We start from the raw sequence: 57,671 nt of genomic DNA, 5'->3' as shown, positions 1-57,671 counted from the left end.
TCCCAGCGCCGCCTGGCGATATCGCCGATCAACCTGGCAGCGTCTCCCGTGACCATTGCCTGAACGTCGTGCAGCGGATCATAGGAAACGCCCTTGGGGTCACGTCGCAATTTATCCTTGGCACGGTGGAGCCAGGTGTCCCACCGGCGCGACGTCAGGTCTATGCCGCCGATGAAGGCAACGGCATCGTCGATAGAGACGAGTTTCTGATGGTGGCAGCCGCGCAATGTCGGCTGAAGCTCGAAGCGCAGATCGATCTGCGCATTTCTGGGAAAGTTCTTCTTCCGCAGCGGCTGCAGGGACTTGCCGGAATAAACGGGACCGAGTGCCCAGATGAGGATGCGTATTTCGAGTTTCGGATTTGCCGCTGCCAGGGCATGCAACAGGTCGGCCAGCGTTTCGTCGGACTTATCGGGTTCCAACCGGATGTCCGGATTGAAATCCCATCCGATGATCCAAATGGTGCGCCGCGCCTGCCGCAATGCGCGCGCCAGCTCGGCGAAATAACTGTTGCCGTTGATCAGGAAGGCCGCCTTGGCAGCGCTCCCTTCCAGACACAAGGCGTTGCCCTCCTGTTTTTGGCGGGCGCCCGGCCGTTGTGATTTTGTCTGGGGCAAGCTCGGGTTATTGAAGATGGTTTCGAATGTCGTCATGATTGCCTCGGCCTCTAACTGGGAGAGCAAACGCTTGGAATATTTTTGGGTTCCATGCGGCGCCAGATGAGGCGGTCGGGTTGGTAGGGCCGGCGATACGAAGTGCAAGGATGCGAAATGTCACAACGAGCAGGCAGCGCCGATCTTCCCCTTCACGGGGGACGCGTACCGCATTGGCTGGGCGACCGGATGACGCGGTTGGGGACGCTGATCACTGAGGCGATCGTCCATCACTATGGCCGCGACGAATTCCTGCGGAGGCTCGCGCATCCCTTCTGGTTCCAGTCCTTCGGCGCGGTCATGGGCATGGACTGGCATTCTTCCGGTATCACCACCAGCGTTCTCGGCGCGCTGAAGCGCGGGCTTAAGCCGCGCGCCGGAGAGCTCGGGCTGCATGTCTGCGGCGGCCGCGGCGCGCATTCGCGCAAGACGCCGCAGGAACTCGTCTCGATCGGCGAGCGTGTCGGTCTCGACGGGGAAGGGCTCGCGACCACGAGCCGTCTTATTGCCAAGGTCGACAGCGCTGCCCTTCAGGATGGGTTCGATCTTTATCTGCACGGGTTCATCGTCGCCGATGACGGCCATTGGGTGGTTGTGCAGCAGGGCATGAACGGCGACAGGCGGCAGGCCCGGCGGTATCACTGGCTGTCCGAAGGCCTGGAGAGCTTCGTCGATTCGCCGCATGCGGCAATCGAAGGAAGGAGCCAGGGCGAGATCGTCAATCTTGCCGACCGGCGCGCCGAACGCTCGCGGCGCGGTCAGCTCGATCTACTGGCGACCCTCGGGCCCGACCGGATCATCCGCGAAGCCGCGGCCTTGCAACGTGCCGAAGCGCCGGCGCCTGAACCGGCCGAACAGCCGATGCTGCCGCGCCTGATCATGCCTGCCCATCACGATGTCCGCGAGAGCGACGTCAACATGCGGCGCTTGCATGGAAATCTGGCTGCCGCTGCCGACCGCGGGCCGGCGGATTTCGAAGAGCTGCTGCTCGTGCCAGGCGTCGGCGCCCGCACGGTGAAGGCGTTGGCGATGGTGGCGGAAGTCGTTCACGGCGCGCCCTGCCGTTTTTCCGATCCGGCGCGCTTCTCGATCGCCCATGGCGGCAAGGACCGTCATCCTTTTCCGGTTCCGCTCAAGGTCTATGACGAGACGATCGCCGTGATGAAATCGGCGGTGCAGAAGGGCAGGCTCGGACGCGAGGAGGAATTGCAGGCGCTCAAGCGCCTGGACGATCAGTCCAGGCAGATGGAACGCTACGTGACGGGTCCCGACCTCAAGGAAATCATTGCCGGTGAATTCCGCCAATCCGCCGATTTCGGCGGCCGGAGCGTCTTCGGCTGGGAGGAGCCGCCCGCGAAGTAAGGCATCCCTTTTATGCCATTACCTTAAGTCGCTGAGCCAGGCAGGGCGACCTCGCCGTTTTCCTCACCATCCCAGTACCGGATGGAGGACGCTGAAACCTTGATAAGAACGATCCCAGGAGTGTCCACTCCTTCAGGAAACCACCGCTCGAGATCGGGGATCCAATGTTCTTCGAGTGCCGCCTTGTCCCGTACCAGCGACGCTGCGCCCTCGACAGCGATGAAAATCCCGGGCATGCCGAGGAGGCTGGGAGGCGCCGTGAAGGTCAGCGAGACGGTTTCGATGCCTTCGATCTCCGTGATTTTCCTGCTGTCTTCATAGGAAAAGAACCAGGAATCCCCGTCATATTCGACGTCGCCGTTGTTGCTCATCGGTCGGGCCGAGATGCGGCCCGACCCGGCATTCGTCGACAGCATGCAGAAATCGATCTTCTTCAGTTGCGAGGATAGGTCTTCGAGGGTCATGGACATTGCAATCTCCCAGGTTTGTATGCTCGGGAGTAGCGTGCAAGCGTCCAGATTGTTCCAAGGTGAACAGCCCCGCATTCCGCTTTATGGTGCGACGACCACTTTCCAGTCCTGTTTCATGCTGACGACGTGAAATCCATATTTGCTCGCTGCATTGAGTGAATAACCGTCAGGCTCCGCGTAGGCGAATTCCCGGTCCGCATCGTCGTGGTTTATAAGAAGCTGGAAGCTCGGACCTTTCCGGTCTTTCGACCAGCGCATCATCGCAATGTCGCCACCGCCACCTTCATTGCCCCCGACGAAGACGGGACGCATTCCGAGAGCAAGGTTGATCGTCGGCGGCTTGCCTTCGCGGTCATTGACGTGATCGACGCTGCCATCGAAGACGAGCACGGTCTTGCCGCCACGCTCGTCAAGCCTGGTGCCGGCGGTACTTCCCATGACACGCTGCGGCGGAATGCCGAGCATGGCTTCGGAAACCGCCCGGGTGAACAGGATCGGACTTCCGCTGCAGATCCAGTTCTGGAACCCGTTGGCTTCAAGATAAGCGAGCAGTTCACGCATCGGCTGATAGACAGCGCGCGTGTAGGGAACGCCAAATCTCTTTTCCGGCGTCTTCTCCATCAGCGGCAATATCTCCGCAGAGAACTCTTCCGTGGTCTTTCCGTCCGTTGCCGCCGCGATGAGCTCGTTGAGGCCCTGTTCGCCGGCAGCCGCGAGTGCCGCCTCGTCCCCGCGCAAGAATGCCTGGATGCCAGGCTTTTCGGCGAGCATCGGTTTTGCGGTGATCGCGGCCTTGATATCGATGATGATCGGGATGAGTGCCGCAGGAACAGGTTTCTCCGGAATGAGTGTTCCATCCATGTCGAATACCGCCACGCGCTCTTCCTCGGGCACGAACTCGGGACCGGCGGGTGTCGTGACACGGGCGACAAAATCAATGATGGCCGCCTTGGTGGGGGTATCGTTCCAGGAAGCCAGCGGATCGGACTGAGCTAACCCTTGCTGCACGGCAAAGACGCAAAAATAAGCGGCAAAGAGACTGGCCAGAACTGCACGGCGCGTCAGTGGCATTGCTCCGAAGACGGCGATGGGGTTTGCGGGAGCGACGTGATCTTCGCCGCCGACAAGCGGCAACGACGGGAGCATGGTATCGGAGGCCTGGAAACGTCTTCTCATTTCGCTTTTCCTTCCGTGCGCCTGATGCAGCGGAAGCCGACATGGCTGGTGGAAGTATCCTCGGGTTCGGCGTGGCGGGCGGCAGGACGGTAGCGTCTGCAGTAGTTTGGAGCGCAAAGATGGGAGCCGCCCTTCAGCACCCGGCGCGCTATCCGGATTTCCGGCTGGCGCGGATCGTAGCTTGCCTCGGCGTCACTGCCGCGCGGGTTGCTCGGAATGCAGCACGAGTGTTTCGCCGGTTCGGGATGCCGGGGCGACCAGTAGTCGCTCGTCCATTCCCAGACGTTGCCGATCATGTCGTAGAGGCCGAAGCCATTCGGCGGGAACGATCGCACAGGCGAGGTACGTTCGTGTCCTTTCGGCTTCATCGCGTGGGTAGGGAACGTGCCGCTCCAGGTGTTTGCCATCGGGACGCCGCCCGGCGCGAACTCGTCGCCCCATGCATATTCCGCGTCATCCAGCCCGCCGCGGGCGGCAAGCTCCCATTCGGCCTCCGTCGGCAAATCGAGCCTGGCCCAGTCCGCATAGGCAGCGGCGTCCGCATAGGCGACATGCACGACCGGATGGTCGAGCTTGCCGCGCAGATCGCTGAGGCCGCCGAGAGGGCGGCGCCAGTTCGCACCGAACTTGAATGTCCACCACTGGGAGATGTCGGCGCCGTTCACGGCTTTCGGTTGCGTGAACACCAGCGACCCCGCCCTCAGCATCTCAGGCTTCGCACCGGGATAGTCCTTCGGATCGGGAGCTATCTCTGCGACGGTGACATATCCCGTCGCCTCGACGAATTCCTTGAACTGCCTGTTGGTGACCGGCGTCAGCGAAATCCAGAAGCCGTCCACCTTGACCGGGTGGGCCGGGGCTTCCTCCGGATAATGATGGTCGGATCCCATCGTGAACGACCTGCCGGGAATCCACACCATGCCCTCGGACTCGCGCCGGGCTTCTGTCGCGCTGTCGAATGCCAATGCCATCGCGGCCTCCAGAACCGATGTCCCGACCTTAGCTCCCGCGCGCCGTCAGGAAAGAATGTTACTGTTAACTCGACGTAACAACGCGTCCGTCATGCCACCGGATTGAGGGCGGGTAGGGCGGATTTTCGCGCTCGCCCCTTGTTCGTCGCTGCCAGGGTGATGGAGTCCGCGAACTTGCCGCGATCCAATTGCATGTCGCGCGACCGGAAGAGGCGCCGCTCGAGAATGGTGACCTGTGCCGAAAGCCGGGGATTGCCCTGCGCTTCAGCCCAGTCGGAAACCGACCGGAATCCGAGACTTCCGCTCCAATCCTGAAGCGCCCGATAGATTGCCGGATCGGGCCCGACCCTGATGATGGTTCGAAGGCGGCGAAGTCTTCTCCGTGGAGAGTTTCGGCGGCTCATTCGACGCCGTTCCGCCCATGCGCGGATTGCCGAGCCCTTTTGCCACGCGACAATTGCCGCGAAGCAGGCGAGCACGGCCGCGCATGATAACAGCACTACCTGCCAAGCATTCTTTCCTTGGTCTTCGCCAGGGGGATCGAATTTCGGATCGATGCGCTCGGTTGAGGCCGCCTTCGCCACGACGATATCGACGGCCGGAAGGGTCGCCGTCGCTCCGGCATGGGCATCGAGGTCGAACCATTGGTAGGAAACGGCCGGCGCCTGGAAGCTGCCTTCGGCCGAAGCCGTGTAGACCACCGTTTCGGTCCGGGTACTTCCGGTCTCGACGCTCCGGCCGATCCCGCGCTGTTCGACGCCGTCTGTCAGTGACGGCGGCTTCAGATATTGCGCGACCCCGGCTGCCCGTCCCAGATCGACCGGCGGGATCAGCATGGCCTGCGTGTCCTCGGCAAAGACGACGATCGTCCGCACGACAGCGTCGCCGGCCTTCAAGGTTGACGGGCTTCTGTCGAAGGACTGGGTTAGCGTCAGGTTGCGGGCGGCGAAGGACCTGGCAGTCTGGTCGGGAGCGGCCACGACATCGAAAGCGGGAAGGGCTACATGCAACTGCGCCTTGATCGCGCTGCCGTTCGCCGAATAGCCAAGATCGATCGCAATTTCGGGCAGTACGAAGGATCCGGTCTTCTCCGGGACGATCACATAGCTCCTGCGTATTCCCGAATATTGGACGTCCGCGATCGTCTGGACGAGGTTCTGGGCACGATCGTCGGAAAGCGTGACAAGGGCGGCCGGAACTTCGAACAGCGGATATTGCGGCGGCGACGTGAAGAATTCCGGCGCGAAAATGTCGACGACGACGTGGACCTGCTGGCCGGGGACAATCCCATCTGCGCCTTCGATGGCGGCGCGTCCGAAGGGCTCGGCGGCGATGGCCTGTCCGCATATGAACGCCCAAAGAAGCGTGGCTGAAAGCCTCATGGAGACTGCCTCCTCGCTTCGAGGGAAAACTTGCGGGCCATCAGGTCCGCCGGGCTGACGTTGATGTTCTTCATCCACATCTCCGAAGTCTGCTCGGCGATATTAATCTGACCTTCCTTGCCCTCCTTTCCCCTCTCGTCGAACTGGACGCTGTCGGGATCCTCGCTCGGCTGTTCGGGCTGTTCTTCCTGCTTTTCCTGCTGTTGCTTCAGGAGTTGCCGTGCGACGGCGAGGTTCGCCTCGGCCTCCGGCCATTCGCTTCGTTTATCGAGAGCCTTCTCATAGGCTGCGACAGCCTCCTCGAACTTCGATAGCTGGAGGAGAGCATTGCCTTGGTCGTACCAGCTCTCCGCCGTATCGATGTAAGCAAAGGCGTCGATCGCCTCCTCGAATTTGCCGGCTCGATAGAGGGCGACGCCCTTCCACATCGGATCGACGAAGCGGTCTGTGGCCCCGTCGTAATTACCCCGCTCGAAGGCAATGCGGCCCTGCTGATCGGACGTCAGCCATATATCGATCAGCCCGTCCGCACGGGCGCTGCCCGGCGACAGCATCCGCAGGGCGAGCAGCAACGTGGCTATCCGCACCACCCAGCCCTTGCGGAACGACAGGGCCATCGCAACCGCGACCGGGACGACCAGCCACCAGCCGAAATCGCGCCAGCGGTCACCCTCCGTCTCCTGCTTCTGCGCGAAGTTACTGCGGATACGCTGCATGATCCAGCGAACATCCGTGTCGTCGTCCGTGATTCTCGCGACATCTGCCCCGGTTTCATTGCCGATGGCCTCGAGCCCGGCGACGTCGAGCTTAGGAAAGAGACGTGTGTCGGATGCATCCGAGAGAAATCCGCCATCCGGCGTCTTGACCGGTCCGCCCGCCGACGTGCCGATCCCGAGAATGACGACGCCGTCGCCGCTCGACTTGAGTGTCTGCGCTGCAGCGGCTTCCACTCCGTCGGTCAGCAGCAGGATCGTTCCGGCGACCCCTTCTTTGTGCAGGAGGCTTTGTCCGAGCCGCAGCGCGGCTGTCGTGTCCTTGCCCGGCGTCGGCATGATGCGCGTCGCCAATGCCTCGGAGTAGCTTTCAAGCAGCGCCGCATCCTCGGTCGGCGGCAGGACCAGATGGGCGGTGCCGGCATAGGCGACGATCGCCGTGCGCGCGCCCTGTCTGGCCTCGATCACGTCCTTGATCTTGAGTTTCGCCCGCTCCAGCCTGGACGGGGTCACGTCGATGGCGTCCATTGTCTGCGACAGGTCAACGGCGATGACGAGAGGCGCTGTGTCCTCGACGAAGGGCGGCGGCTCACGCTGCCATGTCGGCCCTGCCGCCCCAACGATCCCGGCAGCCATGACGGCCGCCAGCAACCAGGATGGCCGCATTCTTGAGCGCCCCGAAGCATCGACAACGAGGCGGTCGAGCAGATGCGGCGCGATCATGCCCTTCCACTGTGCACGGATGTCGCCGGAGTGTGAAACCATCCAGAGGATCGCAGCCGGCAGTACGAGAAGGAGCAGGAGCCAGGGACGCAGGAAATGAAAATCCGCAATCATGCCGCCGCCCTCCGCTTGAATGCGGCCGCCACTCCCGAGGCGAGATAATAGGCCGCCAGCAGTGCGACGGCGGCCAGCAGCGGCCAGTGGAACAGCTCGATCCGCGGCCGCCAGGACAGGTTCTTCTGATCCTCCGGGGTTATCTGGTCGAGCACCTCGTAGATCGCTGCCAGCTGCGACTGGTCGCCTCCGAAGAAATAGCGACCGCCGGTATTCGCGGCGATCTTCTGCAGCGTCGCGGTATCCAGCTTGTCCTCGCCCGTCGCAGCAGGGTCTCCGATACCCACCGTGTGGACGATCACGCCCTTCGATTTCGCGATCTCCACTGCCTTCAGGGGTGGCATCCTGCTGGCCGTGTCGTTACCATCAGTCAGAACGATGAGCACCTTTTCCGGAGTGGTCGTCTTCTCGAACATCTTGATCGCAAGACCAAGAGCGTCTCCCAGCGACGTCCGCGGTCCGGCCATCCCGGGAACGGTGTCGGCGATCATCGTCCGGACGAGCTCGTGATCCATCGTGAAGGGTGCGAGCGGATAGGGCGCGTCTCCGAAGACGACGAGACCAATCCGATCGCCGGGTCTTTTCTCGACGAAGTCGGCGACGACCTGCCTGACGGCTTCGACGCGGGCGAGGGGCGCGCCCTCGGCGCCAGGGAAGTCCCGCGCATCCATCGACTGCGACAGGTCGAGGGCGAGAAGGATATCGCGTTGCGGCTCGATCTTCTCGATCGGCGGTTCCACGAGCTGGGGGCGTGCCAGGGCGAGCATCACCAGGCCCCAGGCCAGGGTCTCGCAGACGAGCTGTGGCCATGTCCTGCGCGTCACCACCGATCCCTCAGTCGGACGAACGCCCGCCGCCTCGGCGACCTGCGAGAAGAAGGGCAGTCTCACGGACGCCGATGTTTCCCGATGAGCCGGCAGCAGCCACCAGAGCAGCATCGGTAACGGCAGCACAAGCAGAAGCCAGGGCAAATCAAGCTGATACATGATGTTGCTCGATCCATTTGCGGGCGGCGATGACGAGATCGCCGCAGACATTCGACGGCAGATCCGCGACGATCTCCGCGCCATGATATTCGAAGTCGTCCAGGAGGCGTTCGAGCGTGTCTCCGGCCCCATCCTCGTCATGCGCGTCGAGAAATCGAACCCAGCCGTTACCGGAAAGGGAGGCGACTTCACCGCGCGGCCAGGCTGCCAGCGCTGTGCGCTTCAGAACTTCTGCGAGATCCTTTATGGCGTCGGGGCGCGTGGCGGGGTGTCGAAGTCTGTCAGAGATCCCTGCCAGCAAGGTCAAGGCCTCGCGCCTGTAGGCGTTGGCGCGGTAACGCCTGATCCGCCGGAAGATCACCAGGAGAACGGCGAATGCAAGCAGGGCTGCCAGCAGAGCCCAGCCCCAGGTCTGCGGCCACCATGAGACCGGCGCCGGAACCATGATGTCGTGCAGCGAACGCAGCGCCATGTCCGTCATCGGATCAAGCTTTGCTGCCGGCTCCATCAACGCCTCCGTTGCCGCCACGCAGACTGCTCCAGCAGACGTCTGAGCTGCGGAGCGGTTTCCTCGGCGGCCGATATGGGCAGCATTGGAAGCCCGAGCTGACGCTGCCACGCTCTCAACTCCCGGCCGCGGTTGCGTGCGAACGCGTCGATCGAGGATCGGACGCTTGCTGTTCGCAGAACCAGCTCGGCCTGAGGGCCGCCGCCGCTGACGACGATGTCGCCCGATGTCGGCAGGTCCAATAGAAAGGGGTCGTAGACGAGCAGGCAGATCACGTCGTTGTGGATGGAGAGCCTCAGCAGGATGTCTCGTGTCGTCGCGGTATGGCCGTCGAAGTCGGAGACGACGACCACGAGATGGTCGTGGTGGGCGATATTTGCGACCGCCGACAAAACCTTGTCCAACGCTTGCGGGTCAGGTTCGCCTTTGCTGTCTGCGCGCAGGCCCGCGTTCTGCCGTGCGATTTTCTCCGCAAAGGCAATCACCGCATTGCGGCTGCGATGCGGTTTGACCTCGTTCGTCCCGCTTTCGCCGAAGACGAAGCCGCCGACCCGGTCGCCGGAACCCAGTATGCGCCAGGCGCAGAGCATCGCGGCTTCCGCTGCCGTTACCGATTTCATCGATCGCCTGCTGCCGAAGAACATATTGATCCGCTGGTCGACGATGATCAGCGCGGGCCGCTCCTTTTCCTCGGAGTAGACGCGGACCACCGGTCGGCTGGTTCGCGCCGTGACGCGCCAGTCGATGGAGCGGATGTCGTCACCGGGCAGATAGTCGCGAAGTTCTTCGAAGATCAGTCCCCGGCCGCGCATCGCCGATTGCATGCGGCCTACAAGCTGCTGGTGGCTGCGTGCCTTCTGGACGAAGCTCAGATCTCGGGCTCTCGCTTCGAGCGCGACCAGTTCGTCCGTCGAAACATAGACGCCCGCATCGCTCATGAGACCGCCACCAGTTCGACGATGCGGTCGATCACCTTGTCCGGCGTGGCGTTCGACGCATGCGCCTCGTAGGACAAGATCAGCCTGTGGCGAAAAACGTCGTGGGCGATCGCCTTGACGTCATCTGGGGTCACATAATCGCGCCCCTTCAGCCAGGCATAGGATCGCGAAACCTTGTCGAGGCCGATCGCACCGCGGGGGCTGGCGCCCACCTGCAGCAGCGTCGCGAGATCCTTGTCGTAGCGGTCGGGATAACGCGTGGCGAAGACGAGCGCCACCATGTACTTCTCGACGGGTTCGGAAACGGTGACAGCGCCGATCTCCTTGCGGGCGGCGAATACGGCCTGTGGGTTCAGCCTTTCCGGCGACGGCGGCTTCGCGCCGCCATGCGCCTCGTTTTCTTCATTGCGGTTGAGCCGCATGATGGCTGCCTCCGACGCCTCGTCCGGATAGCCGACCTCGACATGCATGAGGAAGCGGTCGAGCTGGGCTTCGGGCAGGGGATAGGTGCCCTCCTGCTCGATGGGATTTTGCGTCGCCATCACCATGAAGAGCGGCGGCAGGGGATAGCTCTTGCCGCCAACGGTGACCTGGCGTTCCTCCATGGCCTCGAGCAGCGCGGACTGCACCTTGGCCGGCGCGCGGTTGATCTCGTCCGCCAGGATGAGATTGGCGAAGATCGGCCCCTGCTGGAACCTGAATTCGCCCTTGCCGCCCTCGCTGAAGTAGATTTCGGAGCCGGTAATGTCGGCTGGCAGCAGGTCGGGCGTGAATTGAACGCGTGAAAGCTCTGAATCAAGGTTCTTTGCCAAGCTCTTGATTGCTCTGGTTTTTGCGAGACCGGGAAGGCCCTCGACCAGCAGATGGCCATTGGCAAGCAGCCCAAGGAGGAGCCGTTCGACCATGGTCTCCTGACCGATGATCGACCGGCCGATACGCGTGCCGAGATCGAGGATGTCGTCGCGAGCCGTCATGGGGGGCCTCGGTGAGAAGGAGAGGGGCGCGCAGACCGCCTGCGCGCCTTGGTGCGTTGCCTACTTCTCGATACCGCGATCCTTGAAGGATTGGTCAATCGCCTTGTCCACCTCCGCGCGGACGCCTTCGATGTTGAAGCTGGCGACTCGCTGGCTGGGCGGATACTTGACGAACGTTTCCAGGAAGGCCGCTCCCTGCAACTGACCCTTCACGAGCAGGTAGTCGTTGCGCGTGAGCCAGTCATTATACTGGTCCGAAACGGTGTCCGCGCGCTCGTATGGATCCATCCGCAGGTTGAACAGCTTCGGAATGCGCCAGGTGACGAATGGAGTCTGCCAGACGGCAAAGCCGCCCGGAGCCGGCTGTTCCTTGAAGACGACCTTCCAGTCGTCGTAGCGCGTCGCCACCAACCCGCCGTCGTCGTCGAAGTAGTAGAAGTCGCTGCGGGCGCTCTTATCGGCCTTGCCGGTGAGGTAGTCGAGCTGGTTATAGCCATCCAGATGGTTGCGGAAGCTGTTGGCGCTTCCATCCGGCTTCCAGCCACTCAGGAGGCGGCTTTTCACGTCGGGATCACCCGCGGCCGCAAGCAGCGTCGGGAACCAGTCGAGACCGGATATCATTCCATTCGAAACCTGGCCGGGCTGGATGTGGCCCGGCCATTTGACCATGGCCGGGACGCGGAACGCGCCCTCCCAATTGGTATCCTTCTCGCTGCGGAACGGCGTCGTCGCCGCGTCCGGCCAAGACCATTGGTTCGGCCCGTTGTCGGTGGTGTAGACGACGATGGTGTTGTCGGCGATCCCGAGTTCATCGAGCTTTTTCAAAATCTTTCCGACCATCTCATCGTGCTCGACCATGCCATCGGCATATTCGTTTCCGACCATGCCGCTCTGGCCCCGCATCGACTCCCGCACGTGCGTGAAGACATGCATGCGCGTCGCGTTCATCCAGGTAAAGAACGGCTTTTTCGCCTTCACCTGACGGTCCATGAAGTCCATCGCCGCAGAGCTGGTCTCATCGTCGATGGTCTCCATCCGCTTCTTGGTCAGGGGACCGCTATCCTCGATCTTGCCGTCGGCCGACGCCTTGATGACGCCGCGGGGCGAATAGGCTTTCAAAAACTCGGTGTCATCCTTCGGCCAATAGGGCGCTTCCGGCTCCTCTTCGGCGTTCAGATGGTAGAGGTTGCCGAAGAACTCGTCGAAGCCGTGTTTGGTCGGAAGATACTCGTCCCTGTCTCCCAGGTGGTTTTTGCCGAACTGGCCGGTCGCATATCCAAGCGGCTTCAGCGCCTGGGCGATTGTGATGTCGCCGGCTTGCAGACCGACCGGAGCACCGGGTGCGCCAACCTTGCAGAGACCGGTGCGCAGGCATGTCTGGCCGGTGATGAAGGTCGAGCGGCCCGCCGTGCAACTGTTCTCGGCATAATAATCCGTGAACATCATGCCTGATTTGGCGATGCTGTCGATGTTTGGCGTTTTGAATCCGACGACGCCGAAGGAATAGGCGCTGATATTTGTCTGCCCGACGTCGTCGCCGAAGATGACAAGAATGTTTGGCTTGGAGGTATCGGCTGCGGCCGGTGCTGTTGCCGCCTGCTGCGCGAATACCGGGGTTGCGATCGCGGCCGAGGTCATGGTCATCGCGACGGCGGCCGTGGCGGCAAGGAGTCGTCGATAGATGGGCGTACTCATCACGGGTTTCCTTTTTGCTTGCGGTTCGACATTTCGGTCTGCTTTTTGACCGGATGACTTGACGGGGATACTGCTTCAGGCCCAGCCAGCTGGTAAGCTTGTAACTGTTACTTCCAGGTCGGCCGGAGGTAACAATCGCCCGCCCAAGCCTGTTATTGTGTCAGAGGCTTCGACTGGGCGGTCGTTGTGCAGGCTGTCTCCCAGCTCCGTTCCTGTCGGCTGCCGCTTTCTTGCCGCCTGTTCGATGATCACAAGTGGTGCTGCAACTGCAGCGCCTGCGATCGTGCCGACGGTGCGCGCTGTCCCGCCCACGACGGCGGCGACGCCCTGTCCGAGAGAAATGTTGGAATCCGTCAGCGTTTGCCCGGTCATCAGACGCTGGCCGATGAGCTGAACGATGCCGGGACTTTCGGCGAACTTGCCATGATGGAGGCTGTCGCCGGTCTCGATGTCGCCCGGGGCATGGTCGATCCTTATTGTGCTGCAATGTTCATCGGCTTGGTGATCGACAAGGGCATCGAGATCGTCAGATAGACGGCATCTCCCTCGGCGCGGTTTTCGGCGGCGAACTCGTGAAAATACTTGATACGGGTCGATATCGGCACTTCGCCCGCTTTGAACGTCCAGCCTATGGTCGCGCCTATGGCCGCGACGCGCCCCTTGAAATCGCCGGAGGCGCCAGCGCCGCTGTCGCCGCTCACCTGGTCGTAGTAGTAGCCGATCAGGCCGGCGTCGAACTGCTCGTTGAAGTGCTGGACGGCGGCCCATTCGACATGGAACTCGTTGCCCGTGCGGTAGTCGGTGGCGGGGTTCTCGGCATTGAACGTCATGCCGACAGCCGCCGAAAGATCCAGACCGATCGTCGGATCAAGCCAGGTCACGGCCGCGCTGATGTCAGCGCCCCAATGGTGGAATGCCAAGTTGGAGATCTCGCCGTCCTGATAGTCGCCGATCGGAACATTGACCAGAACACCCGTCGTCCAATGGAAGTTGCCGGCGTCCCAGCCGAGTGTTCCGCTGACGACAGGATCGCCAATCGTGAAGATCGTGTCGGTGATCGAGCCGCTCGCAGTTCCACCCCTCGGTCCGGCAAGCGTCAAGTCGGCATCCGTTTCCATCCAGCCAAAGGGAACGGTTGCGCCAAAGCCGAGACGGCCGCCGAGCACCTCCTCGGGCAGGACCCAGAGGACGGTTGGCGCTGCCAACACCGCTTTGCCCTCGACGCCGACGGCAATACGTCCGCCGGTGGGCAACTGCTTGCCGCCACCCAGATTGCCATTGTAGATCCAGATGTCGTTCTGAAAGAAGACGCCTGGAGGAGGAAGGATACCGGCCGCCGGCCCTTTGGAGCCCAGCAGATAAAAACCTGCGCCGCGTTCGGCCGCGAAGGCAAGATTAGGCAGCAGCGCCACCGCCGCAATCATCGTCAGTCGTCTTCCAACATTCCAGATCATGGCAAATCTCCACTCCGTGAAGCTTTCTTTGCGGCCAGCATCTGCGGAACCGGCCGCCGCGGCGAAGCTCGTGCCGGTCCCGAGCGCCGATTGACGCCTGTGGTCACCACCGCGGGATCGGCCAGTATGTTGCCTGCGAGAAAGGTGGAGGCGGCTGAGAAGACAAGCAGCTTGCGCATTGTGGCGGCCCTCGACATCATCACCCGCAATCTGCGGACAGATCGAAGGAAAGCCATCGAAGGCTGCCGGACAAGGATGTTACTGTTACATCGAGCCATTGCTGGCGAGTTCGGGCGATTTCAGGCCCGCTTCCAGAATGCCTGTTCGAAGGGCAGCTTTGAGACTGCTGTCATAACGCGCTCCGGAGAACATGGCTGCGACTGTCCGGTCGAGATCGGGATGCTGCTGACGGGCTGCGGCTATCTCCTGCTCCGTCGCCGGCCGGTCACCGAGGCGAGCGATCGCGGCCAGCTTCAACACGGTCGTCGGCGTATCGGCTGCCGGGACCTGTCGGGCAAGGAAGACCGCTTCCGCATAGTGCCCGTGGCGGTAGGCGTCGAGGATCATGACGAAATTCGCGTCACGTATCGTCTGGCCGACAAGGTCGGTCGCCTCTTGCGCAAGGCGGACACCCTCTTCCCAATGCCCGCTCAGGAAGAGGGCCATGGACAGTTTGGCCACAAGTTCGGCATTTTCCGGGTTCAGGGCGACGCCGCGACGGCCGGCTGCGATCGACGCGTCGTTCTGGCCGACCTGGTATTGCGTCGCCAACTGGGCGAGCGCCGCCCTTGTCGAGGCGGGCGAGACCGTTGCAGCCCGGTTCGCGATGTCGAGACCGCGGCCGAAGTAGCTATCGTCGCCGGTCGTGCGACCGGTCCACATGAAGACGCGCGCAAGTGTCGCCATCGCGTCGGCGTCAGCCGGATCCGCGGCGATCGTTGCCTCCAGGCAGGGGCGGGCCGCCTTCAAGGGGGCCAGATGCCGCTGTTCGACGGCGAATTCGCCCCTCAGCACGCAGATGTTGCCGGTCGTGGAGGCAGGCAGATTGCGCCGCAGCTCCATGGTGTTGACGACGCCGACAGGCCCCGCGATCCTGCGGGACACGCCGTAGACGAGCGCGCGTATCGCACCATCTCGCGTCCCTGTTCCGGTTGGACGTCGGTCCTGGTCGGTCCAGACGGCTTCTCCAGTGGACGCGTCGGAAACCTGCCACCAGAGGGAGACGGATGTCGCATCCTCACCGTAGCGCATCCTGACGTCGTACGTCGTCTGCTCAGCCGGGTCGACGCCCGGCCTCGCCGCCCCGATATCGGACTTGAGACGGACGGTCCCAAATCGCGCAAGCGATACGGCCAGATCTTCCATGACCGCCTCTCCGGCCGCCGTATCCTTCTGCGCCGCATTCAGCGACAATGAGACCAACGGCTTTTGTGTATCCAAGGGCACCGGCATCGCGGCGCGGAAGACGGCGTAGCCTCCGGCCAGGGCAATGGCGGCAAGGCCCGCCAGCGCGAGGGCAGCGTAAGGCTTTCGGCTGACGGTGGACCTTAACGAAGCGGTCGCGTCTTCGACTACCGGGACGACGTCCTCTTCGACATCGGAAACATCGTCGCCTGGGCATGGCGGCTGCTCCCGCTCGACGAAGACAGGAACATATCGTCCGCGGGGAATGTCCAGCCGCGCTCCAGGCTCGTCGCCGAGCTGCTCGTAATATTTCGCCAAGGTCTCACGAAGGCGCGTCGCCTCTATACGCACGATCGGATCGGATGAGGGATCGAACGACGGAGGCCGGTTGAAGACGTCGATCGCGATGGAATAGGCCTTCACCGCGTCGCTGCGCCCTTCGAAAACGGCGTCGACGATGTACCTGAGAAAGGCTCTATGGCGATCGGAGACGTGGAGCCGAGGATCGGCCAGAAGACGCTCCGCTTCCGACCTTGCCTCGCTCTCACAGACCGCCTGTGCCCCGTTGCTCACGCCGTTCGTTGCCACTACGCACCTCACGCCCGCCCGTCCATAAGCTGTCGCGAATATGCGTCACATCACTGAAAGTTGCAATCCTGTTCCCTTGCATGGCGGACGAAAGTTAGGAGCGCCGGTCCGGCTGCGATCGCGCCATGCGTGCACGACAGCGGATGGCGACGTCCGATTCAAGCGCCTGACACACGCCAAAGTACTCCTCGACAAGCCCGTCCTCTCCGTCGTCGGAGCGCCTGACCAGGCGTTCCAGCGTGGCTGTCGCATCCTCATAAGCCTCGCAGAGAGCCTCGAAGGACGGATCGCTCGGCCAGAGGAGCTGAAGCTCGCCGCGCAACGACGGCAGCCGCAGCATCAGCTTCAACAGTCCGCGGCGGGCAGCATCTCTGGCAGTGTCCATGGCGAGCAGGCGTTCCTTTCGGGCAGGAGGCATGCAAAGGAGGGCGAGGACCTCAATCCATTCTCGCGCCGGTCAATCGCAAAAATCGAGAATGTTACAGTAACATTTGCACGACAGTGCCCCGCCTGCCAGATCACGGTAACCGTTACAGCCTATGGCCGAAAACAGTTTCGTGCTGGAGTGCCTGCGGTCGACATAGGAGGTCTCCGTGCGCCCGCACGCTCCAGCCTTTCCCCTACTGTTGCTGCTGGCATCGGCCTCCTCTGTCGGCGCCCAGGAGGCGCACGACGCCGTCAACGAGGCCAACAACCCGCTCACACCGAAGATCACGATCAATTTTCAGGACTACTACATTCCGAGCTTCATCGACACGCCGGGAGAGCCCGAGGCGAACCAGTTCCTGCTGCGCGGTCTCATCCCATCAGACATGTTCGGGCTGCCACAGCTTCTTCGTTTTACACTCCCGATCGCGACGTCCCCCGACATTCCAAGCGGATATGTCACGGGGCTCGGCGACCTGACCCTGATGGACATCTTCATCCTGCCGAAGCATGGAGATGTCACCCTCGGCGTCGGCCCGCTGCTCGTCGTTCCCACAGCCACGGACGAGTCCCTTGGAAGTGGCAAATGGCAGATCGGAGCGGCGGGCGTCGTCGTCGCACCTCAAAGCTGGGGCCTCCTCGGAGCCCTCGCGACCTATCAGACGTCCTTCGCGGGCGTGGACGACCGGGAGGATGTGAGCCTTTTGACCTTCCAGCCGATCCTCAACATCAACCTGTCGGACGGCTGGTATCTGCGTTCGTCGGCGACGTGGAACTTCAATCTCGAGAGTGGCCACTCCTACATCCCCATGGGCGCGGGCGTCGGCAAAGTGTTCCAGCTCGACAAGAGTGTGACGATGAATGCCTTCGTCGAGCCTCAGTATACGGTCTGGCACGACGGACCGGGTGCGCCTCGCTGGCAGATCTTCGCCGGCGTCAACTTCCAGTTTCCGGTCGGACGGTGATCGACCCGGCAAGCAGGGCGAGATGACGTTCCTGCTATTTTGATCGTTTAATGACCGTCGAGCGGGACGGCCTCAGTCGGAACCGTCTCTTTCAGATTCTTGCGGTGGAAGATGAAGAGCCCCGCAACGACGATGATTGCGGCGCCGACGATGATCTGCGTATCGGGAACATCGTCGAAGAACAGGTAGCCGAGGACGATCGCCCAGAGCAGCAGCGTATATTGCAGCGGCGCGAGCAGTGATGCCGGTGCGAGCTTCAGCGAGCGGGTGATGAGCAGATGCGCGCAGGAGGCGACGATGCCGAGCAGCAGCATGCCGGACCAATCGATGAGCGTTGCCGGCTGCCAGTGGCCGACGCTCAAGACGATGCCGGTGACGAGCGCGGCGATCGTCTGCCATGTCACCAGCGTCGTGTCGCTGGTCGAGCGCAGATAGCGGCTCATGACCAGCGACAGCGCAAAGGCAAGGCTGCCGGCAAGACCGAAGAACGATGGAAGCGACAGCATCGCCGTGGACGGACGCAACGCGATGACGACGCCGGCAAAGCCGATCAGAACGGCGAGCCACCGGCGCCAGCCGATCTTCTCTCCGAGAAAGAAATGCGAAAGCGCCGCGATATAGATCGGTCCGGCCATATAGAAGGTCATCACATCTGCGAGCGGCAGATAGGCGACGGCAGCATAAAACAGCGCGACATCGCAGGTCGCCATGAAAACACGGATGAACTGCAGGCCCTTCTGCTCGACGCGGAACAAGGCCATCGGCCCTTGCCTCAGGATCATTGGTCCGAGCACGATGAAGGCGCCGACCGAGCGGATCACCAGCACCTGGCCGACGGCAAAGCTCGCGACCAGCCACTTGCCCATCGCATCGTTCAGCGCAAAGAGCAGATCGCCGAGCAACATCAGCACGACGCCGGTCATGATCAGGTTTCCGGCGTTGGCGGCAGCCGTCTTGGTCTTCATCTCTCATATCCTCGCACTCGGCCGCGCATGCGCGGCCGAGTGCGGCTTCTGCCTTAACAATGCCAATGTCAAGCGCATCGATGATGCGATGAAGCCGCCGTTATAAGGTCAGCGGTGTCCCCGCCGCACCTTAACCAAGATACTTAGATAATTTCGAGGATTGCTGCCATAACGGGACGGCTGCTTCGCGCCAAAGGGAGATTTCAGCTAAATGAAAAAGGCATCGTGAGATGTCCATCGATCTGGCACAATTCGCCTGTTCGCCGCGAGGTGCACAGGTTCGAGTTTGAACTTCGAAAACCAGCGTCAATTGATGGTTTCGAAATCGCCGGGCTTCCAGCCGTCAAATGCCAGCGGCTGCGGACCGTAGATACGGAAGTAGACGAACCATCCCTTGCCCTGAAGTGTCTTTATCCAACGGCCTTCGCCGCCAGGCGGCCGCTCGGGGCCGAAATACAGATCGATCGTCTCGCCCTTTAGGTCCTTCAACTCAAACAGGGAGCGCAAAGCCGCATTCTCCTGATCGGTCTGTATCTGACTGCGCGTCTGGGCATCGTAAACCGTGATAGACCAGAACAGTCTGTTTGGTACCGGTAGCGGGACCGTCAACTTGTAGGTCTTGCCGCCGTCCAGATAGGCCCCCGCCTTGTCCGTCAGTCCAAGCCAGTAGAGTGAGCCGGCAGCGGGATCGCGCCGGAACATGGCAGGTGACGTGGCGATGGCCTGATAGAACCATTTGTCGAGGGCGTAGTTATCCCTGTAGTCCTTGGCGTCGAAAGTCCCGTTCTCGTAGCGCAAGGCCGCCCATTGCCATTGCCGGTCATTCCATACAACCCGATCCGGCCTACGGTCTGCGAGTGCTTCCACCCGCATCTGTGCCGATGCCATCTTCGCCGCCTGTACCAGAATGCCCTTCATCCGTTCATCGGGAGCAAAGGGCTGACCTTTCATGATGCCGAGCGCGGCTAGATCGCCATATTGGCTTCGCGAATCCTCCAACGGCGGCTCGCTCTCGATGACGGTATGGAGCACTTCCCAGAATTTTATACTTGCCTCCCACGCCGTCGGCGTCTGGTTCTGGGGTTCGGGTGTCTGATCGTACCATGTGGGGGCGACCCAGCCGGCAGCGGGATTTAGTGGATGCACCTTGATGGTCTTCAGGCGCTCGACTGCACCCTTGACGTCGCCCTCCTGAGGGATGGCGCGCAGGCCGGCGATGACGCGATAGGATGTGGCCCGACCGACAAAATATCCGTCGGGGACTTCGCCTTCATATCCGGGAGGGAGCAGAAGATGCTTGCCGCCCTTGCCGGCGTCCGGGCCCGGCAAGCCCATGTCAATGATCCAGCGCTGGTTTATATCGAGGGCAGCACCCAGCAGCGGACCTGGAGGCACTTCGATGACAAGTGGGCCATCCTTCAGGTCGAGTATCATGCCGCCATAGGGCGTGTCGGAGTTAAGCGTGAAACCGACATGCTTAGGCATGGTTTCCAGAAAGCCAAAAGTCTGGTTGGGCTTTGCCCCAACGCGGATCATTTCTTCGTAGATCGCAGCGCTCGACACCGTCGGATAGAAAAAGCGATAGGCATGAATCGCACGGTTGAGGTCCAGTTCGTTGTAGACCTTCTCGACGGTTTCCGGTGTCGGATAGCCGCCCGTGAACTTATACTCCTGCGCGACGGCAGTGTTGGTGAACAGGAGTGCCGCGATGGCGGAGATCGCCAGCGGTCGTCTCGTCGAGCCCATGTTGATCATAACCCATCTCCTTACGCTTTGCGGCGAGCCGTCCGACGCCGCGATATCTGCGCCCCCTGCTTATTGCACGGCAACCTTCTCGACGTCGGGCAGCACCCACGCCTTTTCGAAGAACTCCTTCTTCGGGCCATAGGCGCGGAGCATCAGTTCGAATTCCCGCAGCGGATCGGTCGGCACCCAGTTTGCTTCCTTGCCCGCAGGCGCGGTCGGGCCGAAGTACAGATCGACGGAGCCGTCGGCGTTTTTCCGGACCTCAGCATTGTTGGAAGCCCTGCTTGCGCGCGTCATGTTTCTCACCAGACCGTGCGTCTGGCGGTCGTAGACGGTGACAGACCAATATTGGTCGACCGGAGCGTCCGCCGGTACCGTCAACTTGTAGTTTCGCGCACCATCGAGATTTTCGCCGTCCTTATCCTTCGGCGCGAGCAGGTAGAACTGGCCGGCACCGAGACGCTTTATGCCGATGTAGCCCAGCGTATAAATCATGCCGCGGACATCGGTTGGATAAAGGCTCGTGTCGGCATATCCGTTCGAAACGGCCTTGGCGAGCGCCGGCACGCCAGCCGGACGCCATTGCGTTCCTTCGTAGAACGGCTCCCATCCCGCTTCATACTTCGCATCGAGAAAGGCTTTCGCCTCCACTGCGCCGGCATCGAGCAGAGACCGGGTCTCGGCATCAGGCTTGAAGGGTTTGCCTTTCTCGATGCCGAGCGACTTGAGCGTGTCGATCATCGCCATGTCGCGAGCAAGCCACGGTTCGTTCTGCACGACACGGTTCAGGTGCTCGAAGAAGGTCGAATCGAAGCGGATGGTGGAGTCGAAGAGAACATCCTGCGCGTCGGTGAACACCGTCTGTGACGGGTTGTCTGCCTTTGAGAGCGGGTAAACCTTAACCTTCTTGCCATAAGCGACGGATTTGTCGACATCGTCGCTGCTATGGCTGGCTAGGTTCGACCTTACCAGCGCGTAGCCGCCAAAGGTGTCCGATTGCAGCGGCGTAAAGCCCTTCGGAACGGTCCCCAAAAAGCCTGGCGGCAGGACGACGAACTTACCACCCGCGCCCTTGTCCACGCCGAGGAGGCCCACATCTTCGAGCGGCATTTGCCACGCGGTGACGATATTGCCGTTGAGCGAACCTTCTTCCGCAGCCGGCACATCGATAACGATGGGACCATCATGCGTATCGAAGAAGGTCATGAAATATATCGTGTCGGGATTGGGCGTGAGCGTCTGATTCATCCAGTCGAGCGCGCGGCCCCAATAAACGATCTCGTGCTGTCCGGCTTTGGTTGTGGTCAGCATCTCCTGGAGCATCAAGTCATAATTGACCGCCGGCATGCCCCAGATCACGGCCTCAACCGCGCGGCGCTCGATGGCACGGTTCTGAAGTGCCTGCTGCGAAAGATTCTCTGCCAGCGAGGGCATCGCAATAAAAATCAAACAGACGATCGCAGCAATTCTCTTCATCATGGCGGTTACCTCCAGATTGAGGTGAATCTTGCGCGCCAGGTGAAAAGAAAGGAAGTACGTTACAGTTACATGGCCGTAAACTGATGCAATTTACAGCGAGGAGGCTTCGGCAAGTTCGCCTTGGAATTCAATGATGGCGACGACCGCTACGGGCCGACGGGAGCCTTTAGGCACGTATCATCCTGTGGGGCAATTCCACGGCAAGATCCTCAATCTGGCACTGCTTATGGCCGTTGACGATGGCAGTGAGCGTGGCGGTCAGGTCTAGAGCGCCCAATCATCCCAATTCTGGACTTCGGCAGCTTTATCCTCGCGGCAAATCGTTTCCAGCGCCAGCGAGGCACGACTGGAGTGTCTTTGTTTATGCCGCAGGATTGTAAATTGGCGGGACGGCAGGGGGAAGCGCGCCTTTACCAGCAGGCCTTGCGTCAAGAGCGGCGCGGCCACGGCACCTGAGACGACCGTCGCGCAGAGGCCCTCTCTTGCTGCCGATATGACCGCCTCGTTCGACGGCAGCTCAAGCGCGACAGCCAGATCTCCAGGGCCTATGCCGAGATTGGAAATCGCCGTCTCGAAAGCCGACCGGGTTCCGGACCCCTTTTCCCGCATGACCCATTTTGTGCCCGAAACCAGGTCTGCCGGTGCAATTGGTTTGCCACGCGCCCAGGGATGGCGCGGACCGACGACGACAAGGAGTTCGTCCTCGGCAAGCGGCTGAACATGCAGCGCCGGCTCATCAACGCTGCCTTCGACGAAACCGACTTCGGCCAATCCATCGAGAACCGCTTTTGCCGCCGTGGTCGTGTTGCCAATCATCAGCTTCAGGTCAATGCCCGGGTAGCGGATCTTGAAACGCATCAGCATCGCCGGTAGCCAGTAGCTGGCGATCGTCTGGCTTGCAAAAACGACAAGCTCACCCTTTTGCAGGCCGCCGAGATCGGACAAGACAAGCGCTGCCGCCTTTGCGCGCGCCAGTGTCGCTCTAGCCTCTCCCAGAAACACCCGTCCTTCATATGTCAGCTCTATGCGGCGTCCGACGCGATGGAAAAGCTCGACGCCATAGGAGGTTTCGAGATTGCGGATAGCCGAGCTGACGGCCGATGGCGTCAGCCCGATCGCAAAGGCGGCCTTGGTCAGATGCTCGCGTTCCGCAACCGCGACGAAAATGGAAAGCTGTTCAAACGTCATTGATTCAATCGTTCGATTTTACCGAATGAACCATACTAAACTATTCAATGGAGGTCGACAATTGAGTGTGGGAGATTGCAGTCCTCCGCAAGGTCTTGCCGATGCCCGTTTCCGCCTCACGTTCCCTGTCGCTTCCTGCCGTCCTGCCGGGACTCGCCCTGTGTGCGGCAGTCACGCTCTCTGCCTATTTCGTTGAACAGCTGCAGATGATGGTTTTCGGCTCGCATTGGATCGAGAGCCTAGTGCTCGCCATTCTGATCGGTATTGCCGTGCGCTCCTCGGTCTGCTTGCCGCAGACCTTCATTCCCGGCATCCAATTCGCCGCCAAGACACTGCTCGAGATTGCGGTCGTGTTGCTCGGCGCCTCGCTCAGCACGGCTGCCATCAGGCAGGCCGGACTGCCGCTTGTCGGCGGAATTGCCGTTCTGGTTGCTCTGTCTCTGGTCGGCAGCTTTGTTATCGGGCGGCTCTTCGGGCTGTCGGCCAGCCTGGCGACCTTGGTTGCTTGCGGCAACTCGATCTGCGGCAATTCTGCAATTGCCGCCGCAGCGCCGGTGATCGGCGCCAAGCCCGACGATGTCGCGGCCTCGATAGCCTTTACCGCCGTGCTCGGTATCGGTGCCGTGCTGACGCTGCCGCTTCTTCACCTGCTCTTTGGTCTCAGCGCAGTACAATATGGCGTTTTCGCAGGAGTGACAGCCTACGCCGTCCCGCAGGTCTTGGCGGCCACGGCCTCTGCCGGAGCCGTCAGCACCCAGGTGGGCACGCTCGTCAAACTGATCCGCGTAATGATGCTCGGACCCGTCATCCTCGTGCTCGGCGCAGTTCATGGCCGCCGCCCTGGCGGTTCGCCAGTCAATCTCCGCCATGTTCTCCCGTGGTTCATCCTCGGTTTTGCAGCCATGGCGACGCTTCGTTCCCTCGACGCGATCCCGGCGCCGCTGCTGCCCGGGATGGCAGCTGTCTCCGCCGCCTTCACCGTCACCGCCATGGCCGCTTTGGGCCTCTCCGTCGATGTCAGATCCGTCGCCCATACCGGCGGTCGTGTCCTCGCAGCGGCGGCGCTGTCACTGTTGGCGCTGGGGGCTCTCGGGCTTTGCCTGATCGGGCTGCTGAATATCGTCTGATCAAGGTGATATGCCCAAAATACTTGCAAAGATTCCGGTTGCCTTCCAAACGATCAGCGGCTAGCCTGTATATACAGGTCAGACGGAAGCAAAGATCGTCATGCGGGTCATCTCTTCACAGCAAGCTGCGGATCTTCTCGAAGACGGGATGACTGTCGCTGCTTCCGGTTTTGGAGGATGCTGTCATCCCGAGGCCATCACGGCCGCCGTCGAGGAGCGTTTCCTCGCCTCTGGAAACCCCCGCAATCTGACGCTTCTGTTTGCTGCCAGTACGGGCGATCGCCAGACGCGGGGCATGGGGCACTTCGGTTACGAGGGCCTGGTCGCCTGCGTGATCGCAGGGGGTTGGCGCGGAACGCCGCGCCTTGGAAAGCTTGCGATCGAGGAAAAGATCGAAGCGCATTGCTGGCCACAAGGCGTCATCGCGCAGCTCTATCGGGCGATTGCCGCCGGTCAGCCTGGGGTGGTCACCCATATCGGGCTCGGCTCTTTCATGGATCCGCTTCATGGCGGCGGCCGCATGAATGCGACGACGCCGCGCGCGCTTGTCGAGCGTGTGTCGTTGCGCGGCAAGGAATGGCTGCTTTATCCGTCGATGCCGCTCGACTGCGTGCTCTTGCGCGGAACGACGGCCGACGAAGACGGTAACATCACCCTCGAGGATGAGGCCTTCCCGCTCGACGTGCTCGCCATGGCGCAGGCGGGCCGAAACTCCGGTGGCATCGTCGTCGTGCAGGTCAAGCGGATTGCCGAGCGCGGCTCGCTGCAGCCCAATGACGTTCGTATCCCGGCGGCGTTGGTCGATTATGTGGTCGTCTGCGAGGATCCGGCCCAGCACGGCATCAGTTTCGCCGAGACCGACAATATCGCCTATACGGGGCGCGTCCGGATGGCGGCGAGCCGCCAGCAGCCGGCGCCGCTGTCGGTCGATAAGATTATTCAGCGACGCGCCTTCCTGGAACTGGCGCCGCTGAACCGCCCGACGATCAATCTCGGCATCGGCATTGCCGCCGGGATCGGCCGTATCGCCAGCGAAGAGGGATTCGACGATTATACGGTGACGATCGAATCCGGCGTCATCGGCGGTGTGCCGGCCGAGGAGCTGTCCTTCGGCGCCGCCGTCAATCCGACTGCCATCGTCCCACAGGCATCGCAGTTTGACTTTTACGACGGCGGCGGCCTGGATGTCGCCTTCCTCGGCATGGCAGAGGTGGATCGGCATGGGGCGGTCAATGTCAGCCGCTTCAATAATTCCATCGTCGGGGTCGGCGGATTCACCAATATCTCGCAGACGGCCAAGCATGTTGTCTATCTCGGCGCATTTTCGGCTGGCGGCGCGCAAATTGCGGTTGCCGACGGCAGGCTCGACATCGTCCAGGACGGCCGCCTTTGCAAGATCGTCGAGGCTGTCGACCAGATCAGTTCGAGCCCGGCCTTTGCGCCGGAGGGACAGTCACAGCTCGTCGTCACCGAGCGGGCGGTTTTTCGGGTGATCGGCGGATGCTTGACGCTGACGGAGTTTGCCCCCGGCATCGATCTTGCCGCCGATGTTCTCGACCGCCTGCCGAAGGGCATCGCGGTGTCGGACCAGCTGAAGCAGATGGATGCGCGCCTGTTTTCGACCCATGCCATGAAGGACTTTGCCCCATGAAAATCGATGGAGCCGCCATCATCGTCACGGGCTCGGCAACGGGCGTCGGCGCCGCATGCGTGAAGCAATTCGTCGAGGGCGGCGCCCGGGTGGTCATCAACTACAGCCGCAGCAAAAAAGAGGCCGATGAGACCGGCGATATCTGCCGGAGTCTGGGCGCGGAGGTCGAGATCGTCCAGGCCGACGTTGCCGACGACGCGGCTTGCCGTAGGATGGTCGCGGTTGCCGTCAATCGATGGGGGCGGCTCGACGCCTTGGTGAACAATGCCGCAATGACGGTCAAATCCGATCCTTTCGATCTGGAGACGCTGTCGGCCGAAGATTTCCAGAACGTTTTCGGCGTCAACGTCATCGGCGCCTATCAGATGTGCCGGGCGGCGGTGCCTGCGATGCGGGACAGCGGCGGCGGTGCGATCGTCAATGTCTCATCCAACGTTGCCTTTACCGGCGGCGGCAGCTCGCTTGCCTATACGGCCTCCAAGGGCGCGCTCAATGCGCTGACTTTGGCCTTGGCGCGCACCTGTGGTCCCGATATCCGTGTCAACGCGGTTTGTCCCGGCATCATCGATACGCGCTGGATGCGCGACACGCTCGGGCCGGATGCCTATGGAGCCATTGCCAAGCGATTTTCGGAAACCGCGCCGCTCGGTCGGGTTGCGACACCGGAAGACGTTGCCGGCGCCATTGTCTGGCTTGTTCAGGGGGCAGACTTCGTCACCGGCGAATTGCTTTCCGTTGACGGCGGCATCCGCCTGTCCGGTGGCGTTCGCAAACCCGTAGCATCCGGGGGAGCCGCTTCGTGACGCTATCGGCCCAATCCATCCTCGATTTTCCGGTGCCGCAGGCAACACATGTGGTCACCGCAAGGGATGCCATCCTTTACGCCCTGTCGGTTGGCTACGGCACCAACGCGCTCGACGAAAAAGCATTGAACTACGTCTATGAACGCGATCTCGTGACCGTGCCGACCCTTGCCAATATCGTGGCGCATCCGGGGCCATGGATGAAGGACACAGGCGTCGACTGGGCGCGTCTGGTGCATTCCGAACATCGCCTGACGATCCATCGGCCGGTCCCCCTCGATGTGCCGCTCATCTCCCGCTCGCGCGTCCTGTCGGTGATCGACCGCGGCGTTGAGATAGGAATGTTCGTCAGCTTCGAGCGCTTGATCGCAACCGTGGACGGTGATGAGCCGATCGCGACCATCGTTCAGACGAATGCGTGCCGCGGCGACGGTGGATGCGGCTCGGCGGGATCTGCGCCCGAACCGTTGCCGAAAGTCCCGGACAAAGAGCCGGACCTTGAATTCAATATCGACATCCCTGACAACGCCGCACTGCTCTATCGCCTGAACGGCGATCTCAATCCGCTGCACATCGACCCGCAGGCAGCCGGCAAAAGCGGCTTTGACCGGCCGATCCTGCATGGGCTCTGCAGCTTCGGTTATGCGGGCTACGCCATTGTCGCTGCTATCGATCCAAGCATGGCCAGCGGCTTGAGCGCCATCGCGGCGCGTTTCAGCGCGCCGATCTTTCCCGGCGAAACGATCACCGTGCAGATGTGGCGGAACGATGCCGAGATTCGCTTCCGAGGCCTCGTTGCTTCTCGCGGCGCGACCATCCTCGACAATGGCATGGCGAGGTTGTCATGACGAAAGCGGTTAAACCGGCCGCCGGCGAGGCGCGCCATTATATCAGGATCAAGGAGCAGATCCTGGCCGAGATCGCCGAGGGCAAACTGCAGCCGGGAGACCGGGTATCCTCTGAGAGCGAATTGGTGGCGGCATTCGGCGTCAGCCGCATGACGGCGAACCGGGCGCTGCGGGAGTTGATGTTCGAGGGTGTTCTCAAGCGATCCGCCGGGATCGGAACCTTCGTTTCACCCAAGCACCTCGATGTCGATCTGCTTCAAATCCGCAACATAGCCGACGAAATACTGGAACGGGGTCACAAGCATCAGGCAGCAGTCGTCGCGGCCGGCTTGATGAAGGCGGATGCCAATGTCGCCGATGCGCTCGAACTCATCCTCGGCGCTGAAGTGATGCATTCGCTGATCGTGCACATGGAAAACGACCGGCCCATTCAGGTCGAGGAACGTTATGTCAATCCCCTGGTCGCGCCCGACTATCTCTCGACTGACTTCCGCAGCATGACGCCGCACGAATACCTGACGAAGGTGGCTCCGATAACGGCGTTCGAACATATCGTCCAGGCCGTCAAGCCGGATACGACGATACGCAAATATCTGGGCCTGAGGAATGATCACCCTTGCCTGCGCGTCTTTCGAAGAACCTGGTCAGGCGAGGCCGTCGTGACCTGTGCGCTGTTATACTATCCCGGCGCGCAATATCGGCTGGAAGCACGGTCCACCAAGGGTCCCTCCAGGCCCGTCGCCATTCTCGGAGAGAAACAGTGAGCGCTACCAATTCTCCGTCGATCATCTTCAGTGCGGCGCCGCCGACGATCGAGGACATCGCAGCAATTGCCCGTCGTCACGCAAGGATTGAGGTATCAGCCGAGGTCGAGGCCCGGATTGTCGCCGCGCGCGCCGTCGTCGACCGTTATACGGAAAGCGATCTGCCGGTCTATGGTCTGACCACGGGACTTGGGGCGGGGGTCGATACACGACTTGCAACGGAAGATTTGGTGGCGTTCCAGATGCGCGTGCCGCAAGCCCGCTCGGTCGGTGTCGGAGAACCGCTTGCCCGGGAATCCGTACGGGCGATGATGGCCGTCAGGGCCGCCGGCATGGCAGCGGGCGGTTCCGGCGTTTCGCTGAAAGTCTTCCAGGGTCTGATTGCCGCCATCAATGCCGGTGTGCATCCTGTCGTCCCCTCACTGGGCTCGATCGGTGCGGCGGACTTGGCCCCGCTTGCCCATATGAGCCGGGGCCTTCTCGGCTTCGGTGAGATCGAGCTTGGCGGCGAAGTGCTGCCGGCCGCCATCGCCCTTGAAAGGGCCGGCCTGAAGCCTCTCGAATTCGCGCCGAAGGACGGACATGCGCTTGTTGTGGCCAACAGCCTCTCCATCGGCCTCGCCTGCTTGACGCTTGTGGATATTGAGCAGCTCTTCGATTGGTCCCTGAAGGCGATTGCCGTTAATTTCGAAGCATTCCGGGCTAATGTCAGTGCCTTCGACGACCGCGCTCTGGCTGCAAGACCGGCCTTTGGGCAGCGCCGCGTCGCGGCTCAGCTGATGGAGCTTCTTTCGGGCAGCTCCTTGCTTGCCGCCGATGCAGCAAGGCGTCTCCAGGATCCTTTGAGCTACCGCTGCACACCGCAGGTCTGGGGCGCGTTGAGGCATGCGATCGATGAGGCAAGGCAGGCGACCGACATTGAGCTCGTCAGTTCCAGCGACAATCCTGTTGTGATCGCATCCGAAGGCGTCATTCTTTCACACGGCAATTTTGACATGACCGCGTTTGTGCTCGCCTGGGAAAGGCTGGGGCAGGCGATGGCACATTGTGCGGCAGGCACCGCCTATCGGATCATGAAGATCATGTCGCCTGCTATGTCCGACCTGCCACGCTTTCTGACCCCGATGGGCCAGAGCCGTACCGGTTTTGCGACCGTGCAAAAGACCGTCTCTGCCATGGAGGCCGAAATCCGCCATCTGGCCATGCCGGTTTCGCTTTCGCCCATTCCTGTCGCCGACGGCGTCGAAGACCAGGCATCGATGGCTCCGAGTGTTTTGGCAAAGGCGCAGGCAATCGTCGAGCGCCTGCGCTATCTGGTCGCCATCGAACTGATCGCATCGGTACAGGCCGTCGAACTCAGAGGCGTCTCGGGCGAATTGGGCAAGGGATCGGCGCAAGCCTATGCCTTTGTCCGCACCCACGTCCCGGCGCTGGAAGAGGATCGCGCGCAAGGGCCGGATTTTGCGACGATTGCCGCATTGATCGGGCGTGGCCCGCAATAAGCCGGTTCGCCACTGCCCCGGCAAGAAGGGCAGGGCGCCGACCGGTCATGCCGACGGTTATTCCGGGGAATGCCGTCGGTTCGTTCATTGAAAAGTCAACAAGAGGGAATGACTATGAAAAATTGGACAAAAGGCATCTTTGCAGCCGGCATCATGGCAGCCGCCATGTTCCAGCCTGCATCCGCAGAGACCATCAAGGTCGGCAGCAAGAATTTCACCGAGCAGTTCATCCTCGCCGAAATGTACGCCGCCGTTCTGGAAAATGCCGGCATCACCGTCGAGCGCAAGATCAACCTCGGCGGCACGCTGATTGCTCACCAGGCATTGGTGGCCGGCGAGATCGATCTCTATCCGGAATATACCGGCACGGCGCTCGCTTCTGTCGTCAAGGGTGAGATGTCGACCGATGCCGAGAAGGTCTACACGCAGGTCAAGGATTTCTACGCCAAGCAGTTCAACCTCACCTGGCTGAAGCCGAGCGGCATCAACAATGGCTATGTCATCGTGGTCCGGCAGGAAACGGCGCAGGCCAACAATCTGAAAAGCCTGTCGGACCTCGCCAAGGTTTCGAAGACCCTGGTCTTCGGCGGCGGCGCTGAATTTCCGGACCGCGCCGATGGCCTGCCCGGCCTGAAGCGTGTCTACGACGCCGAGTTCAAGGAGTTCAAGCAGTTTGCCAAGCTTGGCCTTCGTTATGACGCGCTGGAACAAAAGGACATTGACGTCGCCAATGGCGCCGCGACCGACTGGCAGATCGGCTCGAAGAACCTCGTGCCGTTGGCAGACGACAAGGGTCTGTTTCCGCCCTACTACGTGGCCCCGGTTGTCCGCCAGGACGTGCTGAAGGCCAATCCGAAGGTTGCCGAACTGCTGGAAGCGGTCGGCACCCATCTCGATAACGAGAAAATGCGGGTCCTCAATGCCAAGGTCGAGACCGATCACGAGGAAGCCAAGGACGTGGCGGTCGAATTCCTCAAGGAAAACGGCCTGCTGCCGAAATGATTGTCACGCCCGCGGCCGGGTATCGATCCGGCCGCGATCTGGCGTGGCGATCTCTTTAGGGTGACTGTTCGAAAATCCGTCCGTTCAGCAGCCGGACAGGAATGTGGAGAAGCGGGAAATGCAGGAAATCTGGATCGATTATCTCAACGCCCTCGATGCCAAGGCGCTGGCGCTGACGAATGACGAGATTCTCGATGCGGTGTCGAAAGCGCTGGATGCGCAGGGCAGGGGCGAAACCGTCATCGAGCCGCGTGTTCATCTTGTGCCGGAGAGCTCCGACAAAGGCCATTTCAACGTGCTTCGCGGCTATGTCAAAGCGCTGAACTATGCCGGCGTCAAAGTCGTCGGCGACTTCGTCGACAACTACAAGGTCGATCTGCCCTCGGAGCTTGCGGTTCTCAACCTGTTCGACCCGAACACGGGCGTGCCGAAGGCCATCATCGACGCAACTGCTATCACCGACATGCGCACCGGCGCCGTGACCGCCCTTGGCGCAAAGTATCTCGCCCGCAAGGACAGCAAGATTCTCGGCCATATCGGTGCTCGCGGAACCTCTTACTGGAATGTCCGGCTTCTCGACCATCTCTTCGATTTCGATGAAATCCGCGTGCATTCGCGCCGCCCGGAAAGCCGTGATGCCTTCGCAAAGCGTCTTGAGGCGGATCTCGGCAAGAGGATCATCGTCACCGACAATTGGCAGGATTGCCTCAAGGGCGCCGATATCATGGTCGAGGCCAGCCGCCTGCCGGAACCGGCGCCGCTGTTCAAGACGGAATGGGTGAAGAAGGGGGCCTTCGTCGTGCCCTATGGCACGATGAGCGCGCTTGAATTCGATCTCACCGATATCATGGACAAGGTCGTCGTCGACGATTGGGGACAATGCGGCCCCGGCAAGCCGTTCGGAGCACTTCGCCGTCACGTCGATGAGGGCAAGGTGACGGTCGAGAACCTGCATGCCGAAATCGGCCAGATCGTCTGCGGCATGAAACCCGGCCGCGAGAGCGACGAGGAGACGATCCTCTTCTGGCATCGCGGCCTCAGCACAACCGACGTGGCGCTCGGCGCCGCCATGGTGGCGAAGGCCAGGGAGATGAATATCGGCCAGCGCCTGCGGTTCGCATAGTTGCCATGGTCATGTGCAAGCCAATCGCCTGTTCGAGAATGTACAATCTCAGTCCGCGCATTCGCGGCCTGTGGGATACATTGTTTGCGCTGGTCAGCGTGCATTCCGGCATCGAGCTCGAGATCATCGCTCATGCAGCACCGGCGCCGCTGTCGGAGCTATGGGCGAGGCCGGACATGGGTCTGGTCTTTATGTGCGGCTATCCGTTTTCGCACATGCCTGAGGGCTTACGACCGGCTGCCCTTGCTGCACCCGTTTCGAGCGAAGCATGGTCTTTGGACCAGCCGTTCTATGCCAGCCACATCCTCGTCGCCTCCACCGGGCCGGTGAACGCGGTGGCGGATCTCGCTGCGGCACGCTGGGGCTGGACCGTGCGCGATTCCCAATCGGGCTACCACGCGGCGCGCTCCTACCTTGCCGGCCGATTTGCGGGCACGATGAAGCAGAGCACGACGGTCGGACCACTGCTCAATCCCTCAGGCATCGTCGCAGCCCTCAAGGATGGCAGGATCGATGCGGGCGCGATCGACGCTTATGCCTTCCAATTGTTGTCGATGCACGAACGCGACGCGATCGATGGCCTTCGCATTTTGGCGACGACCGATCCGCTTCCCGCGCCGCTGTTGGTTGCCGCGCAAACATTACCCGCAGACATCGCCACAGCGTTACAGCGGAGCCTCGTGACGTTGCATGAAACGCCTGAGGGAGCGGCGGCTTTGGAACGGCTCGGCCTCAGGCGATTTTCGTCGGTCGCTCCGTCGGCCTACGATGTCCTGTCGCAGAGAGCCGACGACGCCGATCGCAGATTGGGGATCTCATGGTAGACAGGCGAACGAGCGCCCGGACGCGGAGGTCTCGACAATGAAATGGGTCCCTAAACACCTCGACCGGCTATTCGAAGCGCTGTTGGAGCACCTGTATCTCGTTTTTTCCTCGGTCGGCATTGCCCTGGTGATCTCGCTGATCGTCGGGATATGGGCGGCAAGGCGGCCGCGGAGCTTTGCGGTTATCATCATCTTCACCGGTATCCTGTTCGCCGTGCCGAGCCTGGCGCTGTTTGCGCTTCTCATTCCTGTCATGGGGATTGGGGCGGCACCCGCCATTACCGGTCTTGCCGCCTACTCGCTGATGATCCTGATCCGCAATATCGGCATGGGGTTTCAGGCAATTCCGCGTGACATACTCGAAGCTGCCGATGGCATGGGCTACGGCACCGCGCGCCGGATCTGGGAAGTCGAGCTGCCGCTGGCGATGCCCTATATCGTCGGCGGTATCCGCATTGCCATGGTGACGGTCATCGGCATCGCGACCGTTGCCGCCTATATCAATGCCGGCGGGCTCGGCGTCATCATTTTCGAAGGGATCGACCAGCGGTTTCCCGAAAAGATCATCGCGGGCGGGCTGCTGACGTCATTTCTGGCGCTCTTTGCCGACTACTGCTTTGCATCGTTCGAAAAGCTGCTGCGCCGGCGCAGTGGAGGTAAAGCAGCATGATCGTTATCGATGCATTCAGCTGGATCTTCAACAACTCCGGTACCTTCTTCAACGCTTTCAATCGCCATCTTCTGATGTGCGTCCTATCGCTCGGCATCGCTTTCGTCATTGCCGTGCCACTCGGATTTGCCGTTGCACGGGCACCGCGCGCCGCCTTTGCAGTGGTCAATATTGCCGGCGCCTTGCGCTCCATACCGAGCCTTGCGATCCTGTCGGCGGCGATGCCCTTTCTCGGCATCGGATTGTTGCCGTCGGTGGTCGCCCTCATCGTCCTTGCCGTGCCGCCACTGCTGTTGAGCACGATCATCGGCATCCGCGAGATCGACGCTTCGGTGATCGATGCGGCCGATGGAATGGGCATGAGCGGCGGGCAGATGCTGTGGGAGATCGAACTTCCTCTGGCCGTTCCGTCGATTCTGTCAGGCGTCAGGACGAGTGCCATCCAGGTCATCGGCGGGGCGGCGCTGGCCTCCTTCATCGGCGGTGGCGGGCTTGGCGATTTCATTAATGCCGGCATTGCGATCATGAACATGCCGCGCCTTCTCGTCGGAGCGGTCCCGATCGCGTTGCTCGCGATCTTTGCGGAACTGGCGTTCGGCGCACTGGAGCGCGTCTTCACTCAACGGCGCTAAGCGGCCGAAAGCGGATATCAGGATGATTCATCTCGACCATGTTACGAAGAATTACGGCGGAAGCGGCTCGCATGCGGTCGACAATCTCGATCTTCTGATCGAGACCGGTACGACGGTTGCCCTGATCGGCCCTTCAGGCTGCGGCAAGACCACGACCATGCGCATGATCAATCAGTTGGAAACACCCACGACGGGACGTGTGCTGGTCGATGGCAGAGATATCGCCCGGGTCGATCAGAAAGAGCTGCGCCGCAGCATCGGTTATGTCATCCAGCAAGTCGGTCTGTTTCCGCATATGTCGATCGCGCGCAATGTCGCGACCGTGCCGCGGCTTCTCGGTTGGGAAAAGGCGCGCAGCGATCGCCGGGTCGACGAGCTACTGGATCTCGTGGGGCTTGATCCGGCCATCATGCGGCAGCGCCTGCCACACGAATTGTCGGGCGGGCAGCGGCAGCGCGTCGGTTTCGCGCGTGCGCTCGCCGCCGACCCTGCCATCATGCTGATGGACGAACCGTTCGGCGCGATCGATCCGATCACCCGCGTTCGGCTTCAGGACGAATTCCGCGATATTCTCAGGAAGGTGAAGAAGACCGTCGTCATCGTCACCCATGACCTCGATGAGGCGATCAAGATGGGTGATCGCATCGCCATCATGCGGGATGGCCGCCTTCTTCAATATGATACCCCGCAGGAAATCCTCGCGCGTCCCGTCAATGAATTCGTCGAGAGTTTCCTCGGCCCCGACCGAGCCATAAAAAGGCTGAGCTTGATTGCCGTATCGACGATCATGACCGCGCCGGAACCGTCGAACGGCGATGCCGAGATCGCCGCTGACGCCACGGTTCACGACGCCTTGGCGCTTATCCTCTCCGGTGAGATGCCGGGTCTGCACGTTAGAGCCGCGAATGGGACGCTTGCGGGATATTTGTCTCGTGACACCTTGTTGCGCGCCAATCGGCTGTAGAGCATCCAGCAAAGTGCGCAGCGGTCTTGCGCCCGAAATTGCACAAAACCAAAAAAGATAAAGCGTTTCCATGGCGCGGGGAAAGCGGAAGTGCTCCCGGCTGGGTCGTTTGCGGAGCAGGACGACATCGCCAGGCGCTATGACGACCGGCATTAACCTTGAGCGCTTGCAGGCAGGCATCGACCGCCACACGGGTGGATAGCGTTGAAATATATTTCATAGCATGAATTATATTGACAGCGCTCTGCCGTTGCGATTATCTGCCCATACCGGACTTCGAGGAGGAACTCCGGTCTTCAATGGATCATCGGCAGCCGCTGAGGCGCCGCCGGATATTTGGGAGGGGCTTCGGCCTCGAGGAGGAAACTTGCGCAAATTTCTAAGCACGACCGCATTGGCGGTCCTCGCATCGACGCTTTATGCCGGCATGGCCAGCGCGGACACGGAAAATCCGTTCCGCTGCAAGCCCGGTGAAAAATACGTCATGAACGTCATGGTATCGGGCGTCGAATATTGGTTCCCGGTCTATGAAATGTTCAAGCAGGCCGGTCAGCAGCTCGGTTGCGAGACTGCCTATACCGGCACGCCGGAATATGACGTCAACAAGCAGATCGCCACTTTCGACCAGGCGCTGGCCCAGAACCCGGCCGGTATTCTCGTTCACCCGATGAACTCCGACCCGTTCATCGAGCCGATCAACCGGGCGATCGACCAGGGCACGGCGGTCGTGACCTTCGCAGCCGATGCGCCGCTCTCCAAGCGCATCTCGTTCGTCACCTCGGACAATACCCGCGAAGGCACCTATGCGGCCGACGCGATTGCCGAAAAGATGGGTGGCAAGGGTGAATATGCCGTTCTGGAAAATCCGGGCCAGGACAACCACGACAAGCGTATCGCCGCCTTCATCGCCCGTATGGAGGAAAAATATCCTGATATGAAGCTGGTCGGCCGCGCTGCGTCCAACCAGGACCCGAACAAGGCCTATCAGGGCCTGATGAGCCTGGTGCAGGCACATCCGAACATTGGCGCCGTCTTCATGCCGGAAGCGAATTCGGCCATCGGCGCTTCGCAGGCCAACAAGGAAAGCGGCGGCAAGATCCTCGTGATGTGCGCCGACGTCAACGCCAACATCCTCGACATGATCAAGGCGGGCGAAGTGTTCGGCTCGATCAACCCCAACCAGGGCATGCAGGGTTACATGGGCTTCATGCTCCTGTGGCTTGCCAAGCATCCAGAACTCATCGACCCGATGAACGACGCCAAGCGCGTTGGCTTCAACCCGATGAGCATTCCGTTCGTCGACAACGGCCTGTCTATCGTCACGGCAGCCAATGCCGACGATTTCTACTGGGACAAGTATCTGAAGCGGCGGGGCACCAAAGGCATCGAGGAATAGACCTTTGTGCTGGCTGTCCGGAGCACGAAGCTCCGGACAGCCACCGCAAGCGTGAGGAGGAGACGATGATGGCGTCGGTGCCGGTTCTGGAAATCCGCAATGTCAGCAAGCACTTCGGTGCGGTGAAGGCGTTGACGGAGGTGAGCTTCAGCTTGGAAAAAGGCGAGGTTCATGCGCTTTGCGGCGAAAACGGCGCGGGCAAATCGACGCTGATGAACATCATTGCCGGCGTGTTGCAGCCGACCGAGGGCGACGTTCTCGTCGATGGCGCGCCGGTAAAGGTGACGTCGCCGGCCGTGGCGCAATCGCTGGGGCTTGGCCTCGTGCATCAGGAAATCGCGCTCTGCCCCGATGCGACGGTGGCCGAGAACATGTTCATGGCGGCGACCAACCGCCGCCGCTCGCCTTTCATGAACTATGGCCGGCTGGAGCGGGATGCGCAGGTCGTGATGAACCGTCTGGCGCCGATCGACGTGCGCCGCAAAGTCGGCGACCTGTCGATCTCCAGCCAGCAGCTTGTCGAGATCGCCAAGGCACTGACGCTCGATTGTCGGGTGCTGATTTTCGACGAACCGACGGCGGCATTGACGGAATCGGAGACGCAGATCCTCTTCGGAATCATCCGCGACCTCAAGGCGCAAGGTATTTCGATCATCTATATCAGCCACCGCATGGCCGAAATCTTCAGCCTGTGCGACCGGGTCACCGTGTTTCGCGATGGCCGTTATGTCTCGACGGAGAAAGTGGCGGACGTGACGCCGGATGATGTGGTGCGCCGCATGGTCGGACGCGAGATCACCCAGCTCTATCCGGAAAAGCAGGCGCCGACGGAGCGGACCGACGAGATCATTCTGAGCGTCCGCGATCTCGGCGACGGCAGCCGCTTCACGGATGTGAGCTTTGACCTGCGCAAGGGTGAAATTCTCGGCGTCGGCGGGCTGATCGGCTCGGGCCGCACCGAGATAGCCGAAGGTATTTGCGGATTGCGGCCGGTAACCGGCGGCGAGGTGCAACTGCATGGAGAGCGGCTGCGGGCGCGCTCTTATGCGCAGGCCGCGCAGACGGGCGTCGTCTATCTGTCGGAAGACCGGAAAGGCTCCGGCATTTTCCTCGATCTTTCCATTGCCCAGAACATTGCCGTTCTCGATTTGAAATCGCTGACCGGACCACTGGGACTGTTGAATTCCAAGGCCGAGGCGGATCGTGCCCACAACCTGGTCCGGCGGCTCGGCGTGCGGATGGGTGGCATCGACATGCCGGTCTCGTCGCTGTCGGGGGGAAACCAGCAGAAGGTGGCGATTGCCAAGCAACTGGCGGTCGATCCCAAGGTCATCCTGATGGACGAGCCGACCCGCGGCATCGATGTCGGCGCCAAATCGGAAATCCACCGGCTGCTGCGCGATCTCGCGCGCTCCGGCATCGGCATCGTCGTCATCTCGTCGGAACTGCCGGAGCTTCTCGGTCTGTGCGACCGGGTGCTGGTCATCCACGAAGGCACCGTTGCAGGCGAGGTCGAGGGCGAGGCGATGACGGAGGAAGCGATCATGCGGCTCGCCTCGGGGATCGGCGGCCACAACAATTCAAAGGCATCAGAGCATGCCGCGTAGGGAAAAAGCAGGGGCAGGAGACAGGGTCATGGCGGACGCTACATTGGCAACGGCACATCAGGCGCGCGCGCCCGGCTGGAAACGGTTGGGGACGATGCGCGAGGCGGGACTGATCGCGATCATCCTGGCGCTCTGCATTGTCATGAGTTTTGCCTCGCCGCATTTTCTGACGCTCGGCAACTTCCGGGCGATGCTGATGTCGTTTTCGGTGGAAGGGATCGTCGTCGTCGGCATGACCATCCTGTTGATCGTCGGCGGCATCGACCTGTCGGTCGGCTCGGTGGTCTGCTTCTCGATGGTGCTGTCGGGTTCACTGTTCCTGATGGGGCTCGATCCGTGGAGCGCATCCCTGATCGGGATCATTGCCAGCGGTCTGATCGGCTGTGTCATGGGCTTCTTCGTCACGGTTGTCGGGCTCAACCACTTCATCACCTCGCTTGCGGCGATGGTCATCGTGCGTGGTATCTGCCTGATCATCACCAAGGGCACGCCACTGTCGCTGTTTACCTTGCCGCCCTCGTTCAAGGCGGTCGGGCAGGGCACGTTCTATGGCGTCCCCTATGTGATCCTAATTTTTGTTGCGGTCGTCGTGCTGTTCGATTTCCTGCTGCGCCGGGCAACCGCCTTCCGCAAGGTGTTCTACACCGGCAGCAACGAAAAGGCGGCGCTCTATTCCGGTATCAAGACCAACCAGGTAAAGTTCTGGGTGACGGTGCTCTGCGCCACGCTATCCGGCGTTGCCGGGGTGATCTATATGTCCCGCTTCGGCGCCGCGACCCCGACCTTTGGTGTTGGCATGGAGCTCAACATCATCGCGGCGGCGGTGATCGGTGGTGCGTCGCTGAATGGCGGCTCCGGCACGATCCTTGGGGCTATTCTCGGTATTGCCCTGCTGTCGGTCGTAACAAGCTCGTTGATCTTGCTTGACGTGTCCGTCTATTGGCAAGACATGATCAAAGGCTGCATTCTGCTTGCCGCCGTCTCGATCGACCATTTCCTGCACAAGCGGAAGGCTGCCTGATATGCCGATAGCCAAGCTCAAACCCGCAAATGCGCCGCGCGAGGAAATCGTCATCGCCCGGCAGATGCACCAGGCCCTGGTCCTACATTTCCTCGAGGGACTGACACAGGCGCAGATAGCCGATCAGCTCGGCATCTCGCACGCCACCGTCAATCGCCTGATCAAGCGCGGCCGCCAGCTCGGCCTGGTCGAGATCAAGATCAAGTCGCCGGTCGAGCCGCTGGTCGATATGGAAGAACGGCTACAAGCGCTTGGCGGCATCGGCCGCGCCGTGGTGGTGCCGACAGTGTCCGACAATCCGCAGACGGCGCTTCAAGCCGTCGGCGAGGCAGCAGCAAGGTTGCTGCTGGAAGAGATCACCGACGGCGATACGATCTGCATCACCGGCGGCAAAGGGGTGAGCGCCGTCGTGGCCGGTCTGCAGCCGCCGCGTCGGTTCAATGTCGAGGTCATTCCGGCAACCGGCTGCGTGCAAGGTAAACACTATACCGATGTCAACCATGTCTCGACCTTGATGGCTGACCGGCTTGGGGGGCGTTCCTACCAGATCCATGCGCCCCTCTTTGCCGATGATGCCGAGCAGCGGGCGATGCTGATCAACATGCGTTCCGTTGCAGACGTTTTCAAACGGGCGCGCGAGGCGAAAGTGGCGGTGGTCGGCATCGGCTCGATCCTCTCGGACGATTCGAGCTATTACGACCTGCATCCGTCCTCGAGCACCGACCGCGCCGCGATCGAGCGCTCCGGCGCCTCCTGCGAATTGCTGGCGCATCTGCTCGATGATCATGGCCAGGTCTGCGATTACAGCCTCAACCGTTCGCTGGTGTCCCTGACTCTGCCGGAATTCGCCTCGATCCCCACCAAGATCGGTGTGGCGAGCGGGCCGAACAAGGCAGGGCCGATCCTCAGCGTTCTGCGCGGCAATCATCTCGATACGCTGGTGACCGATGAGGCGACGGGTGCCCGCGTGCTGGCACTGGCGAATGGCGAAGGAAAATGGGCATGAGCGGACAGCAATTGACACGTGAGATCGGCAAATCGGGCGTTTCCGCTTCGGCGGTGGGACTGGGCACCTGGGCGATCGGCGGTTGGATGTGGGGCGGGACCGATGAGGCCGAATCCATCGCCGCGATCCAGGCATCGCTCGATGCCGGCGTGACGCTGATCGATACGGCACCGGCCTATGGGCTTGGACGTTCCGAGGAGATCGTCGGCAGGGCGTTGACCGGGCGACGCGACAAGGCTGTCATCGCCACCAAATGCGGCCTTGTCTGGCATACGCAGAAGGGCCGTCATTTCTTCGACCAGGACGGCAAGCCGGTGCACCGTTATCTCGGCCGCGACGCGATCCTGCATGAGGTCGAGGAAAGCCTGAGGCGGCTCGGAACCGACTATATCGACCTCTACATCACCCATTGGCAGGACCCGACGACCCCGATCGAGGAAACGATGCGGGCGCTGGAAGACCTGCGCACATCGGGCAAGATCCGGGCGATCGGCGCAAGCAATGTCAGCCCCGACGACCTCAGTGCCTATATCGCTGCCGGTGGTCTCGACGCGATCCAGGAGCGGTTCAGCATGATCGACCGGGAGATCGAGGCGGAGCTTCTGCCGCTGACCAAGGCCAACGGCATTGCGACGCTGAGCTACTCGTCGCTGGCGCTGGGGTTGCTGTCCGGCACCATCGGTCCGGACCGCGTGTTCTCAGGCGACGACCAGCGCAAGGGCAATCCGCGCTTTTCAGTCGGCAACCGCCAGAAGGCGACGGCGCTGGCCGACGCCATCCAACCGGTCGCCGAAAAACACGGCGCCAGCATCGCCCAGATCGTGATTGCCTGGACGCTGGCGCAGCCGGGCGTCACCTTTGCACTTTGCGGGGCGCGCAATCCGGCACAGGCGCTCGACAATGCACGGGCCGGGACCATCCGGCTGGATGCGGTCGATCTTGCCGCCATCGATACGGCCATAGCGGCGAAACTGACTGACATGGACAGGTAGCGGATCGCCATCATGAAACGGCAAGAGATATTGGACGGGCTCCGCCAGAGCCCGAAGGTGGACGTCTGCGTCATCGGCGGCGGCATCAACGGCATCAGCGTCTTTCGCGAGCTGTCGCTGCAGGGACTGAACGTGCTGCTCGTCGAGAAACACGACTATTGCTCCGGGGCCAGCTCGGCGCTGTCGCGCATGGTGCATGGCGGGCTTCGCTATCTTGAAAACGGCGAATTCAAGCTGGTGCAGGAATCCCTGGTCGAGCGGGACCGGCTGCTGCGCAACGCGCCGCATTACGTCGCGCCGCTGCCGACGACGGTGCCGGTGTTCGATATATTTTCCGGCCTTGGCAATGGCATCGTCCGCTTCCTGGGCCTCAGCCGCCGCCCGAGCCGGCGTGGCGCCGTTGCCATCAAGGCGGGCCTGAGCATCTATGATTTCCTGACCCGCAAGCGGGCATTGATGCCGCGCCACCAGTTTCGCGGCCGGCGCACGACGCTTGCCAAGTGGCCGGCGCTCAATCCCGACATCAAGAGTTCCGCCACCTATTTCGACGCCTGGGTCAGCCACCCGGAGCGGCTGGGCATCGAGCTTCTGCAGGACGGTCTTTCAGCAAAGTTCGGGGCAATGGCGCTGAACTATGCGGAACTGCGGCGGACAGAGGATGGTCAGTACCGCGTCGAAGACCAGATCGGCGGCGCATCCGTTGCCGTCGAACCGGCGCTGATCATCAACGCCACCGGCGGCTGGATCGACATCGCCAATCAGACCCTGCTTTCGCCAGACGCCCGGCCGTCACCGCTGATGGGCGGCACCAAGGGCTCGCATCTGATCATCGACAATGCCGACCTGCGCGACGCACTTGCCGATCACATGATCTACTACGAGAACGAGGACGGCCGGATCTGCATCCTCTTTCCTTATCTCGGCAAGGTTCTCGTCGGTTCCACCGATATCCGCGTCGATGATCCGGAAACGGTGCGCTGCGAGGCGGACGAGCGGGATTATATCCTGCAGTCGCTCGCCTTCGTGCTGCCTGATATTGCCATCCGGCCGGAACAGATCGTTTTCCAGTTTTCCGGCGTGCGGCCGCTGCCGGCCAGCACCGACAGTTTTACCGGGCGCATTCCGCGCGATCATTTCTGCACGGTCGTAGAGCCGAAGGATGGTGGCCCACCGGTTCTGTGCATGATCGGCGGCAAGTGGACGACATTCCGGTCCTTCGGGGAACTGGCGGCCGACATGGCGCTGGAAAGGCTAGGCAGGCAGCGCCGTATTATGACAACCGATCGGCCGATCGGCGGCGGGCAGGCATTTCCCGCCAACGCGCCTGTCTGGCTTGCGCAGGCGGCGGCCAGCAAAGGCCTTTCCGTCCGGCGCATGTCTGAGCTGTTTGTCCGATACGGCACGGATGCCGAGGCGGTTGCCGGTTTCATCGCGGCGGGCCCCGATGCGGTGCTGCCGCACGACGGCTACTCGATGCGCGAATTGCAGTTTCTGATCCGCTGTGAAGCGGTGGAACATCTCGACGACCTGCTTTTGCGGCGCACGACGCTTGCCGTTTCGGGCGAGCTTTCGCTCGATATGATGGATGCCGTACTCGACCTGCTGACGCAGGAAAAGCACTGGACGCTCGCGCATCGCACCCGTGAGCGCGACCGTTTTCTCACCCTTCTCACCGAACGCCACGGCGTCGACGAAGACATGCTTTCGGCAAGGAACGAACCAAGGAGCACAGAATGCGACACAACAGCAAAGTCCGGATGAACCGGCTGTTCGGCGGCGGCCGCTGCCTCGACGTGGCGATCGATCACGGCGTCTGCAATGAACCGTCCTTCCTCAACGGGCTGGAGGATATTCAGGCCGTCGTCAAGGCGCTGGTTTCTGCCGGGCCGGATGCGATCCAGATGAATTACGGCCAGGCGGACCTGCTGCAGGAGGTGCCCGGCAAGGACAAGCCGTCGCTGGTCATGCGCATCGACATGGGCAATCCCTACAACCGGATCCGCCACCGCGACATGTGGGCGGTGCTGCAGAACGAGGCCGAACCGTTGATCGGCGCGATCGAAATGGATGCAGCCTGCGTTGTCGTCAACCTGTTCATGCTGCCGGACGAGCCGGACCTGTTCCGTCAATGCGTGCAGAACATTTCCCGTGTGCGGGCCGATTGCGACAAGTATGGCATGCCGCTGATGATCGAGCCGCTGGTGATGCAACCGGTCACCGAAAAGGGCGGTTACATGGTCGATGGCGATGCCGACAAGATCGTTACGCTGACGCGGCTCGCCCGTGAGATGGGTGCGGATATCGTCAAGGCGGATCCGACCACCAATGCCGAGGATTTCCACAGAGTGGTGGAAGCAGCCCGTTGCCCGGTTCTGGTGCGCGGCGGCGGCAAGGAAGATCTTCGCGCCGTCTTCGACAAATCCGCAGCCTTGATGCGGCAAGGCGCAATGGGCATGGTCTATGGGCGCAACATCTATCAGCACGCCAATCCGAGTGCCGTGGTGCGCGGGCTGATGGCGATCGTGCACGAGGATGCGAGCGGCGAACAGGCCTTTGCGCTCTACCAGCAGGGCTGAGCAGCGATTTCGAATCTGGGGAGGGGTTCTGCATGGGAAACTATCTTTTGGGGCTCGACGCCGGAAACACCGTCATCAAGGCGGTGATTTTCGACCGCGCGGGTAACGAGATCGCGGCTGCGTCCGAAGAGGGACACAGCCGCATGCCAAGCCCGGGGCATGTCGAGCGGGGGCTGGACGAATTATGGGCGAATGCACGGCAGGTCATTCGCGCCTGCATCGAAAAGGCGGAGATCAAGCCGGAGGAAATCGCCGCGATCGGTTGCGCCGGGCACGGCAACGGTCTCTATGCGCTTGATCGCGACGGCGCTCCGCTCATCGGCATCCAGTCGCTCGACACGCGGGCGGCCGGGCTGGTCGACGAATGGCGAGAGGCCGGCGTTGGAGACCGGACCTATCCCATTGCCCGCCAGCGCCCGTGGCCATCCCAGACGCCGACATTGCTTGCCTGGTTGAAGCGTCACCGGCCGGAACTGTTCAATCGCATCGGCACGGTGTTCTTCTCCAAAGATTTCGTCGTCAACCGTCTGACAGGCCGCCGCGTCAGCGAGGTGTCCGACATGTCGGGGGCCGGCCTGCTCGATCTTGCCGCGCGCCGCTACGACAAGGCACTGATGGAAGCCTATGGACTGGGCGATTGCATGGACCTCTTGCCGCCGCTCATCGAAAGCGCCGACATTGCCGGTACGGTAACGGAAGAGGTCGCGACGCAAACCGGGCTCGCCGCCGGTACGCCTGTGGTCGGCGGGCTGTTCGACGTCGTCGCCTCGGCGCTCGGCTCGGGCGTTTCGCGCACCGGCAGCGCCTCTATCATTGCCGGCACATGGAGCATCAACCAGGTCGTTATAGACAGTCCCGACCTCGACGGGCCGGTCTTCATGTCCTCGACCTTCGATCGCAGCCGCTACATGGCGATGGAGAACAGCGCCACCTCGGCTGCCAATCTCGAATGGCTGGTGAGGGAGTTCTTCGAAGGCGAGCATGCGGAAGGCGTTCCGCCCTTCGATGCCTGCTGCGCGCTGGCCGGGGCGATCGAGCCCGCGGCAGACGACCCGCTCTATCATCCCTATCTCTATGGCGCCCAGCAGGACGGTCACGCACGCGCCGGCTTCTACGGCATTGCCGGCTGGCACACCAAGGGGCATCTCGTTCGCGCGCTTCTCGAAGGCGTCGCCTTCGGTCATCGCCAGCACATCGAGACGATCCGAAAGGCCGGGGCGGTGTTCAATGAAGCCGTGCTCTCCGGGGGCGGCTCGCGCAGCCTAATCTGGCCGCAGATCTTTGCCGATGTGCTCGGCGTACCCGTCACCGTTGCCCGCTCGCGCGAAACCGGTGCATTGGGGGCGGCGATTGCTGCCGGAACCGGCGTCGGCGTCTTCTCGGACTTCGGCGCTGGTGCTGCGGCCATGGTGCGAACCGAGCGGCATTATCGACCGGATGTCTCGCTTGAGGCGCATTATGCGCGGCGCTACGCTCTCTATCAGGATATCGCCGAAGCGATGGCACCGCTCTGGCGGCGTCTGACGGTGGTCCCGCCGGCGGCAGCGGGGGCGGCGGCGTGAACAAGCGTGTGGATGATGCAGCCATTGATGCGGGAAGCTACGACTTCATCATCGTCGGCGCGGGATCGGCGGGATGCGTTCTGGCCAACCGGCTGTCGGCCGATCCGAAAACCCGCGTCCTGCTGCTCGAAGCCGGCGGCAGCGACCGCTATCATTGGGTGCATGTGCCGATCGGCTATCTCTACTGTATGGGCAATCCACGCACCGATTGGATGATGAGGACGGCCGCGGAAGCCGGACTGAACGGTCGGTCACTGCCCTATCCGCGTGGAAAACTGCTGGGCGGCTGCTCGTCGATCAACGGCATGATCTACATGCGCGGCCAGGCGGCCGATTACGATGGCTGGCGGCAGGCGGGTAATTCCGGCTGGGGCTGGGACGACGTGCTGCCCTATTTCCTGAAATCCGAGGACAACTATCGTGGCAAGTCGCGGATGCACGGGGCAGGCGGCGAATGGCGGGTGGAAAAGCAACGGCTTTCCTGGCCGATCCTCGATGCCTTTCGCGACGCGGCTGAAGAACTCGGTATCCCGAAGACCGACGATTTCAACGATGGCGACAATGAGGGCTCGGGCTATTTCGAGGTCAACCAGCGCGGCGGCCTGCGCTGGAACACGACGAAGGCCTTTCTGCGCCCGGCGATGAAGCGGCCCAATCTTCGTGTGCTGACCAGCGCCGAAACCGAGCGGCTGGAATTTGACGGCAGGATGGTGACCGGGGTGCGGTTCCGGTTGAACGGGCAGAACCATCTGGCTCGCGCCGGTCGCGAGGTCATCCTGTCCGCCGGTGCGATCAATTCGCCGAAAATCCTGGAGCTTTCCGGGGTCGGTCGCCCGGATGTGTTGTCCGCTGCCGGACTGGACGTCGCCCATGAACTTCCGGGTGTCGGCGAAAACCTGCAGGACCATCTGCAAATCCGGACGGTCTTCCGCATCGAGGGCGCAAAGACGCTGAACCAGCTCTATCACAACCTGCTCACCCGAGCGGGCATGGGGCTTGAATATATGCTGCGCCGGTCCGGGCCGTTGTCGATGGCGCCGAGCCAGCTCGGTATCTTTGCCAAGAGCGATCCGGCCGTTGCAACCGCCGATCTCGAATATCACGTGCAGCCCTTGAGCACCGACCGGCTCGGCGAGCCGCTGCACAAATATCCCGCCGTCACCGTCTCTGTCTGCAATCTGCGGCCGGAAAGCCGGGGGACGGTGCATGTTGGCGGCCCGGACCTTTCCGCGGCGCCGGAAATCCGCCCGAATTATCTTTCGACCGTCGGCGACCGGTTGGTTGCGACGAAATCGATCCGACATGCCCGCCGGCTCATGGAGGCCGGTGCCATCGCCAAGTACCTGCCGCAGGAGATGCTCCCGGGCACGGAATACCGGACTGACGAGGAGCTGATCCGTCGCGTCGGCGATATCGCCACGACGATCTTCCATCCGGTCGGTACCTGCAAGATGGGCAGCGACATGATGGCGGTTGTCGATCCACAATTGCGGGTGCATGGGCTGGCGAAACTGCGGGTGGTTGATGCCTCGATCATGCCGACGATCGTGTCGGGCAATACGAACTCGCCGGTGATCATGATTGCCGAGAAGGCCGCGGAAAGCATTCTATCAGGGGTGTGATGAGTTCTTCGCCGTGATGAACTCTCGCATTGTCTAAAGCGAATGCGTGGAACATCCTTTTGTCAGAGACAAAATGCTCAGTTTGCCGCGACTGCGCTGGCGTGAGCGTCGTCACGCGTAATATTCGGAATTTCCAAGGTGCTGACGTCAAACGACACGCTCAGACCTCGATTGCCGTCGGTTCGGCTTAAAGCATATCGCACAAAACCGTGCAGCGGTTTTGCGACAACGACGTGCGTAGCACAAAGACCTAAAGCGCGAGAGCGAACCTGAAAGATCGCGACGCGCTTTAGAGTACGAAGGCATTCGCGCCCACGACTCGTGAGGATGAGCCCAACCCGCTCAACGCAGGCTGGGCCACCTTCGATTTCGATCAGATGGTCGAGACGTTCTCAGCCTTCGATTTCCCAGTCTTGCGATCCTGTCCAACTTCGAAGCTGACCTTGTCGCCTTCGCGGAGCGACCCGCCGCTCTGCAGTGCAGACACGTGAACAAAAACGTCCTGGCCGCCACCCTCAGGGGTGATGAAGCCGAAGCCCTTGTCGTCATTGAAGAATTTAACGGTACCTGTCGGCATGAGATAACTATTTCCTTGTATCGTTCGACGATTTGCGAAGGCGAAACTATAGCTTCGGAGCTTCTCTATCAACCCTTTAGCACGCTAGAGGCTCTTTGAACGCAAAAAGATATCAGCTCCGACGAAGGTCAATGCGGCTCGTAACAACCGATCGACCTGTAGCGGGGTCTGTGTCGACGGTTGTGAGGCGCATGCCGGATGCCCCGGTTTTTTCAATCGTCATCTGCGCACGTCGGTCACCATTGACCTCTTTCGCCCATTTGATCGCGAGGCTTATGGCATTACCAGCGCGCTTTCCGCCTAGACCCGCAGTGCCGGTGCCCGCGCCCACATAGGAGCCGGTGTAGCTGTCACCGCTGGCCTTGAGTTTAGCGCTGATGACACGGGAAAAAACGACGAGACTGGTGCAGCGTCCATTGAGTGCAAGGGAACTTGCATTCGCGTCCGACTTGAAACGGCAAGTGACTTTAATCGTGGGTGCATTTGTCCGCACTTTCACCGTACCGTTACCGCTCCAGTTTCCCGCCAGTGTTTTGAGGAAGGCGGATTCGTCGGCGTGGGCGGCGCCGGCCGTGAGCATTGACGCCGTAGCAGCGGCGATGGCGCAGGCAAGGATCTTGATCATCTGAGTAACTTTCGGGCCACATAACATCCGCATCATGACGCTTGGCTCTTCGAGGAGGAGGGGTGTCATATAACCGCTCGGCGATGGTTTGGTTCCGTAGGGGAGGGATTCGATCGCGTTCTCAACGCAGTGCGGACGTTTTCAACAAGATCAACGTACAAATGATGCCCACGCACGCTGAAAGGGATTGCCGATCTCCCGCCTCAGGCTTTAGATCGGTCTTACACAATGAGATTGTGCAAGCCGGCCGCAATGACGTCAATTCCGCTATAGCGCCGCGCGTTGCGCAAAGGACGCGGCAGCGCTTTGAATTGCTGCCTCATTGGCCGCTGCCTGAGCTTGCCAGCCCATTGCGCTGTCACATATGAGGGGTCCGACGCCATTGCCTTCACTTGTTCTTCCTGGTCGCCCGCTTTCGTTGGCGCGCAACGTCATCTCCACGCCGAATGCTTACTTCTGGGCAACGCCCATCATCCTCGCACTGGCTGTCTTTCTATTCGTCTCGGAAGCGCCAGGGGTAATCCGCGATTTCCAGATCAGCCAGAACCCTTTGACGCTTGAAAATGGCGACGTGCAAAACGGGCGATGCACGACACGCAAGGCAGTCTTTACCGATTGCGAGGCACGCCTGGTCTACAGCTACGGTGGACGAGACTACGACACCGAAGTCGAGGTCATGTTCGTCGATTTCCATACCGGCGACTACGAAACGGGTCTGGTGATATCAGCCGATCACCCGGAACTTGCGACGATGAGCCTGGGTCTGGACATGCTCTGGAACCGGATCATCACGCTTACTGTGTTCGCCGTTCTGCTTGGCGGCATGGGCCTGGGGATGATTTTTCTCGCTATCCGCATTTGGCGGGTCAAGGGCCAACTGCTTCGGCCTGCCTTGCTGACCCCTGTCCCGGTCGAGATCACCGCATTCGACCGCAAACGCGGCGTCCTTTCCATCACCTATAACGACAAGATCGCCGACGACAAAACGGGACGATCGGCTTACACGCGCATGAAGAATGGAGAGGAGCCTCTGATCGTCGGTGAAGCCAATGGCAAGGCGATCGGACTGGCCGTCAGGCACGGCAATACGGCCCTGCCGGTGCTTCTCGACGATCGTCTTCAGCGCGTGGAGCTTACGGATAATGAGCGCACCGCAGCTCTTGCACCTTTCGCGTATCAGCAAGAACGCGATCGGAATGCGCCGATTTTGATTGAAGAACCAAAAAGGACGGTATCGATCTGGAAGCGGCTGCAGCTTTTCTTCGGTGTGTTGCTTCTGATCGTCGTGGGTGTGGTCGGCTTCTGGCTTTGGTACGTCACGACCTCCACGACAGCGTTCCAATCGCCTGGCATGGACATCAACAATCTCATGCCAGCGCCGTTGAACGAGTGGGGATGCGAGCAGTTGAAGAAGCGGTTCGGTCAGGATCGCGCGCCGTTTGGTTGCGTCGCCGACGATTATACGAGCTGGAAATAGAAAGATGGCCCCCGCTGTCTGACCGAGCCTTCACGGTCGGTGGCGGACCGGAGCGGCACGAAACCGCGTCACTCTGGTCTGCGAGCGTAAAACGTGTTCCACCCATCGCCGTCACGGTTGATCCTGTGTGCGTCCCATTCAAGAGCGAGCCCCGCCTCCTTGATGCACAGCGCGAAATCGTCCCGGCGCCAGTAGGACATATGGTAGGCGCCGCTTGTCTCCCCGTCCCCATCGCGCATCGACACCAGGAAGACGCCTCCCGGGCGTAGCGCAGCGACGATCTTTTCGAGAACCGGGCCGGTCTGGTCACGAGGCACATGAATGAGGACACAGAGAGCGACCACCGCGTCATAGGGGCCGTCAAGGTCGTCGGTGATGACGTTGAGGAGCTCGCCCTTCTTGCCGCGCGCCGCCTGCAGTTCCAGAAACCGTCGCGTCGCATCGGTTCGCCTTACCGAAACGCCCAGTGTCTCCAGGAAATCCGCATCCCATCCGGCCCCCGAGCCGATCTCAAGGATCTGGCCGCCCTTGCCGGCGGCGCTGGCGACCTGACGCAGTGCCGCCTCGAGGCTCGGCCAGGGAAACTGATCAACGATGCGACTATAGTCATCGGCACAACCTTCATAAGAATCGATCGTGCGTTGGGTGTTGGCCAAGGTGGCGGAAGAGATGTTCATTTGACCTCCGGATGTTCGCATTTGGGCGCCGCTCGGCGCGCGCTATATGAACACCCTCGGCCTAAGGCCGGCATAAGCACATCAGGCAACATACCTAGACAATCAAATAGGAATGCAATGACTGTATCGTGCGAACGACAGACACCGGAAGGGCATAGCCAGACAAGCGAACTTCAGGCGGGATCTACGATCCGGAGCCGGTGGGCCATTGCGGCCGCGGCGCCGCGGCTGGGGACGGAGAGCTTGCTCAAGATGTTGGAGACATGAACGCTCGCCGTTTTCGAGGAAATGAACAGATGGACGGCGATCTCGCGATTGCTCTGTCCCGCGGCGAGAAGCCGGAGCACCTCGAATTCCCGATCCGTCAGGCCGAGGGGTGCCTTCGGCATGCCACCCTCCTTCCCGTTTCCAAGATCAATGCGGGCCTTTTCGGCGAGGGTCTCGATCTGATTGCCCAGGAGGGAAGCGCCGGTCGAATGGGCAAGGTCTGCGCCTCGTCGGAAATGGCCCGCACCCTTCGCGCGCTGGCCGGCATTCACCGCAGCACAACCGGCCTGCATAAGAGCATATGCCTGCCGAAAGGGCCGGCTCAAATCAGCCCAGCTTTTGGCAACCGCTTCCCACGCCTCGAGGTCGGAACCCGTCGAGCGCGACATCTCGGCCAGGATGCCCAGCAGCTCGGCTTCCTCCACCACATTGCGGCACGAGGACCGAGCGGCAAGGTCGGCAAACCGCCGCGCCACATCTTTCTGGTTCGTATCAACGGCAACGCGCATCGCCGAGGCCAGGAGTGGCCAAGAGACGCGTCCTTGTTTTTCGCAATGGGTCAAGACGGATCTTGCCAGGGTCGCAGACTGATCCATGTCACCCGCCAGCGCGCGGCTTTCGATGTCAAATCTCAACAGATTGGCCGCCATGCGGCTCGCAACCTGAGGGCCGGGTGGCAGACTGCGCAAGGATCTCGCCGCAACGGCAATTCGATCCGAATTCCCCAATACCAAGGCGATCTCCGCCTGGCATTCGAAAACATGAACGAGCCCGAGCGGCAGCGGATCCAATGCCGCCATCCGCTCGCATGTCTCAATGGCTTCGGAAACGCGGCCCAAGGCGAGGAGAGCGCGGCATAAAGGCGAACCGATTATCGCCCCGATATAGCGCGCCTGGCCGAACTCGACCGTCCGCGCAAAGATCGCCGGTCCGATTTCGGCGACCTGAGGATATTTTCCGGTCTCAAGCAGGGCTCGAAGCAATGCGGCGCCCGCCAGCACCTCGACTCGTCCGATGGAGGCCTGCCTGGCGCGGTCAATGACGCTCCAGAGGCTATCGATGTGGTAACTGCCCGATGCCATCTCCAAAGACTCGGCGACGATCAGTGCCTCTATCCGGTACTCCTCGTCATCGAGCCTTTCAGACAGGTCCTTCAGTTCGTCGCCCAAGCGGCTGGCGCGATCAAACTCTCCCCTTAATATCAGTGCGCGGGAAAACTGTCCCAGTCCGTCCGCGCGCAGCCTTGTGGAATCGGGCGCATGATCGAGCGCGCGCTCCAGGTCGGCGATCTCGCCTGGGATAAGCGCGTGTTGACGCATCACCGCGCGCTGCAGAAGAAGTGCTGCCAGTTGCTCCTTGTTGCGACCGACGTCCACTTCGGCGAGTGCGCGTTCGACAAAAGCCAACCCCTGTTCCGCCTCCGCTGCCCAGCAGGCCGCATCGGCAGCGAGTTCCAACACCTTGCAGTGATCCGCGCCGATCACTACAATCGCATCATCGACCTCGGGCCATACTGCCAGCACGAGCTTCAGCATTTCCATCTGGTCTGCATAGGCGAAAGTAGCCGCGGCCTCAGTGGCGGATTGCCGGGCCCATCGCAGGCAATTCTCGGCTTGGCCGGCGCCGTACCAGTGGCGCGCGAGCGCTACGGAATGCCAAACCCGGTAGCTTGGAACCGGTCCGCGTTCGAGCACGTCCGCATAGGCGCGATGGATGGCCACCTTTTCGCCGGCGATCAGGTCACGCCGCACCGCTTCGTGGATCAGTGCGTGGCGGAACGCATATCCATCATGATCAGGCACCAGGATCCCAGCCAAAATCGCTGGACGCAGCCATTCCGCTAATTCAAGATCGGCCTTGTTCGCGACGCTGCGAAGAAGCGCATGAGTGATATGCGGGCCGCCGAGCGCCATCACCTTCAAAAGCTCGGCCGTCGACGCCGGCATGTCCCTGACGGCTCTCAGCAGGTAGTCGTTGAGCGAACCAGGAAAATCTCTGCGCAAGCCTCCGCTCGCATCGATGAGTGCCTCCGTGAAAAGCGGGATTCCGCAGCACCGCGCATGGACCTCGTTGATCAGCGCAGGTGTTGGGGGGCGTCCCAGCAGCCCCTCGAGCTGCACGGCGACCTCCGCGCGCTGAAGGCGGGGAAGCGTCAACACCTCGGCACCCTCGGAAAGTGAGAGGTCCGCGATGGTCGTCCGCAGGGCGTTGGTGGCGCTGGTCTCCTCGGGTCGATAGGTGACGATCAGCATCAGCCGAATTTTCTTCAGCCGTGTCGCGAGGAAACGAAGCAGATCGCAAGTTGCCTGGTCGGCCCAGTGAATGTCCTCGAAGACCACCACGAGCGGTGTCTCCCGTGCCAGCTCCTCTAACAGCTTTCGCATCACCTCGAACAGCCGCGCTCTTGCGATGCCCGCATCAAATCTTTCGGAGCTCTCGCCGAGTTCGGGAAGAAGCCAGGCCAGTTCTCGCGCACCCTCGGCGCCGACAAAGGATTTGACTGCCGGCGCGCCGCGCAGCTGAACAAGTTCATGCAGAACAGCCGTTACCGGCGCGTAGGGCAATGCCGATTCCCGCTGCTCAATGCACCCGCCTTTCAAAATCAGGGCGCGGCCGGACAGTCGGTTGGCAAACTCTTCAACCAGCCGCGTTTTGCCGCCGCCTGCTTCTGCCCCGACAAGAAGGGAACGTTGCCGCCCGCCGGACACATCTCGGAAAGCGGACTCCATCGAATCGAGTTCTACTGCACGGCCTGAAAACCGAGACCTTCTGAGGGATGTCGACACAAGATGCTCCGAAACCTGAAGTTCGAGATTAGCAGAGATGAAAACATAGTCATCCCGACGGTGCAGAGTAGCGATGCGGAGATCCCAAGTGCCGGCGATGTTCAGCCCCCCGGAACCTTGACCTGGATCCGACTGGATCACCTGATGCTGCCAAAGTGGATTTTAGGCCCCGTCATACTCAAAATGCCCGATGCGACACCACCCGCCTTAGCCACAGGGTGGGGAATATGCGGACGTCGAGTGGCGTTCGCGTGGAAGCCTGCGGATACGAAGGCCTGCGACTTTCGCCGCTTCACCCAAGCCAATAAAGGATGCCGCCAAGTGACTGAACGTATGATCAAGTTTGACGGCGTCGAGATTGCCACTCAGGCTTTCGGCAATCCGGCGCATGAGCCGATCCTGCTCATCATGGGCGCCATGGCTTCAATGTTGTGGTGGCCGGACGGATTCTGCCAAAAGCTTGCTAATCACGAGTTCTATGTCATCCGCTACGATAATCGAGACACCGGCCGCTCGACGATCTACCCGCCGGGGGAGCCGCCCTATGCAATGGACGACATGGCCGAGGACGCCATAAGGGTACTTGATGGCTACGGCATCGACCGCGCCAATCTGATTGGAATGTCGTTGGGTGGCACGATCGCCCAGATCGCCGCACTGTCAAATCCGAAGCGCGTCAAGACACTAACGCTGATCTCCACCACGCCGGTGGGCGTTGATACCAGTGCTCTACCCCACACCACAAACGCCTACATGGAGCACGCAGCGACGGGTGAGCACGTCGATTGGACAGACAATGCCCAAGTGATCGAATTCCTCCTTAAGGATACCCAGATGATCGCCGGTTCGGTGCACCCTTACGACGAACGGCAGGCGCGCACCTTTGTTGAACGCGACGTCAAACGGGCCAAAAACTTCGTCAGTGCTACCAATCATTTCATGCTGAAGGGCGGCCAGGCCTTAAGGGGCAAGTTGGGTGAACTTGCCGCGCCCCTCCTTGTCATACACGGAACCGCTGATCCGATTTACCCCTTTGAGCACGGTGAATTGCTGACACGAACCGTCAAGGGAGCGAAGCTCATTCGGCTCGAGGGCGGTGGCCACGAAATTCATCTCCAGGATTGGCAGGAGATCACTTCTGCTATCGAAGCTCATTGCGGTCGGTAGCTTGTGGCGTCAAAAAGCAGGCAGGGCGTGCCGAACAACAGCTACGCCCTTCCGTACATCCGGCTCGCGCGCAGTAGGCGTTGCGAGTAGGGGTGTTCGACCGCACCTCTTCGGAGTGCGCCGACATCGACCTGTTCGACGATCTCGCCCGCTTCCATGATGGCGACGCGGCTGCACATATGCGAGACGACGGCGAGATCATGGCTGACGAGCAGATAGGTCAGACCGCGATTGGTGCGCAGATCCTGGAGGAGATTGAGGATTTCGGCCTGAACGGACACATCGAGCGCCGATGTCGGTTCGTCGAGAAGCAGAACGTCCGGATCCAGCATCAGCGCGCGGGCGATCGCCACGCGCTGCCGCTGGCCCCCAGACAGCTGGTGCGGAAATCTGTAGCTCAGCGCCGGGTCGAGGCCGACCGATCTGAGGACCGCGTTCATGTCGACAGAGTTCGTATCCAGCCCCTGGTTGCGCAACGGTTCCTTCAGCTGCGAGCGAATGGTCTTGCGGGGGTGAAGTGATCCGTAGGGGTCCTGGAACACCATCTGCACCCGGCGGAAGAAAGGTCGGCTGCGCTGTTGACTTAACGGCTCGCCGTGGAGCTCGATCCGGCCGTCATAGTTGGCGTTGAGGCCGGAAAGCGCCCTCAGGACAGTAGACTTCCCGCAGCCGGACTCGCCAACCAGGCCGAAAGCAGTTCCTTTTTCGATGGCGAAGCTCACGTCTCGGACGACAGGCCGCTGCCCGGGCCCGAAACGGACCGTAAGATTGTCGATTTTAATCACCGCGGCGGCTCCAATGCGAATTCTTCAAGCCAGGCCGGATCACGTTTCAGGATCGGCAGACGGGAAGGCGGATCTTCGATCGTCGGCAAGGATGCCAGCAACCCTTGCGTATAGGGATGTCGGGCCTTGTCGAGATCGCGCGCCTCGAGCACTTCCACGACCCGCCCCGCATACATGATGAGGACGCGATCGCAGAAATTCCGGATGAGATTGAGATCATGACTGATGAAGATCAGCCCGAGATTGCGGCGCAGGACGAGCTCGTCGAGCAGGGCCAGGATCTCGAGCCTCACCGTCACATCGAGCGCTGACGTCGGTTCGTCTGCGATCAGCACTTCGGGTTCGGCAATCAGCATCATGGCGATCATCGCCCGCTGGCCCATCCCACCCGAGATTTCGTGCGGATAAAGGCGGGCCACACGCTCCGGATCGCGGATCTGGACGGCCTCCAGCATATCGAGCGCCTGCTTCCAGGTCTTTGCCCTGCTCGTCCTCGGATGATGGAAGCGGTAGGTCTCGGCGATCTGTTCGCCGATTCGCATGACGGGATTGAGCGAATATTTCGGATCCTGCAGGATCAGGCCGATCCGCCGGCCCCTTATCGTCATCATCGTTTTTTCGTTCGCCTTGAGCAGATCGACGTCGCGAAAGCGCATCCGCCCGGCATTGACGATGGCCGTCGGTGGCAGCAGCTTCATGATCGCGCGGCCAACGGTCGACTTTCCCGACCCGGATTCGCCGACGATCCCGAGCTTTTCCTGTCCAAGGGAAAAGCTCACGCCGCGCACGGCCCGCACCTGTCCGCCGCCAAAGGCGATTTCGAGATTTTGAATATCGATCAAGGGCTCTGTCATTCTGAACCTCGAGGATCGAGAACATCGCGAAGCGCATCGCCGACGAGGTTGAAGGCGAGGCTGACGAGCGCAATGGCAATGCCGGGTGCTGCGATGACCCAGGGGCTGTCGAGCATGAATTCACGTCCGCTGGCGGCCATCGATCCCCATTCCGGCCATGGCGGCTGAGCGCCGAGGCCGAGGAAGCCGAGACCGGCGGCAGTGATGATGATGCCGGCCATGTTGAGGGTGACGCGGACGATCACCGAGGGAATGCACATCGGCAGGATGTGGCGAGTGATAATCGCGAGTGATGTCGCGCCCTGCAGGCGTACGGCGGCGATGTAATCCGCCTTGCGGAGGCTGAGCGTCTCTGCGCGCGCAAGGCGCGCGATCGGCGGCCAGGCCGTCAGTGAAATCGCGATGATCGCATTGGTGATGCCTGGACCGAGCGCTGCGGCAAAACCCAGCGCCAGCACGAGGCCGGGGAAGGAGAGAAAAATATCGGTGACGCGCATCAGGATTTCATCGACGATGCCGCCGAAATAACCCGAGACGGTGCCGATCAGCAGGCCGAGCGGGGCGACAATGACCGTGACGAGCATGATGATGTAGAGCGTCGTGCGGGCACCATAGATCACCCGTGAAAAGACGTCGCGGCCGAAATTGTCGGTGCCGAGCCAATGGCTCGCCGATGGCGCGGCAAGCCGCCCGGCCATGTCCTGAACGATCGGATCATAGCTCGTCAGCACGGGTGCGGCCAGCGCCACCACGATCAGCAGCAGGATGATGGCCAGTCCCGCCAGACCAAGCGGATGCAGGCTGAATTTCCGCCAGCCCTGATGAATTTGCTGCGCCGATGACTGGAACCAGCCTCGGGGCTCCGGTGCGAGCAGCCAGTTGCGAAGGCCGCCGGTGTTGACGCTGTCTGCGTGCTCAGAGGAGATCGTCATGGCTCACCGTGTCCTCGGATCAAGAATGCGATAAAGGAAGTCCGACAGGATGTTGATCGTCAGGAAGACGGCGCCGATCGTCAGCACCGAACCCATGACCACGTTCATGTCGTTCATCTGCAGCCCCCGGGTCAGGTACTGGCCGAGCCCCGGCCACCCGAAGACGGTCTCGATAAGCACCGCGCCTTCGAGCAGCCCGCCGAAGGTCAGCGCCATGATGGTCAGAAGCTGCACGCGGATGTTCTTGAAGGCATGGCGCCAGACCACCTTGCGGGTGCCGAGCCCCTTGGCCCGCGCGGTGATGATGTATTCCTGGCTCAGTTGCTCCAGCATGAAGCTCCGCGACATGCGGCTGATATAGGCGACGGAATAGTAGCCGAGGATTGCCGCCGGCAGGATGATGTGGCCAAGGGCGTTGTAAAACACGTCCCATTGGCCCTGAATCGCCGCGTCGATCAGGAGAAAGCCCGTCATCGGCGTGACGAGGCCCTCGTAGAAGACATCGATCCGGCCTGAGGCGCCGACGAGCTTCAGCTTCGCATAAAAGACGAAGAGCGCCATCAGTCCGGTCCAGAAGATCGGGATGGAGTGGCCGGCAAGGGCGACGATCCGCGCGATGTGGTCGATAATGGTTCCGCGCCTGACCGCAGCGGTGATCCCTAAGGGAATGCCGACGATCGCCCCGATGATCATGGCGATTATCGCAAGTTCGATCGTCGCGGGAAAGATCGTCAGGAGATCGGTGAGGATCGGCTGGCCCGTCGTCGCCGACATGCCGAGATCGCCTGTGGCGATCTTGCCGACGTAGGAGAGGAACTGCATCCAGATCGGCTGCCCAAGACCCAGCTCGTTATAGACGCGATCGTAAACCTCCTTGCTGACTTCCGCCCCGGTGATGGCGAGCACCGGGTCGGCGGGCAGCAGGCGGCCCATCGAGAAGGTCAGGAAGAGC

General features: G+C 61.5%; 51 protein-coding genes and 1 pseudogene (2 of these 52 running past the window's edge). 25 read left to right on the top strand and 27 right to left on the bottom strand.

Features of this window, described 5'->3' with window-relative positions; translation table 11 throughout:
• Positions 1 to 653: the 5' portion of a phospholipase D-like domain-containing protein gene (locus G9X67_RS31210; protein WP_171600450.1), read on the bottom strand. The gene continues 874 nt to the left of window position 1, outside the view; the window shows 653 of its 1,527 coding nt (coding positions 1-653); its start codon is at positions 651 to 653; its stop codon lies off the left edge, out of view.
• Between the two features lie 117 nt (positions 654 to 770).
• On the opposite strand from G9X67_RS31210, the gene G9X67_RS31205 reads away from it, so the two are divergent.
• Positions 771 to 2,015: a DUF763 domain-containing protein gene (locus G9X67_RS31205; protein ID WP_138388802.1), complete on the top strand. Its 1,245-nt coding sequence runs from the start codon at positions 771 to 773 to the stop codon at positions 2,013 to 2,015.
• Positions 2,016 to 2,038: 23 nt separating this feature from the next.
• Here G9X67_RS31205 and G9X67_RS31200 read toward each other — a convergent pair whose 3' ends face one another.
• The 14 genes and pseudogenes from G9X67_RS31200 to G9X67_RS31135 all read right to left on the bottom strand — a co-directional run bounded on the left by G9X67_RS31200 (position 2,039) and on the right by G9X67_RS31135 (position 16,496).
• Complete coding sequence (locus tag G9X67_RS31200; protein WP_171600449.1) at positions 2,039 to 2,485, bottom strand: pyridoxamine 5'-phosphate oxidase family protein; 447 nt, start codon at positions 2,483 to 2,485, stop codon at positions 2,039 to 2,041.
• Positions 2,486 to 2,566: 81 nt separating this feature from the next.
• Positions 2,567 to 3,661, bottom strand: a complete 1,095-nt coding sequence (locus tag G9X67_RS31195) for a haloacid dehalogenase-like hydrolase (RefSeq protein WP_138388804.1) — start codon at positions 3,659 to 3,661, stop codon at positions 2,567 to 2,569.
• Positions 3,658 to 4,632, bottom strand: coding sequence for a formylglycine-generating enzyme family protein (locus tag G9X67_RS31190; protein ID WP_138388805.1), 975 nt, complete (start codon positions 4,630 to 4,632; stop codon positions 3,658 to 3,660). The genes G9X67_RS31195 and G9X67_RS31190 overlap by 4 nt, the downstream gene beginning before the upstream one ends.
• Positions 4,633 to 4,721: 89 nt before the next feature.
• A complete protein-coding gene (locus G9X67_RS31185; protein WP_171600448.1) occupies positions 4,722 to 6,014 on the bottom strand; it encodes a BatD family protein in 1,293 nt (430 codons plus the stop codon).
• Positions 6,011 to 7,564 (bottom strand): VWA domain-containing protein, encoded by a 1,554-nt coding sequence (locus tag G9X67_RS31180; RefSeq protein WP_171600447.1) that lies wholly within the window; start codon positions 7,562 to 7,564, stop codon positions 6,011 to 6,013. The genes G9X67_RS31185 and G9X67_RS31180 overlap by 4 nt, the downstream gene beginning before the upstream one ends.
• A complete protein-coding gene (locus tag G9X67_RS31175) occupies positions 7,561 to 8,550 on the bottom strand; it encodes a VWA domain-containing protein (RefSeq protein ID WP_171600446.1) in 990 nt (329 codons plus the stop codon). Before G9X67_RS31175 ends, G9X67_RS31180 begins: the two co-directional genes overlap by 4 nt.
• Positions 8,537 to 9,058: a DUF4381 domain-containing protein gene (locus G9X67_RS31170; RefSeq protein ID WP_171600445.1), complete on the bottom strand. Its 522-nt coding sequence runs from the start codon at positions 9,056 to 9,058 to the stop codon at positions 8,537 to 8,539. Before G9X67_RS31170 ends, G9X67_RS31175 begins: the two co-directional genes overlap by 14 nt.
• Positions 9,058 to 9,996, bottom strand: coding sequence for a DUF58 domain-containing protein (locus tag G9X67_RS31165; RefSeq protein WP_171600444.1), 939 nt, complete (start codon positions 9,994 to 9,996; stop codon positions 9,058 to 9,060). The genes G9X67_RS31170 and G9X67_RS31165 overlap by 1 nt, the downstream gene beginning before the upstream one ends.
• Positions 9,993 to 10,970 (bottom strand): MoxR family ATPase, encoded by a 978-nt coding sequence (locus G9X67_RS31160; protein ID WP_171600443.1) that lies wholly within the window; start codon positions 10,968 to 10,970, stop codon positions 9,993 to 9,995. Before G9X67_RS31160 ends, G9X67_RS31165 begins: the two co-directional genes overlap by 4 nt.
• 60 nt (positions 10,971 to 11,030) lie before the next feature.
• Positions 11,031 to 12,665, bottom strand: coding sequence for an arylsulfatase (locus G9X67_RS31155; protein ID WP_138388812.1), 1,635 nt, complete (start codon positions 12,663 to 12,665; stop codon positions 11,031 to 11,033).
• A gap of 152 nt (positions 12,666 to 12,817) precedes the next feature.
• A pseudogene (locus G9X67_RS35215) lies at positions 12,818 to 13,115 on the bottom strand (esterase); the annotation flags it as partial.
• A gap of 23 nt (positions 13,116 to 13,138) precedes the next feature.
• Positions 13,139 to 14,119, bottom strand: a complete 981-nt coding sequence (locus tag G9X67_RS31145; protein ID WP_171600441.1) for a transporter — start codon at positions 14,117 to 14,119, stop codon at positions 13,139 to 13,141.
• 264 nt (positions 14,120 to 14,383) lie between these two features.
• Entirely contained in the window at positions 14,384 to 16,111 is a 1,728-nt protein-coding gene (locus G9X67_RS31140) for a hypothetical protein (protein WP_171600440.1), read from the bottom strand.
• A 94-nt stretch (positions 16,112 to 16,205) separates the two neighbouring features.
• Positions 16,206 to 16,496, bottom strand: a complete 291-nt coding sequence (locus G9X67_RS31135) for a hypothetical protein (protein ID WP_171600439.1) — start codon at positions 16,494 to 16,496, stop codon at positions 16,206 to 16,208.
• A gap of 208 nt (positions 16,497 to 16,704) precedes the next feature.
• Here G9X67_RS31135 and G9X67_RS31130 point away from each other — a divergent pair, with 208 nt between their 5' ends.
• Positions 16,705 to 17,502 carry a hypothetical protein gene (locus G9X67_RS31130; RefSeq protein WP_171600438.1) on the top strand — a complete coding sequence of 266 codons (798 nt, stop codon included), beginning with the start codon at positions 16,705 to 16,707 and terminating at the stop codon, positions 17,500 to 17,502.
• Between the two features lie 47 nt (positions 17,503 to 17,549).
• Here the strand turns inward: G9X67_RS31130 and G9X67_RS31125 are convergent, their stop codons facing one another.
• The 4 genes from G9X67_RS31125 to G9X67_RS31110 all read right to left on the bottom strand — a co-directional run bounded on the left by G9X67_RS31125 (position 17,550) and on the right by G9X67_RS31110 (position 22,880).
• Positions 17,550 to 18,467: a DMT family transporter gene (locus tag G9X67_RS31125; protein ID WP_171600437.1), complete on the bottom strand. Its 918-nt coding sequence runs from the start codon at positions 18,465 to 18,467 to the stop codon at positions 17,550 to 17,552.
• Between the two features lie 306 nt (positions 18,468 to 18,773).
• The gene (locus tag G9X67_RS31120; RefSeq protein ID WP_246705479.1) at positions 18,774 to 20,222 is read right to left on the bottom strand and encodes a DUF1254 domain-containing protein; all 1,449 of its coding nucleotides are present in this window, start codon (positions 20,220 to 20,222) and stop codon (positions 18,774 to 18,776) included.
• A 60-nt stretch (positions 20,223 to 20,282) separates the two neighbouring features.
• A complete protein-coding gene (locus G9X67_RS31115) occupies positions 20,283 to 21,692 on the bottom strand; it encodes a DUF1254 domain-containing protein (RefSeq protein ID WP_171600436.1) in 1,410 nt (469 codons plus the stop codon).
• 264 nt (positions 21,693 to 21,956) lie between these two features.
• Positions 21,957 to 22,880 (bottom strand): LysR family transcriptional regulator, encoded by a 924-nt coding sequence (locus tag G9X67_RS31110; protein ID WP_171600435.1) that lies wholly within the window; start codon positions 22,878 to 22,880, stop codon positions 21,957 to 21,959.
• Positions 22,881 to 22,945: 65 nt separating this feature from the next.
• On the opposite strand from G9X67_RS31110, the gene G9X67_RS31105 reads away from it, so the two are divergent.
• The 21 genes from G9X67_RS31105 (at position 22,946) to G9X67_RS31005 (ending at position 46,572) form a co-directional block, all read left to right on the top strand.
• Positions 22,946 to 24,007 (top strand): putative sulfate exporter family transporter, encoded by a 1,062-nt coding sequence (locus G9X67_RS31105; protein ID WP_171600434.1) that lies wholly within the window; start codon positions 22,946 to 22,948, stop codon positions 24,005 to 24,007.
• Positions 24,008 to 24,107: 100 nt separating this feature from the next.
• The gene (locus G9X67_RS31100) at positions 24,108 to 25,658 is read left to right on the top strand and encodes a CoA-transferase (protein WP_171600433.1); all 1,551 of its coding nucleotides are present in this window, start codon (positions 24,108 to 24,110) and stop codon (positions 25,656 to 25,658) included.
• Complete coding sequence (locus G9X67_RS31095) at positions 25,655 to 26,461, top strand: SDR family oxidoreductase (protein WP_171600432.1); 807 nt, start codon at positions 25,655 to 25,657, stop codon at positions 26,459 to 26,461. Before G9X67_RS31100 ends, G9X67_RS31095 begins: the two co-directional genes overlap by 4 nt.
• A complete protein-coding gene (locus tag G9X67_RS35465) occupies positions 26,458 to 27,309 on the top strand; it encodes a MaoC/PaaZ C-terminal domain-containing protein (RefSeq protein WP_171600431.1) in 852 nt (283 codons plus the stop codon). Before G9X67_RS31095 ends, G9X67_RS35465 begins: the two co-directional genes overlap by 4 nt.
• Positions 27,306 to 28,073 (top strand): histidine utilization repressor, encoded by a 768-nt coding sequence (hutC, locus tag G9X67_RS31085; RefSeq protein ID WP_171600430.1) that lies wholly within the window; start codon positions 27,306 to 27,308, stop codon positions 28,071 to 28,073. The genes G9X67_RS35465 and hutC overlap by 4 nt, the downstream gene beginning before the upstream one ends.
• A complete protein-coding gene (gene hutH, locus G9X67_RS31080; RefSeq protein ID WP_171600429.1) occupies positions 28,070 to 29,575 on the top strand; it encodes an aromatic amino acid lyase in 1,506 nt (501 codons plus the stop codon). Before hutC ends, hutH begins: the two co-directional genes overlap by 4 nt.
• Positions 29,576 to 29,644: 69 nt before the next feature.
• On the top strand, positions 29,645 to 30,577 hold the full coding sequence (locus G9X67_RS31075; RefSeq protein ID WP_027664777.1) for a glycine betaine ABC transporter substrate-binding protein: 933 nt from the start codon (positions 29,645 to 29,647) through the stop codon (positions 30,575 to 30,577).
• 118 nt (positions 30,578 to 30,695) lie between these two features.
• The gene (locus G9X67_RS31070) at positions 30,696 to 31,700 is read left to right on the top strand and encodes an ornithine cyclodeaminase family protein (RefSeq protein WP_171600428.1); all 1,005 of its coding nucleotides are present in this window, start codon (positions 30,696 to 30,698) and stop codon (positions 31,698 to 31,700) included.
• Positions 31,701 to 31,705: 5 nt separating this feature from the next.
• Positions 31,706 to 32,524, top strand: a complete 819-nt coding sequence (locus G9X67_RS31065; RefSeq protein WP_171600427.1) for a PhnD/SsuA/transferrin family substrate-binding protein — start codon at positions 31,706 to 31,708, stop codon at positions 32,522 to 32,524.
• A gap of 37 nt (positions 32,525 to 32,561) precedes the next feature.
• Positions 32,562 to 33,194 carry an ABC transporter permease gene (locus tag G9X67_RS31060; RefSeq protein ID WP_065283107.1) on the top strand — a complete coding sequence of 211 codons (633 nt, stop codon included), beginning with the start codon at positions 32,562 to 32,564 and terminating at the stop codon, positions 33,192 to 33,194.
• Positions 33,191 to 33,826, top strand: coding sequence for an ABC transporter permease (locus G9X67_RS31055; RefSeq protein WP_029871235.1), 636 nt, complete (start codon positions 33,191 to 33,193; stop codon positions 33,824 to 33,826). Before G9X67_RS31060 ends, G9X67_RS31055 begins: the two co-directional genes overlap by 4 nt.
• A 22-nt stretch (positions 33,827 to 33,848) precedes the next feature.
• Entirely contained in the window at positions 33,849 to 34,790 is a 942-nt protein-coding gene (locus tag G9X67_RS31050) for an ABC transporter ATP-binding protein (RefSeq protein WP_171600426.1), read from the top strand.
• 367 nt (positions 34,791 to 35,157) lie between these two features.
• Positions 35,158 to 36,186 carry a substrate-binding domain-containing protein gene (locus G9X67_RS31045; RefSeq protein WP_138388831.1) on the top strand — a complete coding sequence of 343 codons (1,029 nt, stop codon included), beginning with the start codon at positions 35,158 to 35,160 and terminating at the stop codon, positions 36,184 to 36,186.
• A gap of 68 nt (positions 36,187 to 36,254) precedes the next feature.
• Complete coding sequence (locus tag G9X67_RS31040) at positions 36,255 to 37,793, top strand: sugar ABC transporter ATP-binding protein (RefSeq protein ID WP_138388997.1); 1,539 nt, start codon at positions 36,255 to 36,257, stop codon at positions 37,791 to 37,793.
• Positions 37,794 to 37,821: 28 nt separating this feature from the next.
• A complete protein-coding gene (locus G9X67_RS31035; protein ID WP_018480686.1) occupies positions 37,822 to 38,814 on the top strand; it encodes an ABC transporter permease in 993 nt (330 codons plus the stop codon).
• Between the two features lies 1 nt (position 38,815).
• Positions 38,816 to 39,820, top strand: a complete 1,005-nt coding sequence (locus tag G9X67_RS31030) for a sugar-binding transcriptional regulator (protein WP_018480685.1) — start codon at positions 38,816 to 38,818, stop codon at positions 39,818 to 39,820.
• The gene (locus G9X67_RS31025) at positions 39,817 to 40,812 is read left to right on the top strand and encodes an aldo/keto reductase (RefSeq protein WP_171600425.1); all 996 of its coding nucleotides are present in this window, start codon (positions 39,817 to 39,819) and stop codon (positions 40,810 to 40,812) included. Before G9X67_RS31030 ends, G9X67_RS31025 begins: the two co-directional genes overlap by 4 nt.
• Before the next feature lie 12 nt (positions 40,813 to 40,824).
• The gene (locus G9X67_RS31020; RefSeq protein WP_171600424.1) at positions 40,825 to 42,573 is read left to right on the top strand and encodes a glycerol-3-phosphate dehydrogenase/oxidase; all 1,749 of its coding nucleotides are present in this window, start codon (positions 40,825 to 40,827) and stop codon (positions 42,571 to 42,573) included.
• Positions 42,546 to 43,388 carry a class I fructose-bisphosphate aldolase gene (locus tag G9X67_RS31015; RefSeq protein WP_246705477.1) on the top strand — a complete coding sequence of 281 codons (843 nt, stop codon included), beginning with the start codon at positions 42,546 to 42,548 and terminating at the stop codon, positions 43,386 to 43,388. Before G9X67_RS31020 ends, G9X67_RS31015 begins: the two co-directional genes overlap by 28 nt.
• 32 nt (positions 43,389 to 43,420) lie before the next feature.
• On the top strand, positions 43,421 to 44,950 hold the full coding sequence (locus G9X67_RS31010; RefSeq protein ID WP_171600423.1) for an FGGY-family carbohydrate kinase: 1,530 nt from the start codon (positions 43,421 to 43,423) through the stop codon (positions 44,948 to 44,950).
• Complete coding sequence (locus G9X67_RS31005; protein ID WP_171600422.1) at positions 44,947 to 46,572, top strand: GMC family oxidoreductase N-terminal domain-containing protein; 1,626 nt, start codon at positions 44,947 to 44,949, stop codon at positions 46,570 to 46,572. The genes G9X67_RS31010 and G9X67_RS31005 overlap by 4 nt, the downstream gene beginning before the upstream one ends.
• Before the next feature lie 373 nt (positions 46,573 to 46,945).
• Here the strand turns inward: G9X67_RS31005 and G9X67_RS31000 are convergent, their stop codons facing one another.
• Positions 46,946 to 47,149, bottom strand: a complete 204-nt coding sequence (locus G9X67_RS31000; RefSeq protein WP_018480679.1) for a cold-shock protein — start codon at positions 47,147 to 47,149, stop codon at positions 46,946 to 46,948.
• 112 nt (positions 47,150 to 47,261) lie between these two features.
• The gene (locus G9X67_RS30995; RefSeq protein WP_138388837.1) at positions 47,262 to 47,774 is read right to left on the bottom strand and encodes a hypothetical protein; all 513 of its coding nucleotides are present in this window, start codon (positions 47,772 to 47,774) and stop codon (positions 47,262 to 47,264) included.
• A gap of 364 nt (positions 47,775 to 48,138) precedes the next feature.
• On the opposite strand from G9X67_RS30995, the gene G9X67_RS30990 reads away from it, so the two are divergent.
• Complete coding sequence (locus G9X67_RS30990) at positions 48,139 to 49,251, top strand: hypothetical protein (protein ID WP_171600421.1); 1,113 nt, start codon at positions 48,139 to 48,141, stop codon at positions 49,249 to 49,251.
• A gap of 68 nt (positions 49,252 to 49,319) precedes the next feature.
• Here G9X67_RS30990 and G9X67_RS30985 read toward each other — a convergent pair whose 3' ends face one another.
• Positions 49,320 to 49,928 (bottom strand): class I SAM-dependent methyltransferase, encoded by a 609-nt coding sequence (locus G9X67_RS30985; RefSeq protein ID WP_138388839.1) that lies wholly within the window; start codon positions 49,926 to 49,928, stop codon positions 49,320 to 49,322.
• Positions 49,929 to 50,101: 173 nt separating this feature from the next.
• Entirely contained in the window at positions 50,102 to 52,981 is a 2,880-nt protein-coding gene (locus tag G9X67_RS30980; protein WP_171600583.1) for an AAA family ATPase, read from the bottom strand.
• Positions 52,982 to 53,302: 321 nt separating this feature from the next.
• Here G9X67_RS30980 and G9X67_RS30975 point away from each other — a divergent pair, with 321 nt between their 5' ends.
• The gene (locus tag G9X67_RS30975; RefSeq protein WP_171600420.1) at positions 53,303 to 54,148 is read left to right on the top strand and encodes an alpha/beta fold hydrolase; all 846 of its coding nucleotides are present in this window, start codon (positions 53,303 to 53,305) and stop codon (positions 54,146 to 54,148) included.
• Positions 54,149 to 54,189: 41 nt separating this feature from the next.
• Here the strand turns inward: G9X67_RS30975 and G9X67_RS30970 are convergent, their stop codons facing one another.
• The 4 genes in view from G9X67_RS30970 to G9X67_RS30955 are tightly spaced (at most 3 nt apart) and all read right to left on the bottom strand, a layout consistent with a single transcriptional unit that may run on beyond the window.
• Complete coding sequence (locus G9X67_RS30970; RefSeq protein ID WP_138388842.1) at positions 54,190 to 54,933, bottom strand: ABC transporter ATP-binding protein; 744 nt, start codon at positions 54,931 to 54,933, stop codon at positions 54,190 to 54,192.
• A complete protein-coding gene (locus G9X67_RS30965) occupies positions 54,930 to 55,787 on the bottom strand; it encodes an ABC transporter ATP-binding protein (protein ID WP_138388843.1) in 858 nt (285 codons plus the stop codon). Before G9X67_RS30965 ends, G9X67_RS30970 begins: the two co-directional genes overlap by 4 nt.
• Positions 55,784 to 56,719 carry an ABC transporter permease gene (locus tag G9X67_RS30960; RefSeq protein WP_138388844.1) on the bottom strand — a complete coding sequence of 312 codons (936 nt, stop codon included), beginning with the start codon at positions 56,717 to 56,719 and terminating at the stop codon, positions 55,784 to 55,786. The genes G9X67_RS30965 and G9X67_RS30960 overlap by 4 nt, the downstream gene beginning before the upstream one ends.
• A 3-nt stretch (positions 56,720 to 56,722) precedes the next feature.
• Positions 56,723 to 57,671 carry the 3' portion of an ABC transporter permease subunit gene (locus G9X67_RS30955; protein WP_171600419.1) on the bottom strand. Its footprint extends 149 nt past the window's final position, so 949 of the gene's 1,098 nt are visible here — the last part of the coding sequence; the start codon falls outside the window, past its right edge; the stop codon is at positions 56,723 to 56,725.

The sequence above is a fragment of the Rhizobium sp. WYCCWR 11152 genome, assembly GCF_013087615.1.
GTDB lineage: Bacteria > Pseudomonadota > Alphaproteobacteria > Rhizobiales > Rhizobiaceae > Rhizobium > Rhizobium indicum.
This window is presented reverse-complemented; position numbering and strand designations above follow the sequence as displayed.

Bases quoted from the DNA above. Each gene is read 5' to 3' on its own strand.
- G9X67_RS31185 (WP_171600448.1), bottom strand. From the start codon at position 6,014: ATGAGGCTTTCAGCCACGCTTCTTTGGGCGTTCATATGCGGACAGGCC.
- G9X67_RS31095 (WP_171600432.1), top strand. From the start codon at position 25,655: ATGAAAATCGATGGAGCCGCCATCATCGTCACGGGCTCGGCAACGGGC.
- G9X67_RS31000 (WP_018480679.1), bottom strand. From the start codon at position 47,149: ATGCCGACAGGTACCGTTAAATTCTTCAATGACGACAAGGGCTTCGGC.
- G9X67_RS31050 (WP_171600426.1), top strand. From the start codon at position 33,849: ATGATTCATCTCGACCATGTTACGAAGAATTACGGCGGAAGCGGCTCG.
- G9X67_RS30960 (WP_138388844.1), bottom strand. From the start codon at position 56,719: ATGACGATCTCCTCTGAGCACGCAGACAGCGTCAACACCGGCGGCCTT.
- G9X67_RS31110 (WP_171600435.1), bottom strand. From the start codon at position 22,880: ATGACGTTTGAACAGCTTTCCATTTTCGTCGCGGTTGCGGAACGCGAG.
- G9X67_RS31165 (WP_171600444.1), bottom strand. From the start codon at position 9,996: ATGAGCGATGCGGGCGTCTATGTTTCGACGGACGAACTGGTCGCGCTC.
- G9X67_RS31015 (WP_246705477.1), top strand. From the start codon at position 42,546: ATGCGACACAACAGCAAAGTCCGGATGAACCGGCTGTTCGGCGGCGGC.
- G9X67_RS31195 (WP_138388804.1), bottom strand. From the start codon at position 3,661: ATGAGAAGACGTTTCCAGGCCTCCGATACCATGCTCCCGTCGTTGCCG.
- G9X67_RS31060 (WP_065283107.1), top strand. From the start codon at position 32,562: ATGAAATGGGTCCCTAAACACCTCGACCGGCTATTCGAAGCGCTGTTG.
- G9X67_RS30990 (WP_171600421.1), top strand. From the start codon at position 48,139: ATGAGGGGTCCGACGCCATTGCCTTCACTTGTTCTTCCTGGTCGCCCG.
- G9X67_RS31180 (WP_171600447.1), bottom strand. From the start codon at position 7,564: ATGATTGCGGATTTTCATTTCCTGCGTCCCTGGCTCCTGCTCCTTCTC.
- G9X67_RS31010 (WP_171600423.1), top strand. From the start codon at position 43,421: ATGGGAAACTATCTTTTGGGGCTCGACGCCGGAAACACCGTCATCAAG.
- G9X67_RS31200 (WP_171600449.1), bottom strand. From the start codon at position 2,485: ATGTCCATGACCCTCGAAGACCTATCCTCGCAACTGAAGAAGATCGAT.
- G9X67_RS31055 (WP_029871235.1), top strand. From the start codon at position 33,191: ATGATCGTTATCGATGCATTCAGCTGGATCTTCAACAACTCCGGTACC.
- G9X67_RS31205 (WP_138388802.1), top strand. From the start codon at position 771: ATGTCACAACGAGCAGGCAGCGCCGATCTTCCCCTTCACGGGGGACGC.
- G9X67_RS31040 (WP_138388997.1), top strand. From the start codon at position 36,255: ATGGCGTCGGTGCCGGTTCTGGAAATCCGCAATGTCAGCAAGCACTTC.
- G9X67_RS31160 (WP_171600443.1), bottom strand. From the start codon at position 10,970: ATGACGGCTCGCGACGACATCCTCGATCTCGGCACGCGTATCGGCCGG.
- G9X67_RS31025 (WP_171600425.1), top strand. From the start codon at position 39,817: ATGAGCGGACAGCAATTGACACGTGAGATCGGCAAATCGGGCGTTTCC.
- G9X67_RS31170 (WP_171600445.1), bottom strand. From the start codon at position 9,058: ATGGAGCCGGCAGCAAAGCTTGATCCGATGACGGACATGGCGCTGCGT.
- G9X67_RS31190 (WP_138388805.1), bottom strand. From the start codon at position 4,632: ATGGCATTGGCATTCGACAGCGCGACAGAAGCCCGGCGCGAGTCCGAG.
- G9X67_RS30985 (WP_138388839.1), bottom strand. From the start codon at position 49,928: ATGAACATCTCTTCCGCCACCTTGGCCAACACCCAACGCACGATCGAT.
- G9X67_RS31035 (WP_018480686.1), top strand. From the start codon at position 37,822: ATGGCGGACGCTACATTGGCAACGGCACATCAGGCGCGCGCGCCCGGC.
- G9X67_RS31020 (WP_171600424.1), top strand. From the start codon at position 40,825: ATGAAACGGCAAGAGATATTGGACGGGCTCCGCCAGAGCCCGAAGGTG.
- G9X67_RS31125 (WP_171600437.1), bottom strand. From the start codon at position 18,467: ATGAAGACCAAGACGGCTGCCGCCAACGCCGGAAACCTGATCATGACC.
- G9X67_RS31030 (WP_018480685.1), top strand. From the start codon at position 38,816: ATGCCGATAGCCAAGCTCAAACCCGCAAATGCGCCGCGCGAGGAAATC.
- G9X67_RS30965 (WP_138388843.1), bottom strand. From the start codon at position 55,787: ATGACAGAGCCCTTGATCGATATTCAAAATCTCGAAATCGCCTTTGGC.
- G9X67_RS31100 (WP_171600433.1), top strand. From the start codon at position 24,108: ATGCGGGTCATCTCTTCACAGCAAGCTGCGGATCTTCTCGAAGACGGG.
- hutC (WP_171600430.1), top strand. From the start codon at position 27,306: ATGACGAAAGCGGTTAAACCGGCCGCCGGCGAGGCGCGCCATTATATC.
- G9X67_RS31065 (WP_171600427.1), top strand. From the start codon at position 31,706: ATGGTCATGTGCAAGCCAATCGCCTGTTCGAGAATGTACAATCTCAGT.
- G9X67_RS31135 (WP_171600439.1), bottom strand. From the start codon at position 16,496: ATGGACACTGCCAGAGATGCTGCCCGCCGCGGACTGTTGAAGCTGATG.
- G9X67_RS31115 (WP_171600436.1), bottom strand. From the start codon at position 21,692: ATGATGAAGAGAATTGCTGCGATCGTCTGTTTGATTTTTATTGCGATG.
- G9X67_RS31145 (WP_171600441.1), bottom strand. From the start codon at position 14,119: ATGATCTGGAATGTTGGAAGACGACTGACGATGATTGCGGCGGTGGCG.
- G9X67_RS31120 (WP_246705479.1), bottom strand. From the start codon at position 20,222: ATGATCAACATGGGCTCGACGAGACGACCGCTGGCGATCTCCGCCATC.
- G9X67_RS31175 (WP_171600446.1), bottom strand. From the start codon at position 8,550: ATGTATCAGCTTGATTTGCCCTGGCTTCTGCTTGTGCTGCCGTTACCG.
- G9X67_RS31070 (WP_171600428.1), top strand. From the start codon at position 30,696: ATGCAGGAAATCTGGATCGATTATCTCAACGCCCTCGATGCCAAGGCG.
- G9X67_RS30995 (WP_138388837.1), bottom strand. From the start codon at position 47,774: ATGATCAAGATCCTTGCCTGCGCCATCGCCGCTGCTACGGCGTCAATG.
- G9X67_RS31155 (WP_138388812.1), bottom strand. From the start codon at position 12,665: ATGAGTACGCCCATCTATCGACGACTCCTTGCCGCCACGGCCGCCGTC.
- G9X67_RS31075 (WP_027664777.1), top strand. From the start codon at position 29,645: ATGCCGTCGGTTCGTTCATTGAAAAGTCAACAAGAGGGAATGACTATG.